Here is a 57,671-nt window from a genome sequence, read left to right as displayed (position 1 = left end):
TATGTGAAGCTCTAACGCAGTACGGTAAGCGGCGAGGTGATTCACTTTGCCATGGGCTTCGATTTCCTAAAAAAGCTCGACGCACCAGAAAGGCAGGCGAAGCTCGGACAACCATTGACAGCATCAGAGCGTTTCAAGCTAATCAACCGAACGATCCGAACACATGACCTGAAAGGCCTCACAAGATATCTCTGCAAACTTGCTGGAGTGATTGCGAGTAGACGTTCTGCTAAAGCGACTAAATAGCACTATATATCCGAAAGCTATTCTCCACTCTGATCAAGGAATGCACTATACAGATTCAATATTTTATTATCGGGTCGCAAAAGTAGGGTTCTGTCAATCAAAGTCCGAAGAGGCAGCTGTTACAATATTGCCGCAATGGAATCGTTTCTCAGTAAGATACCTATGGACATTAAATAAGATGGCTCCTGATGAATTCAGGAGCCATCTCTTCACTGCGTAGGGTATTTAATTCGGTCGTCCACGTTTAGGGTCGAAGTGGGCAGGAGCAAGTCACTTTTTATTTAACAAAAATACTGTTATTTATCCTCAGTTTCCTCAGCAGCATCTTCATCCTCGGCAGTATCCTCAGCATCCTCAGCAGCATCTTCATCCTCAGCAGTATCCTCAGCATCCTCAGCAGCATCTTCATCCTCAGCAGCAGCATCGCGATTTTGCTTCTTAGCCAAAGCCTCTTCGTCACGATTTTGCTTCTTAGCTAAAGCCTCTTCGTCACGTTTTTGTTTCTCAGCCAAAGCCTCTTCGTCACGTTTTTGCTTCTCATCCAAAGTCTCGTCGTTGTTAGGTTCATAATTCATAAGAATATCACTCCTTTTCATTCAATCTGAAATCATTATATGTAAGGACAAATAAAATAAGACTAGGAATGAGTAAAATTCAGTTCAAACTCTTTCCATTTCATCAATAGACGGCCGGGTCCCCGAATTTTGGGCACTTGCCGACCAACCGTTAAGCAGACATACTAAATGGCGAGTATACACGCCAAGCCAAAGTTTGATGTTTAACGGATTTATGCCGTTTCCACCATGTAGCGTAAATATGGGCTCCTTAGTCTTGTCACCGACAATAAGCAAATGTGTTTTTCCATAAAGGGTATTCACGGAGAGTTCTTCATACCTCCCATAGCATTCAAAGCGCTCCAGCCGGCAGAACGAGCAGCCCCTGGCAGCCGCCCCTCCAGCACGTTTTGTTTCTCAGGCCCGGTTAACCGACTCCACACCGTACGATTCAATTCGACCATCTATTTGTCTCAGGACAATCCAGATTATATACGCCGTCCAAATTTTTTCAAGTATTCTTCCACGTCATTATAAATACCGGATTGATTGGAGTATTTCACATAATTCTTAGCTGTCCGCAGCCATTCCAGAGTTGAAGGACGGACTTCTTGCAGCACAGCCTCCACATCTGACATCCTGATAGGACGCTCGACTTGAGTCTCCAGTATCTCTTCAAGAACACGTTCCGCAGCTCTCTCGCACAGGTTCTCAATATCGGCTCCGGAGAAAAATTCGGTTCTTGCGGCCAATGAAGGAATATCCATATCCTGCACATAACGGTCAGCGAGTTTAAGTCGGAACATTTGCTCACGGGCTTCTTCGTCCGGCGGGGCAACGAACACCAAACGATCGAACCGTCCGGGCCGTTTCAGTGCGCTGTCCACATCCCATGGCATATTGGTTGCACCAATTACCAGAATCTGATCTGTATCGGTATCGATTCCTTCCATTTCGGTCAGAAAAGTATCAATCACTCCCCGCATATTCGAGGAAGATTTAGATCGGTTATATCCCAGAGTATCAATCTCATCGAAGAACATAATACTGGGCTTCCGGGAACGTGCTTTATCAAAGAGATTCTTCAGGTTCTGCTCACTGACACCAATATAGGGGTCGAGAATATCCGTAATGCTGACCGGAATAAAGTTAGCCTGACACTCACCGGCTGTAGCTCTTGTAATAAAGGTTTTGCCACAACCAGGGGGCCATACAACAAAACGCCTCCACCTGCTTTTTTGCGGAACTTGGAGAAAAGACTTTGATTTTGAAAGGGACTGATAATTCGAAGTTGAATGGTTTTCTTAAGCTTGTGAAGTCCGGCAACATCACTAAATTTAATCGGAACAGGTCCCCTCTGTGCTACTACCGGGTTGTCCTTCCCGCCTGAGAATACCGTCAGCCCGGCGCGTCCGGCAGGTTGCTTCTGCTCCTTACTCTCAGGGGTCGGGTATTCATTCCCGAACGCATTAATTTCCGACTCGGCAGGAAACCCGGAAGCTGCGATTGTATCCTCTATACTTGACTTCTCCTGATAGGGAACTTCCACTTGAGGGGCATATTCCACCCCTTCAGAGAGCACAACAGGTTGCTTAGCGCCGAAAGAGCCTGACTGAAGACTTGAGGTGACTAAAGATATCGCTTGAATCAATGCAAGCCGCTGGAGTTCCTGCTGACTGACCGTCAATGCAGAACTATATATTTGCAACGCCTCCAGTGCTTGCCCACGCTGCTCCAATTCCTGACCCAACCAATAATGGGCTTCTGCATCTTCAGGATGGAGAAGCACTATAGCTTGCAACCATTTTAATTTATCCATATTCGACCTCTTCTTCTGAGTGATTTATAATAATGCTGCTTCCGCAGTCTGCCATGAAGAAGCCCCGTAGCTCCATAATTTGATTAAGTCCCGATCCATCTGTCTGCTGTCTATCGCCCATTGAAGCTCTTCAGTAGTGTGCAAGCCCTTCAGCATCCCATCCTCCACAACAATCCATCGCTTGGAATCGGCATGTGCACCTCTAACCGGCAAACTCCATGTCTCCGTATAGGATGGATCATAGGGGTACTCTACACCTTCTGGAACTGTACACAGACAAGTAATATACAGGCGGATATCCTCGAGCAGCCTGGCGAATTTCTGCGGATGGACGAAAGAGTATTTGTATTCGCCTATCAGCAGAAACCGTGAGTGGGTGTTGTCCACCGGAGCCTGTACTAAATTATCATAACTGATGAAGGCGTCCGGAAAAGAATGCTCGAAAGGCTCACGAATATAGATGCCTACATCCGTTATAACCACACCATACTCTGCTTTTTTGCCCAATGCAGTTCTATAATGTGCGACTACTCTTTCATTCGTGCTCAGGCAGAAGGCCTCACGATTCAGAAAGTCCGCATCCAGAGGGTGTTTCGGATAGTAGTCAGAAATGAAAAACTTATGTTTTTTACAGATATATTCGAGAAAAAAGGCATCTGCTATGAGCACGTCATTCTCTGGAAGCTCTGCCCGGTCTACTAAATCCATAACCCATTTCTGGGGGACGCTAGATGCTCCCTGTTCTTCTACTTTCCGTGCAGCTATACGGGACAAGCTTTTCAATACTATTACAAGTTCTTCTCCAGAGAGCTCACAATCGAATAAATCATAAGATGTTCTACCGATGATCATCGCAATTTTGTCAGTTACTCTGTACATGTGGCTTTCCGCTACCAACTCCCACGGAATACTTTCGACTGGACACCAGCATGGTTTCCAGTATATGCATGCTTCAGTAATCAGAATTCCGTCTTTCACTTTACCCGGTTTGGAGAAGCTGAGGAAGATTACCGCTGTATGATGTTCGTAACCGGGGAATCTGTCCACAAGATCACTTTCACTTAAGCGATTCGCATCAAGCGGTGCCAGATAGCTCCTATTCCCAACATATTCTGAGCATACGGCTCTCATCTGATCCACAATAGACTGAGTCGAAAGATCCTCTTGCACCTCTATACTACTAACCATAGAACGAATGGAATCCAATAACTGTGCTACCTGGTCGTTGGTTATATCTGAGTGCGAGAAATATAGAATTAAACTTCCTAAGGTAATGCTGTGATTATTACGCCGCTTCACACACCCTATATTGATCATTCTTCTCCAGGAAATACGTTTTTCACTTCGTCCATACTTATAATATAGAGCTTCCGGTGTCAACAAAATTCCGTTCTTGTTCGAGAATACTCCACCATCCATATAGATTAGCAATCGCTCATTATCTTGAATGTTGAACACTTCTATCAGTTGGCTTGACAGGTCCTGAAGTAAGGTTCCTTTGTATATTTTGCGTCCGGTAAAAGGAACAAGCAGCTCAACCAATTTCTCTTCAAAATTATGTATTTTCATATCCTTACACCAGTCTGTTCAGCTGAGCGTCTTGCTGCCGCCTTATTTTAGGGACAGAGTAGATGCTGAAAGCGAACAAAATAGTTTTTAACAGCGCAACAAGGACAAGCTTCACAGGTAGTATGATACATCGCTTAAGAATTGGAACCATATTTCTCTCTACCACACTCATTTGCGAGAGCTCGTTAAGCCAGCCTTCGATGTATGGATTTCCGGGCCATTTGCGGTTCAGACGCTTGAAGTAATAGTAGGCAGTAGTGTAATGTTTTGCGTCATATTGAGCTTTGCCGTACATTAAATGAACCTCCATATCTTCAGGCATCAGTCGCAAATACGCCTTGAGCTGTCTAAGCGGCTGCACTTTCCCCTCCTCCAACAATATTTTAGAGTATTGCAGTTGGTGTTCCGCATTAGGAACCACTTTTGTTTTGAGATGATAGCCTCGCCTGAGACTTTTATAAAAGTGATCCTTTTGCGCCTCATAGATGTGGAGTTGTTCTTTTGCCATCAGGGCAATCTCTTGATTAGGGTCAAACATCAGAGCTAATTCGCAATGTTCTCTAGCTTGCTTGATCCGACATTCCTGGAGCAGAAATACGGCATATATCCCATTCGTTTCGGCATTTTGCGGCTCCAGTTGAAGTGCATGCTGAAACTGCTGTTCCGCATCCCCAGTTCTGAAAAACATAAAATATAGAGCTCCGAGCTTCATATGATACTCGGCAGCATCCGGATCAAGCTGGATGGCTTGCTGAATTTCCAGCACCGCTGCTTCAGCTAATTTGACCAAATGGGGATTAATGACAGGCCTGCTGAAAAAGTTGGGACGGATAAATTGGCTCATCTTAAATTGAACAGTGAACTGGAGGGAGAATTTATTGATGATATTCTCGGCCTTGGCGAAATGGAAATCGGCTATTTCCGGATCCAGGCGAAGGCATTGCTCCAGATATGCGGCCTGCTCATCCCATTGAAATAATTCCTTATGAATCTTACTAATCAGGAATACTATCCATTCATTCTCCGGTTCTTGTGACAGTGCTTGCAAGCCAATGTCAAGAGCCTCCTCGTTCCGATCCAGCATATACAATATCCGTGAGAGGTAGAATAACCCTTCTGAATCTGTTGGGTGTGTCTCCAGAATTTGATAGGCAAGCTGTTCAGCGGCTGTATATTTTCCGCTATCATGCAGAACAACCAACTGGTTCATTAACATTTGATAATCCTTCTCCACAATCTAATCCTCCTATATCTTGGATTCTATATATTATTTCGACAATTCATTTAATTTTCATAAATAATTACTTATATTCCTTAAGTCTTCGAATAGGCATAGGTAAAAAAAGCCTGCGAGGACGCAGACTGTACAGTTGTCTTTTCAATTTTGGCTGAAGCTCAATGAACGCCATTCATTACACCATCCCTCGGCGTTGGTGCCGCTATCTACAAAGAAACGGCGCTGTCCCAAGGAGCCCTTTATGGCTTTTGGGACAGCGCCGTTTATAACGGTTATCTTCCGATGTGGAGTTCGTATCACGAACATTACTTATAATAAGTAGCCACTACTTATTTTTCAAGAAAACCAGTAGAAGGATTTGTGATAAAGAAGCCTTCCTCAGGCACATAAAAATATTGAATCCATACACCATCCAAAAGAGGTTCACGTGTATCTAGCAATACTTCAATACCCTTATCTGTTGTCACAATTTCATCATGCTCGGTAGGTGCATCAAGAGCCACATCATAATGGCCGTGATTCCCATGATTCAGAGTAATGATTACACGGATCATCTTCCCTTCCGCTTCTTGGCTGCTCAACATATCTTTTAAAACTTTAGCTGCATTTCGATTAATTTTACATTTCATCCTTCTGCGACCTCTATTCTTCTGAATTTACAATAAGAAATTTATTATAACATAACCTGCGGAGCAACATACAATGCAGCTATATAAGTTCTATAACCTAAATTATTCGGCTCTGCTAATGTTCAATGCTATCTTTTAAACGTCTAGCCACTAGGAACAAAGGTCTACTCAAAATAATAACCAGAGTTACCTGCAGCGCCGGAAGCAGAAATTGCGACATCCATCTTGCAGCCGACGGCAACACCCATTCCCAAATCACACCAATAATTACTGTTGTGAATACACAGACTATTGTCGTCCAAATAACGGCTTTGCGCAGCTTTGATTTTACTGCAGGGTCGAGAATATCTATGTCTTCTTTTTGGAGGTGTCCGATGCCAATCCCCAGCCCTTTGACATTCGTCAGACGCGTAGACAAAGCCAAAGTGAAACACACTCCAAGTATAAAAATAATCTTCGGAAGTATAAAAAACATTTCAGACATAAGAGTCACCAGCTTTCGAGTTATTTAAAAGTAAATTCATTTTTTTATGATCAGTATACACCCGTTTGTTTCACTTGTGAATATTGCCTATCAACGCAGCAACCCTAAACTGGAGGTGAAGAAGCCGGGGATCGCTCCTGATTAAAAAACCTTCCTTCTCCTCCAACCCTTTTGCGATTACTCATCAAGTACATAAACTTCAACTTTTATTGAAGTGCTTGATCACAACATTTTTAAAGATTGCAGTGCCGCCTTCAGTAAAAAGCGAAATGCCTTTATCGTTTAACTCCGGGAAAATTAAACTGGAATAAGCAATTTCCCCATCATCCAAAAAGACTTCTATGCTTGTTTTATCGACGAGGATCTTTAAGTGAACGTTCTTCTTACTGACATCAAATGGCGCCCTGCTTTCAAGGTATTCCCCATCCTTATCGGGCTGCCCTGTAAAAGCTCTATTGACATAAGAATATTGACCTTCTATAAGAATTCCGATATCTACATGACGGTTTTTGTCTGTTGACTCCCGAAGCCTTAATCCTACATTCTTGATCTCTGACCAAGATATGTCTGTGTCCAGTTGATACGCATCACCTGTTACATTAAGCGTTTCAGAGCCATTAACTTCTATTTGTTCAAAGTGATCCATTGAGCTTGTCAATTGATTCAACGCTTCCATAGGTTGTGAAATCAAACGATACGTATGATCGCTTTCTTGTTTTAGTTCAATTTGACGAACAATCGAATCCATTCCGTTAAACCCTTCGTCCAGTGTTGGCGTATTATCAGGATAATCCCAATTATTCATCCAAGCCAAAGCATAACGATGACTGTATTTATCGCTGTCTTTCCCCTCTTCAAACGTTACAGCACCATACCAATCAAATCCGTAATCTAACCACTGAGGTTCATTATGATCCGGGATAAATTCCTTTCCATTAAAGTTCCCGGTCCAGTAGGCGTAGGTGTTTGGTTTACCTATCGCTTTACCATTTGCGCTGGCGCCAAGAACCCATTTATAGGTCCCGCCATTCGCCTGCATCAAATAAAGATCAGGACACTCCACAATTCCGATATTTTCCGTAAAGAAACCACTTGTATAATGCCAATCTTTTAAATTATCGGACTCATAAAAACCTATTTTCGTTCCTTCCGCCATGGTCATCACCCATTTATGAGCTTGGTCATCCCAAATAATTTTCGGGTCTCTAAAATCTGCTATGCCTGGATTCGGCATAATAGGATCATCACTATAAGAGGTAAACGTGTTTCCTTTATCCGTGCTGTACCATAAATATTGTTCCTGCTTCCCACCCTCTGCAGAGGGCTGTGTCATAATCGCCACAAGCGCCCCGTTTCCAAAACCTGCCGTATTGTTATCGTCCACAACGACTGATCCTGTCCAAGGATCACCGTTTTTGTTTGTATATTTAGGAATAGCCACCCCATCATCTTTCCAATGAACCAAATCCGTTGATGTAGCGTGTCGCCATTCTGTACCATTTCCATTGGGATAATCGCGATTATATAGATAGTAATAATGATACTCCCCATCCAAATAAATTGGCCTCTGAGGGTCGTTTTTCCATTTGTCGGGAGTAGTGAAATGATAGATAGCTCGATAGGTTGGCTTCTTTATTTCAGAATGTTGAACCTTTAATCCTAACGACATCACAATAATCAAAAAAAGGGTAATTCCTCCTAATTGCATATACTTCTTTTTATATTTAACAGTTTTGTTCAAGTTGACACCTCGCTGCTTACTCCATAAAAAAAATGCCGATTTGCATCGACATTCCCTTTTTTATATCGGACGTTTTTATTATTTTTTGTTATTCTTCTTCTCTTGAGTCTCAATCGTTACTTGCCCTTGTTCAAGGATACTGTCTTTTACAACAGAAGTTTTAGATCCTTTGATGTTCAGTAAGAAACTCGGTGCAAAAGTAGATTGATGATCTGCCAAGTAACCTCTATTTGTCATGTAACTTGTGATGACCACGTTATTTCCTTTAACTTGTGGGATCGCAAAGTGAGCGTAATTCCAGGTAATATCATAAGGATCAAGATCTTGATGCAGGACAAGTCCTGTACCGTTTAATGGTTTGTACGGTCCATTCAATGAATTCGATACATAACCAAGCATGTAGATATCTTCTTTATCAATTCCATCAATGTACATCTTAGATCCTCTTGAGCTTGTGAACAAATACCATTTGCCATTCAATTCAAATACGTTAGCCCGTTCAATTTCATCCGTTACGGTATTGGATGCAAGTAGCGGTTTCATTTCTCTTTTGAAAGTATAATCGTCGTTTAATTCAATGATACCCAGCGCACCATTTGCTTTTTCCGCATCACTTTTTTTAGGGCTTTGCAATAGCTTATTTTTCTCAGCTTGGAAGAAGACATTGCTTCCGCCATAGTAAGCTTTATTAAAGAACGATTCCTCACCTTGGTAACCCGTTTCCGTCCCCGTATTTGCTTCGAAAACAAGGTATTTACGGCCATTCTCCTCCACATAATGAGGATCTCTTAAGGTATGATTATCGTTATAGTCTCCCTTACTGAAACCGGTGGTATCAACGCTTTGATAAATCTTGCCGTCGTTGCCATCATAGATCGATTTGAAATCTTCTACGCCATCCACTTTAAGCGTATCAGACCCTGGTTGAGATACATTGATTTGAGCCGTTGTTAAGGTTTGTTTACCATAAAACCCGGCATCTGGAGACCAGCTGTGGCGATTTGTATAAAATAAGCGAACTTCTCCATCAGATGTCATGGTTGCGGAACCTGACCATTCCTCTGATTGATTGTTAAGAATTGAATCTTCCGGAACATTTTTATCACTATCCTTAAATACTCTGCCGGCATTTTTCCAGCTGTCAATAGATGTGTCTCCTATTTTTTGATAGAACAAGTAGATAAACGTGTCCGATCCTCTATCAGGGTCTCCTGCTAAACCAAAAACGATATGGTAGCCATTATAATTCGCAACGGTTCCATCCGCATTTTGCAGCGGCCAGGTATCCCATACATCCATTTCAATTGGGTTGCCCGATTCATCAACCTTTATTGCGGAAGGAATATTCTTTATCGTCGATGCATCGAATGAAGGCACTTTGAATTGTTCACTCTTCTGTTGTTCAGGTAATTTCATCATGTCAGAGCGAGTAATGTGGGAAAAGTCGTAGCTTTCTTTGTAATCCACCTTGTCTTTTCCTTGCGCAAAAGCTTGAGCTCCACCGCCTGCCAGTAAAGCCATTGTAAAGGTTGCTGCTGTTACTTGTTTGACAAACTTTTTGATAATCATACTCCATCTCCATTTCTAAATCTCTTTTTATTTTGTTCCCTCTTAAACAGACAAAGATCTAAAAATTCTAAAGCAAATATACATGATAGCTCACCGCTGACCCCCAAACTTCTTTCTAGGCTTTGTCTGTTTAACAGTGATAAATACCAACAATAATATTCGTTGGTATGGCTATTCTAAAACTTATGTCAAACGATTGATATAGACTAATATTCCTCTTTATGATGGCTAAAAAAAGGAGTGAAGTTGGCTTCATTTAATTATTTAACATAATATTCTATTTTTGCCCCTCTGTTAATGGATAGGGAAAAATTACCTATCTATGCCTTAGTCCAGTCTGCGACAAGGAATCGTTCAGCAAGAAAGTTTCTTGAAATCGTATTCTTAATAAAATGACCTTTAGACCTATATCTTTCAAAAAAGTAAAATAAACCTGAGTCTAAATACCCATAAAAAAAGTCACAAAATACTTTCATTTCCCTATCTTTGCCGCAATTATATCTCCTCATTATTCACTTACATAAAATTAATCTAATATTTTATTTAATTTTTACCACTGAATAGCTTTCCGTTCCATAATCGCTTCAGAGCCGATTGATGCCAAGACGGGCCATATTCCGGAGGGGTGAATAAGTTGCGCACTTCTTAGACTAATGCCCTTCATACGATATGGGGTCCTGATTGTTGGATTATAGTGAAATGATTTGCTCAAAAGGAGTTGGGATTTTTATTAGCTGCAGATCCGGTTACTACTTAGGACCCTGCGACACTCCATACACTTGAACTATAGGCAACCCATTTTCTAGCGGACCGTATAGCTCCTATTTCCTCATTTTTGCGATCTTTTGAAGTCTTACGGACCGTATAGCCCCTAAGTCGTCAAAACAGGCTCTAAACCGAGGGTTTTCTGTGATATAGAGGCTCCTGGGTCCGTTCATCCTGCAAACCTGCCTATTTACAGCAAATAGGGGCTCCTGAGTCCGCAACCGTCTGAAATCGAAGCGAGGGTTACGGGCGACGCCCTTCCTAGATTATTCTTTAGCCTCCTTGGTGCGGGGTGTTGGATCAGTGGCGGGCGAGTAACACATAGGGAATGGGGGACCTAAGCAGTAACCAGATCCGATACTTACCCAAAAGTACAGTAACCAGTACTCTAGCGGTTTCGCAAGGAATCCGTTCCTAGATTACGAAGAGTAAAAGCTAAAAATGACCCTGGAAATGTGTTTAACAATCCCCAAAGTATTCCTCCTACGATGAACTTGAGAGTGAAGTGCTGAAACGACATATTCCGGTCCAGTCTAAAGATACGCCCAAGTGACTGCCACGGATTTTGCGAGTGTTCGACACGTTAATTTACAGATTAGAGCCCCAATCGTGTTGTTGACTCAAAGCCATCGATCGATAATCATTGCGCAGACAGCGCTGGCTCAATAACGATGCTTTCAAGTTTTAGATTAACCGGTTTGGCAATTGTATCTCCAACGGGGCATTTGCTTTCTAGAAATTGTACAAACTCCTCCACCTTTTCTTTTGGCGAATCGGTTTGGATATGAAATGTGTACCGGATGTCAGAGTAGCCCGGACGAACATCGGATTTATCAAAAAATCCATCAAGATCAATATCCCCTTCGACCTCTACGCGAAAATCATTGAGCTTCACGCCAAATTTAGGCGCATAGATCCGGGCAACGATAGATTGGCAGGCCCCTAACGAAGCAAGGAGCGCTTCAACAGGATTCATCCCCGTATCCGTTCCGCCCAGACTCTTGGGCTCGTCGATGATCAACTCGAACTGTCTGGAAGTTGCTTTTACTTGCACACCATTTTGCAAATGTGCAGTTGCTTTGAAGGTCTGGACAGCAGCCATATTGTTCTCTCCCTTAAGTGGTTAATGGATTTTCTGAATTACTCATTTTTTAATTCTTTGCTTATTGGTCTCTGCTTAATTGCAGCAGTTCTTCAACAACCAGTTCAGGCTGGTAGCTGTGGATGTAATGGGAGCTGTCCTTTACGATGATTTGCTTGCCGGCCACGGACCATGAGGGAAGCGCAGCTTGACTGTTCATCCATGATTGATCATCACCCAGCTTGCCGAAATAATCGGCAGTCAGCAGGCAGAGTGCAGTTTTTACGCCTCTTCTCTTTAACATACACTCACTCCAATTCCTTATTCTTAGCATTCGATAGTCCAAAGAATTCCGCAGGCTCCATCACCCTCATATCGAAGGTGCAAAATTCAAAATCAAGCAGCACGGCATGCTCTAATTCGATTTTATTCCAGCCGCCGCTCCGCTTGCTCAGCGGTCCTTCCCACTTCGGTCATACCTGGCTTACAATAGTCTCCGTAGGCTTATCCCCTCTCTCATTGGTTTTGTAACGAATCTCCCCTAAGCGGGTCTTATATATGTAAGGTGGTGAACATGTGGCCGATGTAGAACAAATCTACGAGCAATATTTTCAGGATGTATACTTATTTGCGTTGTCCTTAAGCAGGAATAAGCAGATTGCCGAGGAGATTACGCAAGAAACGTTTGTAAAAGCAGTGAAAAATATTAACCAGTTCAAAGGCAATTGTAAAATCAGTGTCTGGCTGTGTCAAATCGCCAAAAATACCTACTTTACTTATATGGACAAACAAAAACGCTACGAACCGGGCGATCCGCAGGAAAAGATACAGGGGAACAGCCTCACGATTGAACAAAAGCTGATCGACAAAACAGAAGCCCTGCGAATTCATAAGCTGTTGCACAGTCTGAAAGAGCCTTATAAGGAAGTCTTTACGCTGAGAGTGTTCGGAGAATTATCCTTTGACCATATCAGTGAGGTCTTTGGCAGAACGGAAAGCTGGGCCAGGGTTACATTTCACCGCGCGAGAAACATCATACAAGACTTATTAATGGAGGAAGACTGATGAACAAACTGTCCTGCGAAATTGTTGAGGATTTGCTGCCGCTATATTATGATGAAGTGTGCAGCGAAACCACCAAGGAATCCATTGAGGTTCATTTATCCACCTGCGAGCACTGTACCGCCGCCCTGAATAAGCTACGGCAGAGCAGCAGCCTGCCTTTTGAGGTCATGAAGAAGAACAAACAGGAAAGCACCGGTCTGGCAAGCTTCAAAGGATATTGGCACCGCTCCAAAGTAGCGGCATTTGTCAAAGGTCTGCTCCTTGCTACAGCCGTGTGCGCTGTAATCATTCTCGGGTATGCCGGCTTATTCCGCTGGAATATTATCAAAGTCCCCTCCAGTGCGATCGAGATCACCGATATAAGCCAGCTCAAAAACGGAAAAATCGCTTATCATGTAAGAATGACCGATGGATACCGGGTGAATCAAATCAATGGTAAATCGGAAGGTGACGGCATCTTCTATTTAACCCCTGTGCGGCCTGTCATCAAATCCAGAAAATTTGCGGAGTTTGGGCTTGGCAACAGGTATGACGTTATAAACCTCGAACAATTAAATGCGAACCGGACGGACCCTTCAATACAAATAAAGGCCATTTATTATGGCCCTAAGAATGACAATCCGATTCTGATCTGGAAGCAAGGCATGGAGCTGCCGCCAGCAACCGATGCCATCGAAGCTCAATTCCTGGAATAGGAGCAACACCAGCTTCCTGATTTGTTGTACCTTGGGTAACTCTGCAATTAAATTGATTCTGAATGACTATGCCAGCCGACAACAAAAAAACGGCATCTCTGCCGCTTTATGATATATATAAGGTTATTCCTTCAACCCTTCATACACAGCTTCACACAGGTCAACTGTAAACGGGCCCGACATTCCTTCCAGTGCAGTATTGGTAAAGGCTACAACGCTTAATTTTTGCTGTGGATCAACGAACCACGAATGTCCATAAGTCCCGCCCATCCGCCAGGTCCCCGGGGACTCGCTGGTTCCGGCGGCTGCCGGATCTTTAAGCACGGTGAAGCCGAGGCCAAACCCCCGTCCCGGCCAATAAGCCATCGGAAGACTGCCAATCTGATTGGCAGCCATTTCCTGTACCATACTCTCCGGCAAAAGTGGTGTTCCACCCTTCCGCAAGGTTTCGAGCAGCCGCAGAAAGTCTCCCGCACTGCCTACCATGCCTGCACCTCCAGAGGTATACTCCTTACCGTCAAGGGCCCGGACGGGAGCCAGCCTGAAGCCTGCGGTACCTTCCAAAAAAGGAATATGATCGATATCCAGTAGCCGGCGGGGCTCAGGCTCATCATTTGCATAGGCAACCGCAAGACGCGAGGCGTCCACCGCCGTAAACCCGGTATCGTACATGCCGAGCGGTTCAGTGACCAATGTACGCACCGCTTCGTTCAGCGGAACAGCGGCAGCCTTCTCAATGACTGCACCAAGCACATCCGTAGCAATGGAATATTTCCACTCTGTTCCTGGTGTGTATAGTAGCGGTACAGAGGCCAGCCGGCGCAGATTCTCTTCCAAGCTAATGCCACTCACATCCATTCCGTCTGAAACTCCGGCCAGCTCATAGGAGTCATGCTCCTTCTGAAAAAAGCGATAGGTCAGTCCTGCCGTATGCGTCAACAATTGGCGGACAGTTATTTCCGCTGGAGCACCATTGGACAGACGGGGCTTGAACTCAGGCAGCCATCTGTCCACCCGGTCATCCAGCCCAAGGCGGCCTTGGGCTACCAACACCAGTGCGGCTGTAGACACGATTGGTTTGGACACGGAGGCAAGCCGGAATAGAGCATTCTCCTGCATAATCTCTTGCTGTTCGCGGTCGGCATAACCGGCGGCACGGCTGTACACCAGCTCTCCATCAATGGATACTTGGACCACCGTTCCAACGATCCTTTTCTCAGAAAGTGTACGTTCTATGACTTGATCTATATAGGTTTTTAGCATAATTAACACCCTCTCCAGCTATATTAGTATTGATGTAACAAATATGAAACTATACGATACTGAAAGTTATGAGAAGTGGAATAAGCTGCCGGGCAGCTCATTGCTTACGGGAAACAAATCCATGCTCCCGGGACCGCCACACTACGAACAGCGCAAGGATTAGCAGCAGGAACGCCGTCCAGGGAAATGAACGAACACCCAGCGTTTCGAGTAAAATAGCGCCTAGGAAGCCGCCTCCACCGATCGCTAGATTCCATGCTGTCACCAGCATCGATTGGGCCACATCCGCACTTTCACCGGCGGCTTGGGCCACTGCTGTCTGCAGCAAGGTGGCGGCTCCCCCGAACGTCAACCCCCATACCATAACCGCCAGATAGATGATCACCGGTTGACTTCCGGCTATTCCCAGGAAGACGGAGGCCAAGGCGAACCCAAAGAGGCTGATTAACACCAGGGGACGCTGCATGCGGTCAATCCATACCCCGATGATCCAAATTCCCACAACCGATGAGAGCCCAAAAATAAGCAGTACCAGATCGATCCGTTGGGCAAGCCCGGCTGTGACAAGGAACGGGGCAAGATAAGTATAGAGAATGTTATGGGCCAGCACCCAAGCCAGGACGACCAATAATACAGGCCGTACCCCCGGGACGCCCATCACTTGCTTGAGGGAGAGGCGCTTGCCCGCTGGCTGACCGGGATAGTCCGGCATTTTCCAGAGGACAAAGAGCAACAGCAGCACTGCAAGCAGCGACATGATCCCAAAAACAGCACGCCAGCCCACGAGAACACCCAGAAATGTTCCGGCAGGGACGCCGAATGCAAGCGCAAGCGGAGTGCCAACCATCGCGATCGCCATCGCCTGCCCTTTGCGTTCATCTGGCACCATGCGCCGGGCATACCCCGCAGTCATTCCCCACAGCACACCGGCAGAAACGCCTGCCAAGAATCGGACAATCAGCGTTAGCGTGTAGCTGGAAGACAGCGCAGTCGCGCTGTTGAACACAAGAAATCCACTTATGCACAACACCAGCAGCGGTCGTCTCCGCCACCCTCTGGTCGCTGTGGTCAAAGGAATCGCAGCTAGCAAGGAGCCCAGTGCATAGAGCGTGACGAGCTGCCCGGCAAAAGCCTCCGAGATTCCAAGCTCTCTGCTGATCTGGGGTAGTAAGCCCGCGGGAATCGTCTCGGTAAGAATACAGATAAAACCCGCTATTGCTAGGGCTAAGAGACCTGCCCATGGAAGTCGGTTAGTAGCTGGAATGTGGTCAGCCACACGAGGCGTGGCAGAAATCAGATGCTTATCCAAAGTAGAGCAGCTCCCTTTCATTTTCTTATATCCCCTAAAATGATCTCCCTAACGGGCGCCCGCTTGGTGAATATAAGTGTACAAAATGGAGCTCTCTTTTTACATAGAACGATTAAGGTAAATCCCATCGTTTTCACACTGTATTACTTTTAAAAACCACCATTCACCTTTAATTTAAAAGTCTAGTCAGTTCTACGCTATCTCGGCTACGAATCGAGTGGATAGATTCGTTATTAAAAACAATAAGGAGCCCTAAACTGCACCCGCAAAACTCCAGCTTCGGTTAAAGGATCGGAGCTAGCTTCAGGATGAATTGAACCAGTTCCAGGTCGAGTAGCACTCAAGTCATCCTTATGTTACGAAGTATAAGCAAAGCAGAACAAGCCCGTATAGTAAGACGCGGGCTTGTTGCTTTGTACTCCCTAATATTAACTATCCGGGGCATTGACATTATCATATAATTATCTTTTAATAGTTTGAGCCTTTACCTACTCTTATGACAACCTGGAGGATTACGTTATGGCAAGATCTTTATTTCCCCGGCTGCAGGGAAACAGCCGGGGCTGCCTGGCCTTTGAGCCCTTTTTCCTGATTCCTTTCAGCATGTTCTCCACCTATGCCACTCTTTATATGTACGAGCTGGGGATGACGGAGTTGAACATCGGCTGGATTACCACCATTGGACTGATTGTGCAGGTATTCTCTTCTTTGCTCAGCGGATATTTAACGGATCGTCTGGGACGCAAACGGGCCATTTTATATTTTGATCTGCTTAGCTGGAGCCTGGCAACTTTACTGTGGGCTTTTTCGCAGAATCTGTGGTTTTTTGCAGCGGCTGCGGTTATCAATGGCTTCCAGCGTGTGCCGCATGTCGCCTTCTACTGCCTGATTGTAGAGGACACACGACCTTCCGACCGGACCTATGTGTTCACGCTGCTGCAGATCATCAGTGTCATCGGCGGATTGTTTGCACCGCTGGGCGGCTTGCTTGTGAACCAATACGGAATGGTCCAAGGGATGAGGATCATGTATGTGCTTGCGTTCTTTTTCATGACCTTTCAATTCGTCGGCCGCCATATAACCACCCGAGAAACCGAAGCCGGGATCAAAAAACGTCAGGAAACGCGTGAAATGGGACTCAAGCAGAGTATGGTCGAATATGGCGGCGCTTTCCGTGAGCTGTGGGTTGACAGCAATCTGTTGCTGATCTTTGGCGTGTACATCCTGTTTAACTTTCAGGCGACGCTCAAGACCACTTATCTGTCGCTGTATCTGGCAGATTATTTGCGGATGGATAGCGGTATGATTTCCCTGTTCCCGGCAGTTTCCTCCGTGATCATGCTGTTGACACTTTGGCTTTTGATGCCCAAAATCCCGGACCAAAGTGCCAATCGCTCCATGATGGCAGGGTTCGGACTCTCTGCTCTATCGAATGTAATGCTGGTGGTCTACCCTTCGTCCAGCCTTTGGTGGATTGGGTTCAGCACGGTACTGGCAGCAGTAGGACTCATGATCAGCTCGCCTTATTTGGAAGCTGCCGTGCAGAATGCCATCGACGATGATAAATGGGCCAAAGTCTTCTCCATGCTCTCCGTTCTGATCCTGCTCTTTACTGCACCTGCGGGCATCATCGGCGGCTGGGCATACAAGCTGGACCCGCGCATCCCCTTGTGGCTGGTTACAGCAGCATTTGCTGTCTCCTATCTGCTGCTGCATCTTTACCGTAGACGAACTAACCGGAATGCCAATCATCCGCAGCAGCCCCAAACTGGTGGTTAAAAAGAAACGAGTACGCACGAAGTTTACGGCACAAGAAGCCGGGAGAATTTCCTCTGGGCGCACCAAAAAAGCGGAACGGCCTCTTTCAAGACCATTCCGCTACAGGATAAAGTTTTTTTAGTCGCGATATCTGACTTTCAAAATGGGGTCGGAACCCGCTGTCACATTTCCATGGGCAAGCACGTTAACGTCCATTACCTGCTCAATCCCCGTTGGAACGATAACGGGTGTAATGATGGGAAGCCCGGCATCTTGTATGATTTGCATATCGAATTCTATCAGCAACTGCCCGGCCTTCACCTGTTGACCGTTCTCAACGTTCAGCTTAAAGCCCTGACCCTTCAAAGATACAGTCTCAATCCCTACATGAATCAGCATTTGCACACCGCTGTTATGCTCCAAAATAATGGCGTGTTTACTCTTTTTCATTACATGAGCCACCGTCGCATCGAACGGAGCGTATACCTTGCCTTCCGTAGGCATAATGGCAATACCCTCTCCCATCTGTTTGCCGGCAAAAGCCGGGTCCGGTACCTGCTCAAGTTCAATCAGATTTCCGCTGATCGGGGACAGCACAGTAAGAACTCCTGACTCATCCTTGACATCGGCTAGGCCAGCAGCGAATTCTGAAGTCACCTTGTCTACCAGGTCCACACGCCCTTCCACTGCCCCCGTCAAAGCATGAGCTGCCGTAGCGGTTCTGTTCTGCTCCTCAGAAACAGCCTCACGATAGCCGAACAGCCAGGTCAGCACGAACGCAGTTGCCATGGCAGCCAGATTGCACAAAATATAAAGTGGGAGCTGACCGTTCAGGTACAAGAGGCTGCCTGGAATTACAGTAACGGCCATGCCCGTACCGGCCAATTGAAACAGCGAAGCCATGAAGCCGCCTACGGCTCCGCCTATCAGGCCCATTACGAAGGGCTTAAATAAACGCAGATTGACTCCGAAGATCGCTGGTTCGGTAATGCCCAGAAAGGCCGAAAAGGATGAGGGCAGCGCAAGGGCTTTGAGCTTGGCATCCTTGGTCTTTAACCCTACAGCGAGGCAGGCTGCACCCTGAGCAGCCATCGCACTGGTAATAATGGCGTTGAACGGATTTGCGCCAGTGCGCTCCAGAAGCTGGATTTCAAGAAAGTTAAAGATATGATGCACACCGGTGACCACAACAATCTGATGAAAGAAACCGATAAACAATCCGGCAGCACCCCAAGGAAGGTCAAGGATATAGGTTGTTCCATTCAGCACTGCTTGTTCCAGACTATGAAATACCGGGCCAATGGCGAACAGACCCAAAGTAATCATGAACAGCAAGGTCAGGAAGGGGGTCAAAATCAAATCCAGCGCTTCGGGAATCCGCTTGCGCAATTGCTTCTCCAGCTTGGCGCCCAGCAGGCCCATAATAAAGGCCGGTAAAACAGAACCTTGATAGCCCACGACCGGAATGAATCCGAACATGGTTAGCGCCTCGGCAGAACCGTTGGCAACTTTATAGGCGTCGGGCAAGGCGGGACTGACCAGCATCAGGCCAAGCACAATGCCAAGCACCGGGCTGCCTCCGAATACACGGAACGCCGACCAGGCCACAAGAGCGGGCAGGAAGGCAAATGCTGTATCGGTCAGCACTTGCGTGAAGAGCAGGAAATTCGGAGAAATCTGCTCCGGTGTTGTTCCGAACCAGGACAGAATCTCCGGCTGGGTCAGCAGGCCTCTCAAGCCCATGAACAAGCCGGTGGCGACAAGGACAGGAATAATTGGAACAAACACATCTCCAAATGTACGAATGGATCTTTGGAACATATTCCCCTGCTTTTTCCCAGCTTGCTTGATCTCGTCTTTGGACACGCTGAGAACACCGATTTTCTCTACTTCCTCAAATATCCGGTTGACTGTCCCCGTACCGAAGATAATCTGATATTGGCCAGAGTTGAAAAAGGCACCCTTCACCTTGTCAATCTCCTCTATGCCTTTTTGATCAATTAGATCTTTGTCATGGACCATGATGCGCAGGCGGGTGGCACAATGCGCGAAAGAAGCGATGTTCCCCTTTCCCCCGATTGCTTCAATTACCTGCTGTGCAATTTGATTATTGTTCATCTTGGATATCCTCCCCAATTATGAATGTCCCATTTGCTTGCATCAAAAGCAGCGCTGCCGCCTTCAGCGAAAAAATGGATGCCTGTACTCGCCGGATCCGGAAAAATTCGCGCCGTAAATACCTCCTGCCCGTCGTTCACAAAAACCTCTACTGAAGAAACATCCACAAATAATCGCAAGGTCAGAATCCCATTTTGCAAAGGTACGAGGCAGCTCCGCTTGGTTCCGAATTCCTGGGCAACGCTCTGTCCTGACAACGACCGATCCAGTGTTGCCTTACCGCTTGCCCTGTCATAGGCAATGACCGTCTTCTCCCCGTCGCCGACCCGGAATTCAATGCCGAAGGAACTTGCTCCTTCCTCGCGGATGTGGACCAGAAGCTCATAAGAAGTTCCTGTGAATCCGTCTACAGAAACGGTGTTATGGCTCACAACCAGCTGCTTCCTGGACTCGAATCCCCGCAGGTTGACCAGTTCTCGGGCCGGACGTTGAATCAATCTGCCTTCAGCCAGATGCAGCTCCCGGGGAAGACAGAGACAGTGGGCCCAGCCTTGGCTATCCGTTGGATAGTCGATATCGGGAAGTCCCATCCAGGCCGTCAGGATTCTTCTTCCGTCTGGACTCAACGTCGTCTGCGGTGCGTAGAAATCAAAACCCCGGTCCAGTTCATGAAATTCGCCATGGTGAAATCCCTTACTGTCGTCAAACCCGATGGGCAGCCCTATCAGATAACCGGATTGATATATATTCTGGAAACGGTCATCCTCCGGCTCCAGCCCCTGCGGCGAGATCAACAGTAAGGCTGATCCGTCCATTTCAAAATAATCGGGGCACTCCCACATGTAGCCAAAATCCTTCAGCCGGGTTCCCATCTCCCCCTCAAAATGCCACTCAAGCAAATCAGGAGAACGATACAATAAGGCACATCCTGTCTTGTCGGAACGCTGCGCACCAATCACACAGTAGTAACTGTCCCCAGTCTTCCACACTTTGGGGTCCCTGAAATGATCGGTATATCCCGGGGGGACCTCGGAGATTACCGGTGTGCTGTGTTTGCTGATCGTTCCGTCCGGTTCCATATAAGCCAGACATTGATAGGGCTGGCGAATCCATTCTGCACTCCGTGTGTTTCCAGTAAACATGAGATATAGCCGGCCGTCTTTCTCAATAGCACTCCCGGAAAATACACCATGTGAATCATAAGGACTGTCCGGTGCGATGGCGATCCCCCTATTCTCCCATCGGACGAGGTCGGAAGATACGGTGTGGTACCAATATTTCATGCCATGCTGCGTCCCTAAAGGAAACCATTGATAAAACAAATGATATCTTCCTTCAAAATACGAAAAACCATTTGGATCATTTAACAAGCCAGCCACAGGTTGAATATGATATCTTTGTCTCCATGGACTTTGCTCAACCAATTGCTTTAGCGCTTCCCATTCTCCCGGGTCGGCCTCCTCAAGACGTCGGTACAGCCGTTCTCTGCTCATTTTCATACTTTAGATCTCCATTTAAATATAGTGTGACTTCATTGACCCATTCACCGGAACCGGTTCCAATCGCTTTAAAAATAAACTCCCTTCAGTTGAATATCCGAAGAGAGGAACCGGTTCCACAGTTATTATATGATTGATCACTGCAAATTGTCAACGCTTTCTCTCTCTATTAACCGACAGCCTGAAGTCGTGATCATGTCCACCGTTTCACCATTCACCAGCGATATGATACTCTCAGCCGCCAGGCTGCCAGCCTGCCTGTAATGAAACTGCACAGTCGTAAGAGCGGGATGGGTAATCTCCGTAATATCATAACCACCAAATCCGGTTACCGACAGACCGGAAGGAATCGAAATCCGGCGGACCAAGGCCGCTTTCATCACACCAAGCGCGATATTATCAGTGGCGCACATGATGAGGGTTGGCTTCCATTCTTCCAGTAGCGCTTCGGCGGCCATGACGGCTTCATTCATCCCGAATCCGGATTCATAATACCTAACCTGACAGTCCGGGTATTCTTTCAGTGCCTCATTGAAGCCTTCCTTCCGCCGCACGCCAACTGCGATGTCACGCTCCGTTACGCCCAGATAGGCAATCCGGCGATGACCCTTCTCAAGGACATGTCTCCCCATCAAATGGCCTGCGCGAAAATCATCGTGAATCAGGCTGTGAATGGCAGTATGCCGCTGGCCGACAAGAAGCACCGGAATTCCACAATCCTTGACCGCTTTCAAGTGCCTGTCCGTCACCTGTGCCGCCAGAAGCAGCAGTCCGGATATTTTTTGCCGCGCCAGTTCGTAAATCGCCTCAATTTCCCGGTCCAGATTCTGGGAGGCATTGGAAATCAGTAATTGGTGTTGCCTTATTCTCAGCTCATCGTCGATCCCCATCAGAGTCTGGGAGGTGGCAAAGGAATCCAGTCGGGGAACAATAGCCCCGATAATGCTCGTCTTCTTGGCTTTTAGGCTTTGGGCGAAGGTATTTGGAACATAATGATACTTCTTTATGACAAGTTCGATCTTTTCCTTGGTCTCATCACTGACCGGCCCGCCGTTCAGATAGCGGGAAACTGTACTTTTAGCCACTCCCGCCGCTTTGGCAATGTCGATTATGGTTTTCATCTTTTAGCTCCTTGCTCACGCTTTGGCTGCATCTTCGACAACCTTTGTTCAACCATTATAACTCACAGTCTTTTAACGATCCCTGTTTACTACATAATTCATTAAGTGCTTCAGAAAAGCGATATTGCGGGGTACCTCTTTCAGTGCTTCCATGGCAAGGCAGTAGTGCTCCCACATCTCTTTGCTGGCACCTTCTTGACCCAGGATAGATACGAAATTCGAATGGTTGTTATCCGAGTCCTTGCCAACAGGTTTGCCGAGTACGTGCATATCCCCTTCCACATCAAGCAAATCATCCTTAATCTGAAAGGCAATCCCCATATGATAGGCGAACTTCTTGAGCGCACTAATCTCCGACTCACTGACCTGTGCGAGCATGGCCGGCATTACGAGACAAGCTTCGAACGCCACTCCTGTTTTGTAAAAGCAAACCATATTCAGCTGTTCCAATGTTAATGTCTTTCCTTTGGAGTCCAAATCCATGGCCTGTCCCATACACATATCTTCTGCCTTCTGGGCCGAATAACGGATCAAAGCAAGAACTGTCTCAGCCTTGAACTGGTCAAGAGAGGCTTGTTCCCCAATTGCCTTCTGGATTAGATACAGACCGGTTAATTCCGCGGTAGCGCTATTGTGAACCTGATGCAAGGTCTGGCGCCCTCTACGCGTCGACGCATTATCCTGAGAAGGCAGGTCATCAAAAATCAGGGATGCGGTATGCATATACTCCAGTGATCTCAGTAGCGGTGCAATTGCCGATGCATCTAATCCATATTCGTTCACACCCATGACCCAAGTCAAAATAGGGCGTATCCGCTTCCCGTCCCCTTCCAGGCTGTAATTTGCAGCATCTATAAGCTGTTCTTTCATTGCCGGAATCCCATGAGACTTGGTAAAGGTCAATTGGTTATTAATCTGACTACGGACATTTTTAACCGTATTGAAAAAGTCTTCCTTTTCCTCTGAATCGCTCTTCAAATAGGTGATCATCCGGTCCCGAAGCAGCTTATCGAAGAAATCCACGTCATCCGCTGTTCGCACCATCTTCTGAATAAGACGATAAAATTTCGAATTTCCGGGTGCAAATATCTCCATTATTTCATCATACTTAATCATACCTACACGTTCTTTATATCGTTTAAGTCCATTTATTGCACGAGCCAATATCACCTCACGAGCCATGGTATCGGAGTGATACACAGTATGGATCAAATTGGAAATGACTACCCAGTATAACTCAAAGGGGTTGATCAGATCTGATCTTTGATGATGATATTTTAAATAGTAGGTATAAGGGGTTACCGCACCGTCCTTCATATCGTCAAACATATCCGCAAAATCATCGGCAAGCTGGTTATATATGCCATAAAAGAAGGTTCGTTGCTCAAATCCCTCATCCTCAGGAGCACTACTCACAGAACGGGCAATTAACCGGGACGAAGCAGACTTTAGAATGACGGGGATATACAGCTCTTCATTGGTGTAATCCCCTCGGGATAGAACCTTGACCCGGTCGATATCTTGAGCATGAAAAAAGACATAGGACTGTTCAAAAAATATTTGCTGTGTATCTGGTCTCTGATGTTGCTTGATATACTCAAAGGCATCCGTGAGCTCCGAATGTATGTATTGAATCAATTCCAACTGATCTCCGGACCATTCGCCAAGCTCAGGTACAGACCCAGTGAGAAGTGCGGTACGGATCATATCGGAGTATTGTTCCTTCTCTTGAACGGTCAGAACCTGAGAATCAAGCAGATCATCAATGAAAGGATAGGTTAGGCCATAAGAGTAACCAAGTCTGATCGCTTCATCCAGTCTGCGGGAACGTTCCACAGGTAATACTGCGTCATCCATTTCTTCCATCACATGCAGAATAACTCCAACAATGATCTTGATCAGCTTACGCTGGGCATGCTCCGCATTCATTCCCTCGGGAATATGAGCAGACACAGACCTTAGTTTGTTGAATACCCAGATTGTGGCAGCTTCTATACCTTCCTTTTGGGCCCACCGATACACCCCTGCCCAATTCATAAACTCCGGTTCGCCTCCACTGTTTGCGCTGGTGGACTGGAGTAAGTACTTCTTTAAGTCAGCAATGGCACGCTTCATCCGGGTCTGTGTGACAGGAGAATCCAAGGCCTTGCCTAAATCCCTCATATAAATATAGGAGACACTTCGACTCAGGTAATCATCCAATTTCCCCGTATAACTCAGCCATTGGATGTATGTAGAATAATCCCGAGTATCCGGTTTCTTCTTCCCCTGCGAAACGAAGGATAGCCATGGCAAATGATGAATATGATTATTTCTCCATATCCTAATATCTTCTGTCAACGCAGTCACATAAGACTTGTCCATGACCTGATCATAAAGTGATCTAAAATACTGTGCCGCCTTCTGCTCAGCCAGTCGATATTCCGTATTAGTATGATTTCTGACTTTTTCATTCATATGATGCACTACCTTAACTTCGTATTTTGTTTTTTATCTTTATACGACAATTAAGCTGTAAGGTTACGAAATCATCTGCTGAGGTTACGAATCAAGAAATAGTATAGTATATTTGTAGATCCTAGCTCATCTGGAGATGAGCCTGGAGACGGAATACGGCCAGACACGAGCAGCGGACGAGACGCTTCTTGACCATGTGAAACTTTTCATATGAGTCGCACCACATTCTACCGCCATTCAAGGCTGGCGTTTATCCATCTGGGATACGTGCTCACACCGCGCTGAGGGAAGATTCGAAGTGAATATGCAATAACTAAGGAGACAACTATGAATACATTTTATAAGACCCTAACCTATGTAAAAGAAGTATTGTATGAACCTACTCACTTAACAATTGAATCGATCCGCGAGGAACCTCAGAACTCCGAATATGGAGCTGGTCTATTCCAGCTAAATTCCAAGTCCGTTCGGTTTAGAGTTGCCAAAATAACACCGACCAAAACAGGACAGTTCGTCGTTTTCTGGGAAAAAGATGCAGATCATAAAAACCAGGCCTTTTCTTATGAAAACGCCCCTGACTTATTGGTTATTAATGTTTTTAACCCCACTACCAATGATCTTGGACAATTTGTTTTTCCAAAAGATGTTCTTGTGAAACATAAGATCCTTACAACAGCTGCTGCCAAAGGAAAAATGGCTATTCGAGTCTATCCTAGTTGGGATACTCCTACCAGTAAACAAGCATTAGCTACGCAGAAGTGGCAATTGCCCTATTTTATTATTGTGGATAATAAAAATGAGATACAAATACAAGAATTAAACCGATTATACTTCAATTGAATGATTTGTTGAGGGAAAATTCTATCAGCACCGTGGAAACGTAAAAGTAAAAAGCCCGCACATGGCGCGGGCTTTTCGTACTAAGCTTAAGATGGTGGAAGTTTATTTCTTTACTTTATAATAAGAATCCAAACCTTTTTTAATCCCTAGAACAATCTTATCCTGATATGCCGCTTGGCTTAACTTCAGGTCTTCTTCCCGGTTTGTCATGAAGCCCATTTCGATAAGCAGAACAGGCACTTTTGACCAGTTGAATCCGGTCAGATCGCTACGTGGAATTAATCCACGCGAGGTTGCCTGTGTTTCCTTAAGCACAGCTTTAGACAAGACCTTAGTGATCTCGAGACTTTGCGGTGCAATTTTCTTTGTGGATGGGCTATCGGCAGAAGGGTATAGAAATGACATCCCTTGTATACTGCGATTGTCATTTCCATCCGCATGTAGTCTAAGGGCGAGATCGGCACCTGCCTGATTACAACGTGTGGCCCGTTCGCTATTAGATATATCTACATTATTACTACGGCGAAGCATTACCACCTTGTAATCATTCTGAAGCACTTTCTCCAGCTTCAATGCCACTTCCAAGGTGAGTTTATATTCGGGTTTGCCGGTGGCCACGCCTTGTGTACCGCTGGACACCTTTGGTTTAACCGTGCGGCTTCCTGGCGATATTGGCTCTTTAGCGTTATTACCTTTGCTTTGGTGCCCGGCATCTATACAGATAACTTTCTGTCCCGTTGCTCTGGCCAGTGATTTAGAACCTGCAGCACTCGCATCAGCTCTTATCGGAACATGGCTTGAGATCAATAAGATCATGATAACTAAGATGATAACACTCGATTTCACACGCATTATATACTCCTATCAGTTTGGCCAAGGATCGCCACTAAATAATTTTTTCACTCCGTTATCAGTACATAAGGAGCCTGGGTCAGAGGGGTCACGATAGATAGAGCACTCTTCTCTCCCAAAGTTACTTACTTGCCAATTACCTGATGTTTGACTTCGAACAAGTGTATAAGTATTCAAATCTGCCTCATAGACCTGTTCGTTATCGAGTAGAACCGGAAATAGCTTGAAAAATTTGATTTTGTATGCTCCATCCTGAACCTGGCTTATGGAATCAATCCGGTAGTTCTCCAGCGGATCAATAATCTTTGGTGTGCCTTTGGCGTTTGCATTCCCATAGTCTATCTCAATACGTTTTTTGAGATTGTTATAGAACTCCGAACCTTCCTGTACATTATCTTGAACCAGAGAGAAATCCAACAGGTTGACTGATTGCGCATAATTGACCTGATATTCGAACAAGGCATTCTGCACAGCAATGGAATTGTTGTCGAGCTTCCGTTCATATGTCAGTGAGGTAGTCTCTGCTTGTTGCTGTGGAGCGTTCATGTTCATTATGAACGAAAATTCTTGACCCGGAGCCACTTTTTTTGCCGGAAGATAAGTCAGCTTGTACTGCTTCACATATCTTTGGAAAACCGTATCATAGATGCGTTTCAGCTCTGTCTGCAGGTCATCATCCACACTCAGGAAAAAATGTTGTCCGCCCGTTTCATCCGAAATATATGATAATTTGTCATCTTCTCCTCCAAAACCCACCATGTAGATTGGAATCCCCAATTGTCTTGACAGATCAATAACAGATTCAACTGAAGAACCATAGTTAGAGTCTATGCCATCTGTGAACGCAATTACATACTTTGGCCCCTGCTGCTCATTCGTATCATATAAAGCTTTGGTTAAGGAGTCATACAGAGCGGTCTCTCCACCATCGGATTCCAAAGAGGAGAGTTGACTGCTAACCATGCTCCGGTTAGAAGTAAATGGAACATCAGCAACAGCCGGAACATAGCTTGAGAAAGACAAGACCTCGAATTGCCCTTTGGCTGCAGCAGGAATATTGTCAATGAATTGCACCGCCGCTTCTCTGACCAGATCCATCTTGGAAGTATGTACATCAGCATTGGGCTGGTCTTGCATACTGCCGCTTTTGTCAATAACCAGATTAACACTGACCGTGTCACTATCTTCTACCAAGGAAAGGCCATAAACCGGCTGTCCGTTTACAGTGAACATGTCTTTACTAAGCGACATTGTTTCAATTTCCTGCTGAAGGTCCTGATCTTCGAATAAAGAGAAATATACATCCACCCCCGCTTTCTCGTACTGGGAGGAATCCACCTGATTAACTTTGATAAAAGCTGGTTCCACCGGGGAAACCGTTTGTGAAGGAGTTGCTTCTACCGCTTCGGTTGGTACGGGTGGTGCGGGTGAAACCACGGGCTCACCTAATGAATCTGACGTCTCAGCTTGAACAGTCTCCACCTTAGCTTGACTATTATCACTCAGAGTCCCCCGCCAGGCATAAATACCTCCTGCCAACAGCAATACTGCGATAATCGCAAGTGTTGGAATCTTCCACGAAGTAGATTTCTTCTTCCTTACAAGGTGAATCTCAGTCGAAGGTACTGCTTCAAGCTGTGGCTGTGGCTCACCAAGATCTGTTTCTCCCATTAACGCACCGCCGCATTTTTTGCAAAAACGATCATTCGACGATGCCTCTGTACCGCATTTACCGCAAAACATATTCATTCCCGCCCTACTCTATGTGTATTTAAATTAATGGAGCTTTTGCGATACAAAAGAACCAACCAGCAGCATCAGTAATGAAATAATAAAACTGGTAAGGAATACGTAGCCCATACTAAAATTCAAATAAAAAGTACTCATGAACCAGCCATCCTCTGATTGCCCACCACCTGCCATCGTGAAGCCAATCAAAGATATTTTAGCCAAAAAAGCCATCATGGCACCATAGGTGACGCTGAAAATACCAATGGAAGACAGAAGGTTAGGACTTTGTCTTAGGGTTCTAACATATCCATATCCTACCCATATCAAAATTATGAGAGTAATAAATAGGCCACAGTACACATAACCATCTAGAAAATGCGGTGCCAGAAAAAAACCGTTGTAACCATTCAAATCCTCCACGCTGTCTGAACGCAGGCCGGCTAGTAATGAGTAATGTAGCTTCTCCCCCTCTCCGCCAAAATGAATCGTTCCCAAATGGGATAAATTCAATAAATAGAGCCCTAACTGGGGGGCCAACAGGAGGTTGGCAGAAGTAGAAATCTGTTGCCCAAACTTCATCGCCATAATAACAAATGTCAGTAAAGACAGTGTGGCCAGACCTATAACAACTGCGCGAATCGCTTGTGCAACTGCACTCTCCTTTAAGAGCCACTTCTTATCGCTATGTATACGGGTATACAATCTGTATCCAATCCAGCTAAACAAGGTACCCAGTAGCCAGCCAAAGAATAATGCTTCTACCCAAGAAAACGAGTAAACCAACTTTGAAGACTGGTCGTAGGTATACATTTCCATCCCGATCTGTTTGGAGAATCCCGCCAGCCTGGATACGATTAGCAGACTTCCACCATAATATAAACCGATTACCATGGAGACCAAGAAACCTTCCCGCTTCTCGGAGAGACGATAGATACGGGCTGACAAGTACCCCCCGAAGACCAGCGCTACAAACGGCACCACCAGCAGAGCTATCAGCCCCATATGGATGTTAAGCCCCTGACTTCCGAACAAATCAACATCTCCATTTATGTGCATACTGGAAGAGATAAGATTAACAGCCATGGCTGTCTCGGAAACTCCAAATATCGTAAAATTACTGTCTATTTCATATTGATTCAATAGCTCTATGTAAGGATTTTCTTCACTCATCAGCTCAGGTATTTGCTTATTCAGGGTAATACTGATGACCATGCTAAGGATTAACAGGACAGCAACAGCCGCAACACCGCCAAGCATCCCTCTTGTTAAAAACGATTTGATATCTACTCCACATCTGAAAGTGGTTATCCTACGATTGTCCGCATTCCCTGGCTTAAGGATTGATGAAACCGACGTTTGAATAGCTACATGACTGCCAGCCTCCTCACCACATGCGCTGCAGTATGCTGCGTGTCTCGCCATGGATACTCCGCAAGCTGAACAATATCCCGCTTCTATAGGCTGTAAGTGAATCTCACTGCTGCTGAGCTGCAGGTCATATCCGTCATTCCCGCAATACAAAGCATAATCCGCATTTTTCATGCCACATTTGGCGCAGTACAAGGTTAACTCCCCTCCTGCATAACATCCATAGTGGCAATACCGCAACAAGGACAGAAGACTGACGATTGCGCAATCTCTGCTTCACAACCGCTGCAGATCTTCAATGACTGAGTAGTGTCCAATTCATACTGTAAATTTTTCGAACCACATGCCGTGCAATAAGGCTGGTCTTCCGGCAAAAAAGTCCCGCATTCACATTTCACATGGTTAGGGAGAAGTATATTTATTTGTTCTATCTGTTTCAATGTCTCATAAATGAGTCTATCCTGCGCAGTAATGGGCCGCACCATCTGAAGTAGCTCTTCGTTCTGAATACGACCATCTCGTATCATCTTATGTACCATCTTTCCTAACTCAAGATAGATCTTAGTCTTCTGCTGTGACGCCTCTTTCACCTTATGCTGCAGCGAAGTGATCTCTTGATGATTCTGTATTTTTCTCTTTCTCTGTTCCAAGCCCTCCTTCACATGATTCAGGCTAATGCCCAGTTTGTTTTGCTCTACAGACACTTTTTATCCCCCTTGCTTATTCTTTTCATCTTGTTGTGATGCCATGGTACTTTCGTCTCAGACATTGCTTGTACATAATTCGACACCATACAAAATATCCCTCCTTTCTCAGCACTAAAGAGTGACATTTGTTCCAGCCCCCGATTAACAATAATAGCGCCCTGCTGGGAAACTAAAAACAGAAAGAGCCCGGTCTGAAGCAGGCTCTTTAAGCTGTTATTATCGCAGTTCAGACATTTGTAAATCTATCGTTTAACCGCCAAGCAATAATTCACATTATCGAATGCTGTGATGGGCTGGCCAGGCTGGCTGTCATTGTAGGCTTGAAACAGCTGACCGGTAATTTGGGCTGGTGTCAAATGCTGATAGATCAATAAGTTGACGTCTTCCAGCATGTGTTCCAGCTCCGCATAGGAATAGCTTGCCTGCATCGGCTCACCTGCGCGCGCGGTCATCATCACCTGCTTCTGCGTGCGTTCCCCCGCTTGTGGAGTGAATGTATGCTCATCAGGATAATCGAAGACAATACTGCTGCCGCTTGGGAGCAACTTCGCAATGGCTGACAAGAACGACTTAAACACATCTTTGGGCAAATAGTAGCTGATACCCAGCAGGCTGCAGAAGCTGATTACACTCAAGTCAAAAGCATGGCTGTCCAGCATCCGGCTCTGCCAGTCCGGTTCGCTAAAGTCCGCTGAAATGTAATGCAGATTCGACGGCTGATCCAAGTTCAGAGCCGCTACGCGTCTGCGTTTGTCATCTGCTGTGGCAGGATGATCAATTTCAAAAATTTGCAGCTTCGATGCCCACTCCGGCTGCCGGTAAGCGAAGGTATCGTACCCTGCGGCAAATATAAGATATTGCCTTGCACCGTGCACAGTGGCGACCTCAAGGGCCTGTTCGGCGAATGCAGCCCTGCCAAGCGGTGATGGGGACAGCTGGTGGTCAACGACTCTGCGCAGCGCCTGCTCCTGTGTGCCTACAAATCCCGGCTGGAAAAAAGCAATCCCTTGTGACATGTTGCCGGCAATACCCTCGTATTCCTCATCGGTTAACAGTTGTCTGGCAAGTGAATCATCAAAAATCTTGAGCTGATTAAGCTCCGCGTGATACGCTCTGGAGAACGCGCTGACGAGTGCAGTTAAACTCTTATTTTTCATTATCCTTCACCTCATTTCTGTTGTACCATTTAGCCTGCATAGTAAACAACGCTTGATTTTTACGCTGTTTTATGGTATAATTTAGGGAGTATTTTTTGAATATTCACATTTCCGCCATATTTAAGGCGTTTTTTTATATCTTATAGAATGTCAACAATAAAGAAGCGTAAGCTGCCCTAGAGCAGCTTACGCTTCTTTATTGGCCGATGCGGAGGCTTTAGGGCAAAGCCGGATAGATATTTATCTGCACGTTGATGCATAGCGGAAGGTGGTGCGAAGAATGTACGGTAAGGATGGCGTCCCGCCTGCGGGAACATACGAACAGCTTGATCAGATGTGGTTCAGGCTTAGAAGCATCGAACAGAACAACAGCCCCAAGGGAGAGTGGTCACTGCGGCTGCAATTCCTTGAATCGCATATGCTCCTTATTCCGGTATTCGGCCGGGGTTGGATAACGGTAGATGGCAAGTATTTTGAACTCAGAGCGGGATTTGTGTTTGTTTGCCTGCCCGGGCAATTGGTTGAAGCCCATTTGGAGGGTTCAGGAGACCAGAGATTATACATTCTGCGGTTTGATGTATTTGAGCAGCATGGCATGCCTGAACGTCAGGAACGGATAAGCTCATCGGATCTTCATATGCATTTCCCTCTGAAAGGAGAAGCAGCCATAGCTTCAACTATCACATTTAGCAAACACTGTGAGGCCATCGCCAGTTCCATGGGAAGCACGAACCCCTTGCAGCGGCTGCGTGCCCATAGCGGATTCTATGAGCTGCTGTATAGTCTGCTGAGCGATGCCAGCCAGCTGCAGCTGAGCGATGCCGAGGCTGTTTTGGAACGGGTCAAGACTTATATAGAGCAACATTATCGCGAAGATCTCTCCATCCAACTGCTGGCCAGCGAAGCAGGAATTAGTGCAAGGCATTTCATCAGACTGTTCAAGCAAAAATATGGTCTCAGTGCTATTGAATACCTGACCGAATACCGGATCAGACAAGCAAGGAGCCTTATGCTGCCTCAAACAAATTATGAGCTGAAAGATATTGCTGCTTATGTCGGTTACAAGGACATACCCTATTTCCGGCGCAAATTCAAGCAAATTACCGGTGTAGCTCCGGCAACATTCATGAGAAATGCCAAGCTGAAAATTGCCGCTTACCACGGCAGCCTGATTGGGGCACTGCTTACCCTGAATATTATTCCCTGCGCAGCTCCAGCTGACCATCCTTGGACTGAATATTACCGCCGTAAATATGAGTCTGGTGCGGTACTGCCGCTTGCCCCAGATCATGATATCAGAATACAGCAGATTGTCTCCCTCCATCCTGATTTCATTCTGGGGCTGGAGCAATCGCTAAGCCCGGACATACAGCAGCAGCTTCAAGAGATTGCACCCACTCATCTCGTGCCCTGGTTACGAATGGATTGGCGGATGCAATTAAGATTCATCGGAGAATGCCTCAACAAGTCGAAGGAAACGGCGGCATGGTTGGACAAATATGAGCGCAAAGCCCAGGCCGTCCGGGCGGGCTTAGATCACGAACTCGCCAAGGACAAGCTTCTCATTGCCCGAATATCCGGACAGAAGATTACGGTGTTGTCTAATCGAAGCTTGGGCGAAGTTCTCTACGATGATCTGCATCTACTCCCGGCGTCCGTTGTTAATCGTAATCTTAGCCATCAGACGTTGACGCTGGAAGAGTTGGGGTCTACGGATGCGGACAGGCTTCTGTTCATTGTGGATGAGGATGCCCACTCTCAGGCCGTCTGGTCTGAGCTCAGAGACAAGGAGTCGTGGAAGAATCCTGATCCCGCCGGAAATTCGCGCGTTGACCACCTCCCTCCCTTCCCTTGGACAGAGTATACATCGTTCACACAGGAGCTGATTCTGGACCTGACATTGCGTCTTTGGCGTAAAAGCACATAAAATATTGGCGGGATCGTCAATAGGCGAATCCAAAAGTTTGTTTTATACTCCTAACAGTGATATTGATTCTCACTCGCAAGTGAGTCTTAAGGTATCGAAAATCGGGAGGTTATAGCATCAATGAGACAGATAAGACTAGGAATGGCGTTGCGTATGGCTGTCGTGCTGGTGCTGGTATTGGTGATGGCCGGTTGCTCGGAGAACAGTGGACAAGCAAAGGTACCCCCCACAGCTGAAGTTGACGTTCGTGTAGTGAACAGTGAAAAAGGCGAGATTAAGATCCCCGCCAATCCAACCAAAATCGTCGGACTCTCCGTAGTCTATCCGGAGTTTCTGCAAGCATTAGGCGTTACACCCATAGCTGTGCAGAACTATCATGCGGATTTCCCTACCTATCTGCAAGAGCCGTTCAAGAACACAATCAAAATGAGTATTGCTGAAACCCCTAATTTTGAAATGATACTGGCCGCTGACCCTGATCTTATCCTCGCTCCAGTATGGTGGTCAGACAAGGACTACGATCAGTTATCCAAGATCGCACCGACGGTTCTGCTGCCGCAGCGCGATGACTGGCGCGATGAACTGAAGGATATAGGCGAGGTCCTGGGCAAGCAGGATATTGCAGAGAAGGTCATTCAAGATCTGGTTGCCCAGGAAGCTGAAGCCAAGCAGAAGCTTGATGACCTGGTTGGCAACGAAACCGTGATGTATATGATGGTTATGCCTAACAGCTTCATCCTCTACGGTGATCAGATCGATCGCGGAAAGTTTATTCATACCACGCTTGGGCTGGAGATGATTCCGAACTTCCCTGATAAAGATCCATCATTATCCATATCACTTGAGAAATTGCCGGAGTATAATCCCGACCACCTCATTATTCAGCTGAATGATGAGAACAACGCTGAAGTTAAGCAAACCTATGAAGATATGCTGGATAGCCCTCTTTGGAAGAACATGAATGCGGTCAAGAAGAATCAGGTGTACACGATGGCCGGCAAGGATTGGTTTAACCTTGGCATGTCACCGCTGGCGAACAGCTATGCGATTAATTCGGTTCTTAAAGCCTTTGAAGGCAACTCGAAATAAAGGGGATTTAAGGATGTGCGAAACCGACGAGATGCAATGGGCAGAACGTTTTTTCATCCATTCGGAAGCTGTGGAGAATGCAGTGGTTACTTTATCGCTAACCGAATTAAGCCTGCCTGCAAATGCTGAGCATCTGCTAATAACCTATGCTGCCATGCTCGGAACAGATGACAAGCGTTTGGCAGCTGCCTTCTTTTGCAGCTGGTACGCCGGAATTTGCGGAGCCAAACATGCACTGCTCACGGCTGCACACCCGATGGCTCATGCCTTGTGCCTGAGCAACATGTCTGTACAGCTCATCCGCACTGAGGGGTTCCCCATGTTCTCCTTCCATGTCCATGAAAATCGGGACGATCTCTGCCACAAGCATGGTTCTGTGGAAGAATTGCTGGATGAGCTTGGTTTGTTCTATAAGAATGATGTGAGACCGATTATTCTTGCTCTTGCCGAAGCCGCACAGGTCAAGGCGGTTATGCTATGGAAACAAATTTACAATCAGCTATATGCCTATATGGAAGAGGATTTGGAGAACGCAGCAGGGCACAACAGCGGCCTTATCATAGAGCGGTTCAAATCTATGACCTGGGAACTTGAATCGGAGGTATTCGGACTTCGCAGCAATCCGTTCCGCATCATTCCTAAATTCAGAACGGACCCAAACCCTCCGCACCGCAGCATATCTATTAAGGCGACCTGCTGTCTGGCCTATCAGCTCAGAGCGGATCATGGATACTGCAGTAGCTGTCCTATACTCTGCCGGCTGGAGTGATTGGAGAACAACACAGATAAAGAGCCTGCGTTAAGCTGCGGGCTCTTTATGCTGTAGTTATGACGATGAAAGCTTGTAGACAGTACCCAGGAGGAGGAACATCTCAAAAGCACTCACTCAAAGGTCTGTTCCAGTGCTTGCGGGTAGAAAGGACTTATTATTTTATATGCGTTTAAGTGCGGATTGTTTAAATCATTGTCATAAATGATCATATGATGTTTGCCCTTCAAAATAATATCAAATCGTTGCTTGCGGTCAGCCTGAACTATAGTAATATAGTAGCTGAATTTTTTGTCAGAGCTTACATTTCGGGCCGATTTCATTAATTGAACATGAGAGAAATCACCAAAAATTCTTCCAATGACAGCAGGATCAGTAATAACAACGTCTTTTTTCTCACCGGGAACAGACGACAATCGTGTTATTTCTAGAGAGGCGATTTCTTCCAAACGGATGGTGTTGGCTACGATTCGTTTAAACGAAGTATAACGGCTTGCTGTATAGGTTATCAAAGAAACACCTACCCCTGTCAGAAGCGCGCCGACAAGCATGTATTTTCCATTTTTATCCACAGTTCCTGTTCCTCCCTGTAATACGATTCTGTAAGCTACAATTATAAATCTATAAAGACATCGGTGCAAATCTGCTTACTTTAGTTACTAAACTTTTTAATTAATTACTTATGGTTCCAAGGACAGCCTGCTAGGCGTTATGATTATTGTGAAAATATGCACAAGGGGGCACGGGTTACACATGAACAAGAAACTAGCCACTGCGCTTATTCTCGTTCTCTCTGTCATGCTTGTTATCGCAGGTTGCGGAAACAATAACAGCAACGGCAACGTGAGCAGCAACGAGAGCAAGAGTAAGAACAAAGAGACAACAGCAGCTACTACGAGCGAGGCCAAAGAAACTGAAGCCGTTTCGGGAGCATCCGAAGCCAGCTACACGCCGTACGATCAATTGAAAGATAAATATGATATCATCATTGTTGGTGCGGGCGGCGCCGGAATGACTGCTGCACTCGAAGCCAAAGCAAACGGTATGAACCCCGTTATTCTGGAGAAGATGCCGGTTGCCGGCGGAAATACAACGAAATCCTCCTCGGGAATGAACGCTTCCGAGACCAAATTCCAGAAAGAGCAAGGTATTGAAGACAGCAATAATTTATTCTATGAAGAGTCATTAAAAGGCGGTCATGATACCAACGACAAAGAGATGCTTCGTTTCTTCGTTGACCATTCGGCAAGTGCTATTGATTGGCTGGATACGATCGGGATTCGCTTGAACAATATCACGATTACAGGCGGGATGAACGAGAAGCGCACCCACCGTCCTGAAGACGGCTCGGCCGTCGGACAATACCTTGTCACAGGGTTGGTCAAGAATGTTCATGAGCAAGACATCCCACTGTTTGTGAATGCAGATGTCAAAGAAATCACGGAACAGGACGGCAAGGTCAACGGCGTCAAAGTCCTCTTTAACCAGGCTGACGAGAAAGTAATTACAGCAAGTGCTGTCGTTGTGACCACCGGCGGTTTCGGCTCTAACATGGATATGATCACCGAAGTTCGACCTGATCTGGAAGGTTACGTGACCACGAACCAGATCGGCAGCACCGGAGACGGCATCAAAATGATTGAGAAGCTTGGCGGCATAACCGTTGATATGGATCAGATCCAGGTTCACCCGACGGTGCAGCAAGAGAAATCTTATCTTATTGGGGAAGCGGTTCGCGGAGAAGGGTCTCTACTGATCTCAAGCGAAGGCAAACGTTTCACTAATGAGCTGACTACCCGCGATAAAGTCACCGCTGCCATCAATGAGCTTCCTGAGAAATCAGCTTATCTGGTCTTTGATTCCGGGGTAAAGAGCCGGGTTAAAGCAATTGAGCAATATGACAAAATGGGATTCGTCATCCAAGGAGATACTATTGAAGCTCTGGCTAAAGAAATGGGTGTTCCGGAAGCTCAGCTGAAAACAACACTGGATACCTGGAACAGCGCAGTGAAGAACAAACAGGATGCCGAATTCGGCAGAACAACAGGCATGGACAACGACTTGTCCCAAGCTCCCTATTATGCCATCAAGATCGGCCCTGGGATTCACTACACAATGGGCGGCGTTAAGATTAATACCAACACCGAAGTATTAACCAAAGACGGCGCAGCTATTCCGGGCTTGTTCGCGGCAGGTGAAGTTACCGGCGGCTTGCACGGTCAGAACCGGATCGGCGGCAACTCGGTAGCAGAAATTATTATTTTCGGCCGTCAAGCCGGCGTGAAGGCTGCTGAATTCGTAAAAGCACAATAAGATCAGCTACTCCCTTTACTCTGATCGACAACAAAACGCTTGGACTCATTAGAGTCCAAGCGTTTTTATATGTACTGACGTCGTTGCCCTTTCATTTGTCTTTCCTTAGGGCCGATATGTGCTGACCAGACCGTTTATTCAATTGAAGACAGGCAGCCTTACTACCTCTCTGTTTGTTACCAAACAGAAGAAAGTCGTTGAAATCTTAGCAACCCTATCAGAGCAGCACCACGGAATTCACCGCTCCCCGCGCGCATTGCAGCAAGGTCTCATACAACCGGGCAGACAACCTGTCATAATCTTGCTCCCGGCCCTGCAGATGGGCGGCATAGGGAGGACTGTCATTCCAGGAGCCCATGCCTCCGAACACCCAGGCTTTGTAGACTGCATTCAGCAGGGCGCGCGCTCTGTCCGTATATACAGCGGGTAATTCAAACGACAGCTGCGCAGCAGGGCCTGTTCCCTTAAGGATGCCTATGGCAGGTTCAAAGAAGCTGCTCGACCAGAACGCCTCCCCAATCTCCACAGCCAATTCAGCGATCTGACTCAGCACCTCTTCCAGCTTCCCGGCTAATTCAACCAGCGGAATAAACTCGCGGGCTTCCTTGTGACCGGCTGTGATCTTCTGCTCGGTATAAGTAATCTTCCATCTGGTCTGGGAGCGGTATTGATCCATCCGCCACTCCACACGCCACAACGATTCACCGGACGTTCCGAGGGTGGTTACCCCGCTTGGTGCCCCGCTGCCAACAAACACGCTGTTATTCCAGGCTGATGCAGAGACCAGGCCGTTTAACATCAGACGCTGACAGCCCTTCTCCTTCAGCTCTGCCAGCCATTTCGGCCATGTCCAGCTCTGTCCGCCCCCTTCTGCTACGAATCGTACAGCAAGATTATCCGTTCGCTGCAACTCTTTATGGAAAGCATCGGCACCATTAATCAGATGCCCATTCCCCAGAGCAGTAATCAACAACAGCTGATGCAGTTCACCGTTCATATGTATCCTCTCATTTCATAGAAGAATCGATCCCTCCCAAACCCTCCCTTTCAAGGGAGGGCCCCAGAGGGCTCTGCCCTCTGGACACCCGCAAGCTTGGCGAATGAGTCTGGCGGTACTGTGACTAGGAGGCTGAGGTGTAAGGAGCGCTTATCCCTGCGGGACCGATTGGACGCCCTCTGAGGCTGGCCGCTATCCCTGACGGGATGCGCGGCCAGGGGTTAAGGTCAAGGACGGGCTGTTCCTGCGGAATGCGCAAGACCTTATCTTTTAAAAAGTAAATCAAAATTTCCTATACATCAAGAAACCCGCACAGGCGCGGGTTTCTGCACTCCAGCTTGTTAACTTAGCTGCATCGTTGTAACACAAGTATCGTCGCTCTCAAACGTCGAAAGTTCGGCTTCCGATTGTCTTCCCTCATGTTCTACAGTTACGCGATAGGTCTGATCACGCGGCAGCCACAGGTCAATAAATCCATTAGACTGTGATTTCATCAGGGTTGTATCCATAACGGTGTTGCCTTCCGAGTCGTCAATTGTCACACTAAATTCTTCATCTGCCAACTCGCCTTGGCAGCCGGTCAAGCTATGGGTAGCGCAAGGATGCGTATGCTCTATATAAGGCGCGATTGACAGAAAAAAATCATCCTTAGGCAAATCGTAAGTTGTGGTTTTCTGATCCTCGCCAGTCACAATAAGTTCCCTGGATTTGACACTCCCACAGCTAAAGCAGTGGGATTCTTGGGTGATTAAGTCGAAGTGCATTTCTGCGATCGAAGTATGACCCCAAGATTGGGCTGTGCCATCAGCCCTTCCTAAGACAGTGCGTTTTAGCATCTTAGGCTGATTGACTATTACCACCAATCACAGGTGCGTGAATAATATTCATTGCACCGACTTTATCACGATGAGTATGAAACCCACATGGACACGAATATTTTCTATCTATCGCTTTATTTAGCGTAGAGCAAGATGGACATTTTTGCGATGTATACGCAGGATTCACATATTCCACTTTGATCCCTGCCATATTTGCTTTGTATTCAATGAATTGTGCCAAGCGATTGAATGACCATGTGTGCAAATTCTTTTCGTTTTTACGACTTGTTCTTGTCGTTTTTCTGATGTTTGTCAGCTTCTCTAAGCGAATGACAGACACTTGATTCTCCATGGCAAAATTGACAACTTGTCTACTTACTTTGTGGTCCTTATCTTTCATCCATCTTTGTTCTTTATGATCCAGTTTACGAATAGCACGTAGCTTTTTCTTCTTTCCTAATCCTTTTCGTTCACTACGGAACTTGCGTTTCATATATTTGTTTTCTCTACCATTTCCAAAAAATCTCGTCTTTCCTTCGCTAGTCACAGCAACAGCAGGGACTTTTAATCCTAAATCAATGCCTATTGCCTGCTCGCCTGTTGTTGTCTCTGTAGGAATTTCAAGTGAAACTTGAGCAAACCATTTTCCTGATTTCTCAACGATTCTCATAAGACCACATTTTGCATTTTGAAGAAATTGTTTATCTCTTTCTGTTAAAACAGCAGGAAAAATCGTCTTTTTCACTTTGTTGTCCACGATGATAGGAAAAGCAATAGAGGAATGGCCAATGGAATAGTTTTGGTTGTTGATATAGTAGGTTGGTTTCTTTAATATTGGACGCTTCATTTCCTTCTTCGTTTTCTTAAATACGCTTTTAGCATCACGAATCGCTTGATTAAGTACAGCAGAAGGGAGTTTAGCTTCTACATCTTTCGTTGTGAGTTTGGGGAATGAACCTTCTTTTTCTGCTTGTTCTGTTAATGAATTAATAGCTCGAATATATTCTCTACTTAATAACTTTAATTCGATTGAGTTACTTGGAAAGAATCTTATCTTTATAGTGACGGACTGCATAAGTTTTCACCTCTCTCCTTAATTTGTTGGCTCTTTTGATTGATTTATACTCGTCAAATGTTGATTCTCTAATTAAAGACCAGCCACCTAGCCAAAATATTTGTCGTATATATCCCTTTGGCATTTTAATTTGAGACTTATCGCAATCGTTTCTATCACCCCCTTGTTTTTTGTTGTTCAACATATCTTTTAATCGTTTCACTAGACACATTTCCTGCGGTACTTACAAAGTATGAACGTGTCCAAAGTGAAGGCAAATGAGCTAAATGTTTAAACTCCTCTCTCAGTCGTTTAGATGTGACTCCTTTAATTTTTGCCATAATATCAGCAGGACTAAATGTCGGCAAAGCATTCAAAAATAGATGTGCGTGATCTTGATCTGTTTCGATTGCGATAATCTCTATTTTCAAATCATCACAAACATCTTTAATCAACTCCTTAAATCTACTTTCAACATCAAATTTAAGAAAGATTTTCTTTCGATATCGTGGACAAAAAACAAAGTGATAATTGATTAGCGATACGGTTGTGTTGGTTCTTCTATAATTATCCATACATTAATTGTATCAGTTTATGTTTAAAACTGAAACATGATAACCAAAAAATGTTGGAACATTAACGTGTCTTAGGACACGCCTGTTCCAATCTCGCTATCATCCCACACCTAAAGGAGTGGGCTTTCTCGCTCAAAAAATTCTGTAATTGAAGCCGACTGGGCTGTTGCCTTACGTGTACTTAAATCTTGTACCAGTTGCTTCATTTCCGGCATCTGCTGCTTGCTGGTTTCTTCTGTTGCTGTATTTCCCGTTAATAGATATGCTCCTATCATGACAGCAACCAATCCGCCAACTGCCATGGTTCCCTTTTTCATCTTGGATTCAACCCCTTGCTCTTTTTTATCATTATAATATAGGTTGGGCTATTGCAGGCAGGGTGAAGTATTTTGTACACGGTTTTATCATATTTGTCCTTATTTGAAGTCCAGAAATGCAAAGAACCCGCGCTTGGCGCAGGTTCTTTATACTGAATTGCTCAATTAATAGGAAGACGAAGACTGCTCGCCTTGCATAATCTTCACACCGGAGCTGGCGCCAATCCGCGATGCCCCTGCAGTGATCATCTGCTCCATATCTTCGCGGCTGCGGATGCCCCCGGAAGCCTTCACACCAAGCTTATCGCCTACAGTCTTGCGCATTAGCGCTACATCATCTGCTGTTGCTCCGCCTGTGGAGAACCCAGTAGAGGTCTTCACGAAGTCCGCACCGGCCTTGGCAGCCAAGGCACTGACGGTCTGTTTCTGCTCATCGGTCAGCAGGCAGGTTTCAATAATCACCTTGACCGTTGCCTGGCCGGCCGCCGCTTCCACGACTGCACGGATATCTTGTTCCACTGTATCAAGCTCCCCATCCTTCAGAGCGCCAATGTTGATCACCATATCTACTTCTCCAGCTCCGCCTGCAATGGCATCCTTGGTTTCAAATGCTTTGGTCGCACTTGTGCTTGCTCCCAGCGGGAAACCAATCACTGTACATACCTTCACCTCACTGTCGGCCAGCTGTTTGGCCGCGTAGGATACCCATGTCGGATTGACACAGACGGAAGCAAATTTATATTGCTTCGCTTCCTCAATCAATTGGCTGATTTCTGCTCGGGTTGCATCTGCACGCAGCAGTGTATGGTCAATCATTCCAGCTAAATTCGACATCTTCAACACACCATCCTCTGTTCTCATCTTGTATCTATGTATTTACGATACCACGCACCTGAACATTTGTAAACTATTATTAGAAATTATGTTCACAGGCGCATCTGATGCTCTACCTCAGTAATGCCTGAGCCGTATATTGATCCGTGATCAGAATATTGGCGTATCGCCCGGCAAGCGCAGCCTGAATTGCCTCGATCTTGCGTTGTCCTCCAGCTACGAGAATAGATTTCTCCTTCTTACGCAGCTCTCCTAGATCTATGCCAACTGTCCGACCGTTAATTTCTTGACTGCAGATCTTCCCTGCCGCATCGAAGAAGCGGGAACAGATATCCCCGGCCCCGCTGCGGGAGAGCAGCTGCTGTTCCTCCTGCGTGAAATAACCCAGCCGGAACAGCAGCGCGTCCTCTTTTACCGTTCCTACGGTGAAGACCGCAATATTAGCTTGTCTGCCCAGCTCAATTATCCGCGCAATGTGACGATCCTGTTCAACCATTTGCTTCACCTGCACATTATCGAAAACAACGGGCAGCGGCAAATAACGCGCCTGAGTATGAAAAGCCCCTGCGACCAGATTCACGATCTCAGCCGCATAGGTATTTACCTGCGAATGACTCACGCCGCCCTTGAGCTGCACAACTTCCACGCCCCGCAGCGGCTTGGACTCAAGCTGAAGCGCTACGGCATGCATGGTGGTTCCCCAGGTCACCCCAATAATATCCCCGTCCTGAGCAATATCATGAATATATTCGGCCGCTTGCTTACTGATATGCTTCTTGATCTCTTCATAGTCATTCTGCGGGGAGTAGCATAGCTGGACCGTGTCGAGCCGATATCTCTGCTTTAGTTCTCTGGCGAGAATATCCAGATCTTCGGAAGGATCAACAATACTGATCTTCACATAACCCTGGTCCTTGGCATGCTGCAGGAGCCGCGAAACGGTAGGCCGTGATACGCCCAGCTTAAGCGCAATCTCCTGCTGGCCGAGATCCGACTGATAATATAACCTTGCTGCTTCAATACTGAGGCGCTGTTTCTCGATATCCATATGCCCTCACTCCCTTCGTTCGATTACTACGAATATAGAGTTCATTATACTGTTTGGTCTAGGAAGCGTACAACTGAGAGCTTTTCAGTTGCGTTATGCATATCCAGCCTTAACAAGTTCTGATCCTCAACAACAACAAAACAGCCACCCCCACAAACCGGGAGTTGGCTGCAAGTGCAGCTTGCTATGAAGTCTCTACAGCTTAGCGTAATCAGCCTTTGGCAGGGAGAATATCCTTGCTGAACTCTACTTCAAACAGATATTCATCCAGATCAACCTTCATGGCTTCGTTAAAGATGTTGGAAGCGATCATTTTGCAGCCGACGGTGGTGATCAGCACAATCTCTTCATTCGAGAAATGCTTCTTCAGCCCTTTGTAGATTGACAGATCAATATTATTGGCATTACTCACCAGGCCGCGGCCGTAGGCAATCAGCACATTCTCAATGTCGGTGAATTCGAATTCATCAAAGGCCAAATCGAGATCACGGAGCAGTTTGGCATGATAAGTCGAGCAGACCAGGCAGTCATTCTCTGTCGAAATGGCATAGCAATAGAAGTAAACCGCACGGCTGCCGATGATCTTCTGCAGCTCGTTGCGCACCGGGTAGAACTCCATGGCCCGGAAAGAAGGCATGGAATAGAGCAAGGTCCGAACCATGTTGGTGATGCGGGCGTTGCTTTTTGTTTTCTCCTCGACCAAAGCCCGAGCTTCCGTTGACATTTCTTCAACCTGTAATGCTGGCACAATACTCATGATGTAATTCCTCCTAAAAGTTTTGTGAGCGTTACTGCTCCGATTCAGCTTCGTACAAAACTCGCTTCGGAAGCATTCGTTTAGCTCTATTCGAAATAAGGAATATCGATTCTCGGAATCGCCTGAATCAGCGATTGGGTATACGCATGCTGCGGATCAGCAAATATCGCCTGGGTAAGGCCAGTCTCCACCACTTCGCCTTGCCTCATGACCATCACCCGCTGGGAGATGCTATAAATCACCTCAAGCCCGTGGGCAATGAACAAATAGGATATTCCACGGCGCTGCTGCAGCTCTTTCAGCAAATCGAGGATTTGCGACTGTATGGTCATGTCCAGTGCCGAGGTAGGTTCATCACAGACGATAATGGACGGCTCAGCCGCCAAAGCCCGGGCAATCCCCACCCGCTGGCATTGCCCTCCCGACAGCTCGCGCGGATAGCTCAGCTTATAATGGTTCGGCAAGCCAACATCCCTAAGCAGCTGATCGACGCGTGAGTCTACTTCTTGCTGCGGCAGCTTGAAATATAGCTTCAACGGCTCGGCCAATATATCCCAGACCTTAAGCCGAGGATTCAGCGACGAGACCGGGTCCTGAAAAATATACTGAATGTGCCGCTTCGCCGCAAGCGGCCGTTTCGCGCCGGCACTCAGCAGCTTGCCATCCATGGCAATGTCGCCGGAAGTCACCGGGATCATGCCGGCAATCATCTTGGCTACTGTGGTTTTGCCGCTGCCGGATTCCCCAACAATGCCTAGCGTCTCCCCTTTCATTAAGGAGAAGGAGACGTTTTTGACGGCAGCGAAGGGAGTACCGTTTTTCATGCGATAGGTCTTGTTCAGCTGCTTGGCTTCCAATACCGGCGGGTTCATTTGGTAGCCTCCCCTTTGAAATAGATTCGAGGCATACTGTTAAGAAGCTTCCGGGTGTAAGAATGTTGTGGATTCGTAAAAATCTGTTCCTTCGTCCCCTGCTCCACCAGCTCGCCCTTGTTCATGACCAATACCCGGTCCGCCATTTCATAAACAACACCCAGATCGTGGGTGATGAACAGCAGCGTCATGCCATATTGCTGTTTGAGCCTGCGGATCAGCTTCAGAATATGGGCCTGGACGGTAACGTCCAGCGCAGTGGTCGGCTCGTCGGCGAGCAGCAGCTTCGGCTTGGACGACAGCGCCATGGCGATCATAACACGCTGTCTCATCCCGCCCGACAGCTGGAACGGATACTGCTTCATCACTTCGTCCACGTTGCGGATCTCCACCTGCTGCAGCAGCTGCTTGGCTTCAGCCAATGCCCCCTTGCGGCTCAGCTTCGGCGAAGCATGCAGCCGGATCACATCCACCATCTGGGTACCGATGGTGTAGACCGGATTAAGTGCGCTGAGCGCATCCTGGAAGATCATCGCCATCTGCTGTCCACGGATGGCATCCATCTCTTTCTCGCTGAGGGCAAGCAGATCCTTGCCCTCGAATAAGATCTGTCCCTTGCGGTAAGAAGCCGTAGCTTCCGGCAGCAGCTGCATGATGGATTTGGCGGCCACGCTCTTCCCGCTGCCGGACTCCCCGACAAGACAGACCGTCTCACCGGCGTGAATCTCAAAGGACAAGCCGGAGAACACCGTTGTATCGCCTTTTTTGGTGTTGAAGCCAACACTCAGATTGCTCACTTCTATTAATGGATGATTACTCATGGGCAAGTCTCCTTGAACATAGGAAATACCGGCAGCTCTGTCTGCCCATCCGCCAGCAGATGATTCAGGGCAGCATTGGCCAGCGCCAGATCAAAGATGGACAAGCCAAATGCATTGAACATCAGCTTCTTCCCTTCCTGCTGCCTGATTATCGATCGCTCAAGAATAAGCTCCTCCAGCAGCACGACCTTCTCCCCGATGGTTGGCTGTTGTCTTGCCAGCCGGAACAACGATTGGCTGCTGGTAAGGATTCCGCCCTGATAATCGTCGCAGACAATGGTATCGAAGCCATTCACTGCAGCGGCGGCTATATCTCCTCTTCCGATATGCAGGTACAACTGTCCCTTCACGAAATGGGAGGGACTGAGGTAAGGCTCGGCCGCCGAGGTCGCCGCGATCACGATGCGGGCAAAATCCAGCGATTCCGGCAGCTCGCGGTGAACCCGCCAGACTAGCAGCCGGCCTTCGAACCGGCTGCTCATCTCTTCGATGAATAACTCAGCATGGCTGAAGGTACGGCTCCAGACATGCACTTCCTTCAGATGGTGCAGATACGGCAGCACACCGAGCAGCTGCTGGCGGGCCTGGAAGCCCGTTCCGCAGATCAGCAGCGAGTCTGCAGCGGGATCAGCCAGATATTTGACCGCTGTGGCTGATACCGCCGCCGTCCGCAGGCCGCTGATCAGCTGGCCTTCAATCAACGCTTTGGGAACACCGGTCTCCAGCTCGTTCAGCAGAATGACAGGATGCGTATAGACTTGACCGGCAGCCGCCGGAGGCACATGTGAGGACCACTTGATGCCGGCCACATGTTCCTCTCTAAGATACGCGGGCAAGGAATAGTACGCACCCGCTTCCGGCTGATCGGGAATCATGGCAATTTCCTGGGCGCCTGCTGTGGTTCCGGCGGCTTTTTGCCTGAAGATGTGTTCAATAATCGGCTGAGCGACGCTCATATCGGCAATCCCGCTGCTAATGATCTGTTCACGCGATAAGATGTACATACGGGCAACCTCCTTTCCCTGGCCGGGAAAGCTACTGCGCTTTCTCTCTTAACCAGTCACTGAGCAGATTAATGGACAGGATGACGAAGGCAATCACTAATCCCGGCAACGTGGACAGCCACCAGGCTGAGCTGATGTAGCTCCTGCCGTCGTTAATCATGCCGCCCCATGACGGGGTCGATACATCAATACCCAGACCCAGAAAACTGAGCGACGCTGCAAGCAGAATCATTCGTGACATCTGCAGCGCAGCCTGGGTCACAATCGTATAGAAGGTATTCGGGAAGATATGCCGCCTCATCACTGCAACATTCGGTACCCCCATCGCCTGTGCCGCCTGCACATATTCCAGCTCCCGCAGTGACAGCACCTGGCTGCGCACTACACGGGCAAAGGTTACCCAGCCTGTAATGGATAATACGATGACAATGTTCGTCAGACCGGAGCCCAGCACCGCCACCATTACGATAGCCAGCAGCATGCTGGGAATGGACATCTGAATGTCAGCGAGCCGCATTAGCAACGCATCGATTTTGCCGCCGTAATAGCCTGCGATAATGCCAATGATGCTGCCGAAGACACCGGAGATGACAACCGCGAGAATACTCATCCACAGGGATAATCTCCCCCCGTACAGCAGTCGGCTGAGCACGTCTCTGCCTAATTGATCCGTCCCGAGCAGGCTGATTCCCTCATGGGAGTTAAAGGCGTTGAAGGGCGCAATGAAGATGTCCTGCAGCGACTGCTTATATGGATCAAAGGGAGCAAACAAGGGGGCAAACATCGTCACCACAAAAATCACACTCAGCGACACGATGCTGACGACGCCCTTGGTGTTGCCACGAAGTAGAGATTTATTGTTCATGGTGATTCCTCTCTTCATTATTGCACTTTAATTCTGGGGTCGATCAATAGATAAATTAAGTCCGTTATAAAGTTAATGAAAATATAAATGATGCTGATGATCAGTATGCTGGCCTGCACTAGCGGGAAATCACGGTTACTGACTCCTTGGATAATCAGCTGTCCCACCCCCGGCCAGGAGAAGATTGTCTCGGTAACCACCGCTCCGGCAATCATGACCCCAAACTCCAGACTGATAACTGTAATTACCGGGAGAAAAGCATTCTTCAGCCCCCGCTGCAATACACGCCGCCGCTTCGAGAACCCCTGCGCTTTGCTTGTTGTCATATAACTCTGGTCAATGACCTCAATCAGCGAAGCCCGCATTGTGCGGGCAATCGGCGCAATCGGATATGCAGCCAGCGTAAGTGCGGGCAGCATCAGAGATGTCAATCCCCGGTTGCCGGAGGTCGGCAGCAGATGCAGGTTGACGGCAAAGATCAGGATCAGTACAATGCCGACCCAGAAGACCGGCAGGGACTGGATGAGGAATACGCCTCCGCTCAGTGCATGGTCGACGAAGCTGTTCTTCTTATAAGCGGACAGAATCCCCGCCCCAAGGCCCAGCACTACGGCGATGAGAATGGCCGATACGGCCAGATCAATGGTAGCAGGCATCCGGCCAAGCACCAGCGACAGCGCCGAATCCTTGTAATACAAGGAATTGCCCAAGTCGCCGGTGACCAGATTCTTGAGATAATCGATATATTGGATCCACACTGGCTGGTTGAAGCCCAGACTCTCCCTGAGCGCCGCCACCTGATCTTCACTGGCTTCAGGCGGCAGCATCAGACGGGCCGGGTCGCCGGACAGGCGGATGATAAAGAATACGATGGTCGCCGCTCCCAGCACAGCCAGCAGCGACTGCAAAAAGCGCTTGAGCACATAGCGTTTCAATCTAAACCCACTCCCCATTTCCGGCCTTGAATATCAACTCCGCGCTCAGGCATCCTTATTGGTTCGCGGCGGTGATGGTGCTTACCGGAATCGATCCATCCACACGTCCATTCCAGTTCAAATCGCTTGCTATGCCATAATACTGGTTCTCCTGGTACAGGAAAATACGCGGCGCCTCCTGCAGCACCTTTTCCTGAATTTCTTTGTACAGGGCGGTACGGCGCGCTTCATCTGTCGTGGATCTGGCTTCATCCAGCTTGGCATCCACATCCGGGTTGGCATACGTAGAGTAAGATTCTCCAGAACGCAATATCGCATAAATAGCCGCATCCGCATCCAGTGTGTTGGTACTGCTCCAGCCTAGCACATACATGCCGGATTGCTTGCCGGATGGCACCAAGGTACGGTAGACAGAGCTTTCGACATTATTGACGGTAATGTTGATCCCTACCGCCTTCAACTGCTCGGCAATGACCTGGGCGACATCAGTGTTCTTAATGTACCAGCCTACGGTATCAAGCTTGGAAGAGAAGCCGTTCGGGTAACCCGCTTCGGTCAGCAGCGCTTTCGCTTTTTCCGGGTCATATTCATAGGCATCAAATTCTCCGGCATACCCGAAGTCCTTCGGTCCAATCAGACTGTTCGTTTCCACGGCCGCACCCTGCAGCACATTCTCCACAATCGACTTCACATCAATGGCATAATTCAGTGCCTGTCTGACTTTCGGATTGTTGAACGGCTCTTCTTCTGTCTTGAGGCCTACATAAACGGTGTTCCCCGCTCTTTCGACGGTGGACAGCTTCGCTGTCGTTGAGGAAGTCACTTTCTCACGGTCTTCGGGAGAAACTGCGGTAATGATGTCCACTTCATTATTGAGCAGTGCGCTTACGCGGGTTGAGGCCTCGGGAATGGAGCGGAAGGTCACCTTTTTGACTTCCGGCTCTCCGCCCCAATAATTCGGATTGGCTTCCAGCTCAACGCTGCTGCCCTTCTCCCAGCTTACGAATTGGTAAGGACCGGTTCCAACCGGCTTCTGGGCGAATTGTTCCTGGCCTGCTTCTTCGGTATACTTCGGTGGCAAGATTTCAGTAGGATAGCGATTGAAGCGGGTCGGCACCAACGGATCAGGCTTCTTGGTGATCACATGTACGGTATATTCATCAATCACTTTGACTTCCTGAAGAGTAGAAATATAGCTGGCCGTCGGCGCATTGTTATCGGGGTTCAGCACCCGGTCAATAGAGTATTTCACCGCTTCGGCGTTGAAGGTCTCATCATTGGTGAACTTCACGCCTTGGCGCAGCTTGAATTCCCAGGTCGTATCATCCACTTTGCTCCAGCTCTCAGCCAGCCCCGGGACCAGCTTCTCGTTCTCGTCGCGTTTGACCAGGGTGTCGAAGATATTGTCAACCACTTGCGCATTCTCGGTCAGAAACCCCGGGTCCAGTCCAGTAATGTCAAAAGCGCGGGCAATGGTAATCTCCAGCGGTCCTTCAGCAGCGCTATTGCTTGAGCCTCCGCTCGTTGTGGAGCAGCCGGCAATCAGAATTGTCAGCGCCATCAGAATGGTAAGTAATTTCGTCTTGTTCATGTGTGTTTCCCCCTGTTGTAGATAGTTTGTCTATTCTATAATTCCAAGCATGGCCGCATAGCCATTCTCAATCACCTGCGCTGCGGAATGTATGGATAGAATGATGGCCTTGTCGACCGGACAGATGAGCTTCCGGGTCTCGTAATCTGGGTAGGATGCCACTTCAATGATCGTCTCTCCCCGGTGTACTATGCTGCCTGCCTGTGCCTGGCTGCGCTGCAGCCCGGATCTGTCGAACCGTAGTTCTTGGATCTTGGAGATGACAAGGGGTGCAGGCTTGCCCTTCTGCTCCGGGCGGGGATCTTCCAGTAGATGCAAGCGGACAAGAATCGCATAAACTGATTTCTCGTGCCGCTGCACATCCGCTTCGCGCCAAGACATCCCTCCGCCGCTTTCCAGTAGTACAGCCGGAACTCCACTGCGGCACACCTCATTAATCAGCATGCCCTTGGACTGGAAATCACATATGTACACCGCCGTAAGATCGGTATCGGCCAAAGCGTCAAGCGCCGTGTTGTAAGCCTCCCGATTATCGCCGGCAACCATAGCAAACGGACAGACCGCCAGCGACTTCCCACCACCGTGCAAATCTACCAGGAAGTCGGCGGAGGCAATGATCCGCTGTGCCAGCCAAGCCCCAAACCGGTAGGAATATGTATTTGATCTGTCCTGCCCGAACACCCGATTAAGGTTCACACTGTCGATGGGACTCTCATTCGTCCCCGCCTGATAAGCACTGACATTGACAATCGGACAAATAACAACATCTCCACGTAGTCGGTCAAGCGGAAGCTGCTCCATGAGGCGCAGGCAAGTCAGAATGCCATCATATTCGTCACCATGCAGCCCGGCCTGAACCCATAGAGTCGGCCCTTCCACCATACCCTTAAGCAGAAAAAAAACGACGGAGTGCTCCTCCGCATACTCCTCCACTCTGGATACTGAATGCCGGGGCTGTAGTGAGAATGCTTCGTTCAGCGTAGAATAGTGTAAATGAGCTGACTGCTGTGTCATGTATCTATCCTTTCAGCTTACAATTTCTAGAATGAAAACGCTACATTTCCGACCGTTTTAGTGGGTATTTAGTTTTTATGATTTTATCAGTTTTTGTAGAATGATGTCAAGAGAAATGCAATGATTACTATTTCATGCATACCATGTTATGAAACCAATAAGCAAAGTAATTCTTAAATAAAACTAGGCCCAGCATGCGTTCCGATGATAAGCTAGAAAGACAAACGGATGATGGCAAAGGAGTTGTGCTCATGCTGCTAAAGCAATCCAAAATGAATAATTGGAATGATGCCGATGATTCGGGATCCTTAGTGGAGCATCTTGGGGCAATAATTAAGGGTGGCAGTAGAATCACTCTCATTTCAGGAGAATGATATGGAACAATTCTACCTGGTTCTAGAGTTCGCCGGTTTAAACCTTGTGTTCTGGACAGTGATTAATGGCGGGTTCGGACTAGTTATGCGCTTGCTGCCCAGAAGCTTGTTCGATTACAGAAGAAGACTGTATAAAGAACATCCCTTTGAGAAGTCCTTGTACAAAAAAATCAAAGTGGCAGGGTGGAAAGACCGGATGCCGGAATGGGGGCATCGGATAGGATTCTCCAAGCAAACGCTCGCATCAACATCTGACATTCATTACATAAACCGCTTCATTTACGAAACCTGTATCGCCGAGCTGGGACATTTGATTATGGGGGTTCTGGGTTATACGTACCTGCTGTTAGCTTATCTTCTGCCAGCTCCCCTGTTACCGGTGTATATGTATGTCCTAATATCAACGCTGCATTTGGTCTTTCAAATGATGCTGGTGATTATCCAGAGATATAACCGTCCACGGCTGCTCAAGCTGCGAAACAGAGTTCTTGCAGTAGCTCCCGGGCTTCGTTATCAAGCACTTCCAGACGATCCATGATCAGCTGAAGATGGTTCAGGTCAAATAGCCCGCACCAAGGCGCGGGCCGTAACCATACCTGCAGTGAATGCCAGATGTCGGCTTCACTGCAGCCATACATTCTACTGCTCAGAGCGGATGACGATTTTGCCTACCGCGTGATGAGTTTCACTTTTTTCGTGAGCCTGTCTTACACCTTCCTCATTTAACCAGAACATGCTGTCAATCACCGGCCGCAGAATGCCTTGATCGGCAAGCTCTGCAAGCTGCTCCAGCTGGCTGCCCTTAGGCTCCATCATGAACTGGACTCCGGTGACTTGATATTTCTCCTGCAGCTTGTCATCCGGTTTCTCCACAAGGGAGACCAGCCTGCCGCCGGGCTTCAGAATCTCGAAGCTCTTGGCTTGAATATCCCCGCCCATCGTATCCAGCACCAGATCGTAGTCAGAGAGCACCTGTGAGAAATCCGCTTTTTTATAGTCTATAAAATGGTCAACACCGAGCGACTCCAGCAGCTCTTGGTTTCTAGAGCTGGCTGTCGAGGCGACTTCAGCTCCGAAATGTTTGGCCAATTGGATGGCAAAGCTGCCTACTCCACCCGCACCGGCGTGAATCAGTACTTTATCGCCTGCTTTAATCTTACCGTGGTCCACCAGTGCCTGCCATGCGGTCATTGCCGCCAGCGGCACAGCTGCCGCTTCCTCAAAGTTAAGCGCCTTGGGCATTCTGCTGACCACATCCGCATCCACCGCTATATACTCGGCATAGGTGCCGAAGCTGCGCGGACGCGCAAACACCCGCTCATCCACCTTGAACCGGCTCACACTATCACCGACCTCCGCCACCACGCCTGCGACATCGCCGCCGAGCACCAAGGGGAACTCTCCTGCACTCTGGCCCATAGCCCCTTGACGAATTTTGAAATCCACCGGATTGACAGATGTAGCCCGCAGGCGGATCAATACCTGATTCGGTCCTATAACCGGCTTGGGAATTTCTTTATCCACCAATACCTCGGGTCCGCCAAATTGTTCAATAACAACTGCTTTCATGCTTAGAATCACGCCTTTCACTGAGAATATCATCCTGAACTTAATCCAGGTTCCTTATAGATTACCCGAATGGCTTGTTTATGCCCCACATTTCTGTTAACCATTGGCAGGGGTTTATTCAGCTCAACCTCCTATAAACAGCAAAAGCCCGCGCTGGGCGCGGGCTGTACGTTCAAATATTTTTTTGCCAGATACGGAAACCTCCGCTTCCAGATGACGGCGAAGCCGTTTCTTCTTGCTGCTCTGCTCTATGAAGTTGTGTCCGCGTCTATCCGCTGCTTCTCCAGCGCCTCTTTCAGATCATCCTGAACTCTTCGGTTCCACAGTGGAACCCCGGAGCGGTAGGCCGCTCTTCCGTTCAGATGGGCGGCAACCGGTGAAGTGAGGAACACAAACACAATTCCAAGCAGCAGCTTGGCACTGATATAATCCAGGAAAAAGGCGAAGTAGAGAAACACGCCGCTGAGGACACACAACACACCCAAGGTAGCACTTTTGGCTGCAGCGTGTGAACGCAGATAAACATCGGGCAGCCGGATCAGGCCGAAGGCGCTGACGGCACTAAGCAAGGCACCGGTCAGAATCAACAACGCAAACAGTAGCTCACCTGCTGTCTTGATCATTTCCATGTTCCAGCACCACTCCCCTTTCAATATATCTGGCGAAAGCCGTTGTACCAATAAAGGACAGGATTCCGATTAACAGGATAATTTCGATAAATGCCTGTGTCTTGTTCAGGACCGACAGGACCGCCACCATCGCCAGCAGATTGATGCCAATCGTATCCAGGGCAGCTACCCGGTCGGGCAAGGATGGACCTTTCACCACTCTCCAGGCGCATACGGCAATCGCCAGAGCCATAATCGTAATCGACAGCATGAGGATAAAGTTAATCATGAGCGGGTCACCTCCACTATCGCGCGCTCAAACGTATTGCGGATATTGTCTCTGAACTGTGCTACATCATCAATATCCATTGTATGAATGTAAAGGGTCCGGTTGTCGTTCGACACCTCCAGCACCACCGATCCGGGAGTCAGGCAGAGTAGCGTAATCAGAACAGCCACTTCCCAGTCCGATTTCAGCTCCGTAGTGTACATCAGGATCGCTGGATGTATGTCCAACTGGGGTTTCAGCACTGCTTTTACCACGACATAGCTGGAGACAACAAGCTCCCGCAGCAGCAGAGCAACGAGCTTACAGATCGCCCACACTTTACTGAGATACAGACGCCCATTCCAGAAGCGCCGCAGTCCAAACAGCACACCAACACCTATCAGAAATCCGACGACAAAGCGCGATGAGGTCCAGTCATTGTGCAGAAACATCCACATGAACGCTATCATGAAATTCAACAATAATTGAAAAGCCATATTCATCTACTCCTTCAAGACAGCGTTGATGTATAGTGCAGGATCGGCCAGTACAGCGCCGGCTTGCCCGACATAACCATTGACCGTCTCTGCGCCGAGACCCAGCATAATGACGATCACGAACAACACGGCTGCAGGGGCCATCATAGCTTTGTAATGGAGCGGCCGGACAGGCTCATCCCCCTTCTCTCCCCCCCAGAACGCCTGCTGGAACACTTTGATCAGCGAATAGAGCACGATGAAGCTGGAGCCGAGCGCGATGAGAGCCAGAACTACATCCTGCTGACCGAAGCCGCTGCGGACCATCATGACTTTACCAGCGAAACCGCTAAGCGGAGGTACCCCGACGAGCGCCAACGCCAGGATAAAGAACATCCAGCCCGTCCAGGGATAACGGCGGATCAATCCGCCCATATCTCTTAGCCGTTCCGTTCCCGAAGCTGCAATAATCAGGCCCCCGAGGAAGAATAGCAGAGCTTTGCCCACCATGTCATGCATTAAATAGAACACCACACCATTCAAGGCATCCTCCGTAGCAACAGATATTCCGAAGGCGATGAATCCAACGCTGATGACAATATTATAATTAAAGATCCGGCTGAGGTCGTTGTAAGCCATTGCACCGATTGCACCCAGGATCATCGTGGCTCCAGCCATCCAGCCAATCAGATTATGTGTCAGTCCTAAATCGTGGACAAAAATCAATGTAAACGTACGGGTGATCGCATACAATCCCACCTTGGTCAGCAAGGCGCCGAACAGCGCTCTGACCGCTGAGGGAGGCGCGCTGTAGGAATCCGGCAGCCAGAAGAACAGCAGCAGACCCGCTTTCAGCGAGAACACAAGCAGCAGCAGCACAGCGATCACGTTAAGCACACCGCCCTGCCCTGCCTCCGTTACCCGAACGGCCAAATGCGCCATATTCAGTGTTCCCGTTGCCGCGTATAAATAAGCGATTGTGGCCACGAACAAGGTGGAGGAAATCACGTTGATCAGAATGTACTTTAAGGTTTCCCGCAGCTGAATCTTGGTTCCCCCGAGCACAATCAGCGCATAGGAGGCTACCAGCAGCACCTCGAAGCATACGAACAGATTGAACAGATCCCCGGTCAGGAAAGAACCGTATACACCGGTCAGCAGGAAATGAAAAAAGGTGTAATAGTAGTAACGTTCCCGCTTCTCGCCAATGCTGGCGAAGGAGAAGAACAGGCAGGCTGCGCCAACGACGGCGGCCGTCAGCACCAGCAGCGCTGCAAACATGTCGGCGACAAACACAATTCCGTACGGCGGCAGCCAGCCGCCCATATACAGGGTCTGGATACCATCCGTACTTACCTGAACCACAATCAGCGCGGCGACAGCGATGTTCAGGAATACACTCACTGCACTGATTGTGCGCTGAAGGTTGACGTTGTTGCGAAGAAAAATCAATATAACTGCCGTAAAGGCCGGAATCAGCAGAGGCAGCACCAGCAGGTTGTTCATTGTCTCTCCTCCTTGATTCCTTCCACATCATCCGTACCCGCCGAGCGGTAAGCCCGGTAAGCCAGAACAATGTAGAACGCGGTAACCCCGAAGCTGATGACAATGGAGGTCAGGATAAGCGCCTGAGGCAGCGGATCTACATAAGCTTCCGCTTTCTCGCCAAGCAGCGGGGCAGCTCCGGTCTTCAGTCCCGCCATGGTCAGCAGCAGCAGATGAACACCATGGGTCATCAGGGTGGTCCCGAGAAGGATGCGCAGCAGGCTTTTGGACAATATCAGATACACACCGACAGTAAACAATACACCGATCGCCAGGGCAATAAGGAGTTCCATCAGTTATCCCTCCCGATCGTAAATATAATATTCATCGTGACGCCAATTACGGCCAGATACACACCAAGATCGAACAGCATGGCGGTGGTCAGCTCCGTTGTGCCCATGAGCGGCAGCTGGAAATAACCGAAGGCCTGGCTGAGAAACGGAACACCAAACAAGAAGGAGCCTACCCCCGTCAGGAAAGCTAGCAAGATCCCGACAGCGATCAGCTTGCGGTAATTGATCGGCAGCACCTTCTCCACCATCTCTGTCCCGAACGCAATGGAGAGCAACACCAGCGCTGCTGAAGCCATCAGTGCCCCGATAAAACCGCCTCCCGGATGGTTATGACCGGCGAAGAACAGGTAAAGTGAGAAGGTAATGATAATTACAAACGCTACCTGGGCCACGGATTGCAGCAGCACATCGTTGCTTCGGGCAAATCGTGGCTTATTGTCTCTCAGCGCACTCTTCACCACGCCGGTTGAGTTGCCCGCCTCAAGCTGGAGCTTGATCATGGAATAAATCGCCAGTGAAGCAACGCCAAGCACGGTGATTTCAAACATCGTATCGAAACCGCGGAAATCCACAAGCAGCACATTCACAATGTTTTTGCCGCCGCCCAAAGTGTAGCTGTTCTCCACGTAGTAGCTTGAAATGGACTCGAACGGACTGCTTCCCAGCGCTGCAAGGGCTACCAGTGTCATCGTTATGCCGATCCCGATCGAGATCAGCAGCTTAGGCAAGCGGGAGCGCAGTTTAACAGGCTCTCTCTTCAGCTTCGGCAAATGGCGGAAACAGAGCAGGAACAGTGCTACCGAAACTACTTCCACAATCATCTGCGTCAACGCCAGGTCAGGTGCCCGGAACAGAACGAAGAGCAGTGTGACCATATACCCAACCATACCCGTAAACAGAATGGCTGCGATTCTCGACCGTGTAAAAGGAATGGCTAAGGCACCCGTCAGCATCACTGCGACGACAATCACTTCAAAGAACGAAATCGGGGCATAGTCGCTGGTTCCCAGAGTGATGCCGTCTGTGTATAGCATAGTGCCACCAATGGCAACGATCAGGAAGGAGAAGATATACATTAAATAATGACGCATGGAGCCTGTCATATAAGCACCGGTCAACCGTCTGGACAATTGCTCCACCAGCCGAATTCCTCCGTCGTAGACATCGTTCAACGTTAGGTTTCTGCCCCATTCCTTATCGACGATACTCCAGCGGCCATACAGCCGGTACACGACGATACCCAGAACCACAACACCTAGTGTCATCCAGACCTCCGGGGTCCAGCCATGCCAGAAATGAATATT

General features: G+C 47.6%; 54 protein-coding genes and 2 pseudogenes (2 of these 56 cut by a window edge). 11 read left to right on the top strand and 45 right to left on the bottom strand.

Annotation, left to right across the window (positions count from 1 at the left end; translation table 11 throughout):
* A pseudogene (locus B9T62_RS41745) lies at positions 1-12 on the top strand (hypothetical protein) (its annotated part extends 238 nt beyond the left edge of the window); the annotation flags it as partial.
* 530 nt (positions 13-542) lie between these two features.
* Here B9T62_RS41745 and B9T62_RS10750 read toward each other — a convergent pair.
* The 9 genes from B9T62_RS10750 to B9T62_RS10715 form a co-directional block, all read right to left on the bottom strand.
* A complete protein-coding gene (locus B9T62_RS10750; RefSeq protein WP_087915255.1) occupies positions 543-821 on the bottom strand; it encodes a hypothetical protein in 279 nt (92 codons plus the stop codon).
* A gap of 467 nt (positions 822-1,288) precedes the next feature.
* On the bottom strand, positions 1,289-1,984 hold the full coding sequence (locus B9T62_RS41465) for an ATP-binding protein (protein ID WP_342746190.1): 696 nt from the start codon (positions 1,982-1,984) through the stop codon (positions 1,289-1,291).
* Entirely contained in the window at positions 1,885-2,619 is a 735-nt protein-coding gene (locus B9T62_RS41460) for a hypothetical protein (protein ID WP_342746163.1), read from the bottom strand. The genes B9T62_RS41465 and B9T62_RS41460 overlap by 100 nt, the downstream gene beginning before the upstream one ends.
* Positions 2,620-2,643: 24 nt before the next feature.
* The gene (locus B9T62_RS10740; RefSeq protein WP_087915254.1) at positions 2,644-4,188 is read right to left on the bottom strand and encodes a hypothetical protein; all 1,545 of its coding nucleotides are present in this window, start codon (positions 4,186-4,188) and stop codon (positions 2,644-2,646) included.
* 4 nt (positions 4,189-4,192) lie between these two features.
* Positions 4,193-5,422 (bottom strand): tetratricopeptide repeat protein, encoded by a 1,230-nt coding sequence (locus B9T62_RS10735; protein WP_087915253.1) that lies wholly within the window; start codon positions 5,420-5,422, stop codon positions 4,193-4,195.
* A gap of 332 nt (positions 5,423-5,754) precedes the next feature.
* Entirely contained in the window at positions 5,755-6,054 is a 300-nt protein-coding gene (locus B9T62_RS10730; RefSeq protein ID WP_087915252.1) for an iron-sulfur cluster assembly accessory protein, read from the bottom strand.
* Positions 6,055-6,169: 115 nt separating this feature from the next.
* Positions 6,170-6,538, bottom strand: coding sequence for a hypothetical protein (locus B9T62_RS10725; RefSeq protein ID WP_087915251.1), 369 nt, complete (start codon positions 6,536-6,538; stop codon positions 6,170-6,172).
* A 199-nt stretch (positions 6,539-6,737) separates the two neighbouring features.
* Positions 6,738-8,207 (bottom strand): glycoside hydrolase family 32 protein, encoded by a 1,470-nt coding sequence (locus B9T62_RS10720; RefSeq protein ID WP_281257766.1) that lies wholly within the window; start codon positions 8,205-8,207, stop codon positions 6,738-6,740.
* Positions 8,208-8,357: 150 nt separating this feature from the next.
* Positions 8,358-9,848 carry a glycoside hydrolase family 68 protein gene (locus B9T62_RS10715; protein ID WP_087915250.1) on the bottom strand — a complete coding sequence of 497 codons (1,491 nt, stop codon included), beginning with the start codon at positions 9,846-9,848 and terminating at the stop codon, positions 8,358-8,360.
* A 1,181-nt stretch (positions 9,849-11,029) separates the two neighbouring features.
* Here B9T62_RS10715 and B9T62_RS10710 point away from each other — a divergent pair.
* Positions 11,030-11,125, top strand: a pseudogene (locus B9T62_RS10710) (BBE domain-containing protein); the annotation flags it as partial.
* 128 nt (positions 11,126-11,253) lie between these two features.
* Here B9T62_RS10710 and B9T62_RS10705 read toward each other — a convergent pair.
* Together B9T62_RS10705 and B9T62_RS10700 are read right to left on the bottom strand one after the other, a co-directional pair.
* Positions 11,254-11,715 (bottom strand): OsmC family protein, encoded by a 462-nt coding sequence (locus B9T62_RS10705; RefSeq protein WP_087915249.1) that lies wholly within the window; start codon positions 11,713-11,715, stop codon positions 11,254-11,256.
* A gap of 61 nt (positions 11,716-11,776) precedes the next feature.
* Complete coding sequence (locus tag B9T62_RS10700) at positions 11,777-11,998, bottom strand: hypothetical protein (RefSeq protein ID WP_087915248.1); 222 nt, start codon at positions 11,996-11,998, stop codon at positions 11,777-11,779.
* A gap of 272 nt (positions 11,999-12,270) precedes the next feature.
* On the opposite strand from B9T62_RS10700, the gene B9T62_RS10695 reads away from it, so the two are divergent.
* Positions 12,271-12,759 carry an RNA polymerase sigma factor gene (locus B9T62_RS10695; protein ID WP_087915247.1) on the top strand — a complete coding sequence of 163 codons (489 nt, stop codon included), beginning with the start codon at positions 12,271-12,273 and terminating at the stop codon, positions 12,757-12,759.
* A complete protein-coding gene (locus tag B9T62_RS10690; RefSeq protein WP_087915246.1) occupies positions 12,759-13,454 on the top strand; it encodes a zf-HC2 domain-containing protein in 696 nt (231 codons plus the stop codon). The genes B9T62_RS10695 and B9T62_RS10690 overlap by 1 nt, the downstream gene beginning before the upstream one ends.
* Before the next feature lie 123 nt (positions 13,455-13,577).
* On the opposite strand, the gene B9T62_RS10685 is transcribed toward B9T62_RS10690, so the two are convergent.
* Positions 13,578-14,717 carry a serine hydrolase domain-containing protein gene (locus tag B9T62_RS10685; protein WP_087915245.1) on the bottom strand — a complete coding sequence of 380 codons (1,140 nt, stop codon included), beginning with the start codon at positions 14,715-14,717 and terminating at the stop codon, positions 13,578-13,580.
* 97 nt (positions 14,718-14,814) lie between these two features.
* The gene (locus tag B9T62_RS10680; protein WP_245864417.1) at positions 14,815-16,026 is read right to left on the bottom strand and encodes an MFS transporter; all 1,212 of its coding nucleotides are present in this window, start codon (positions 16,024-16,026) and stop codon (positions 14,815-14,817) included.
* 519 nt (positions 16,027-16,545) lie between these two features.
* Between B9T62_RS10680 and B9T62_RS10675 the strand changes: the two genes are divergently transcribed.
* Positions 16,546-17,805, top strand: coding sequence for an MFS transporter (locus B9T62_RS10675; RefSeq protein ID WP_087915243.1), 1,260 nt, complete (start codon positions 16,546-16,548; stop codon positions 17,803-17,805).
* A gap of 117 nt (positions 17,806-17,922) precedes the next feature.
* Here the strand turns inward: B9T62_RS10675 and B9T62_RS10670 are convergent, their stop codons facing one another.
* From B9T62_RS10670 to B9T62_RS10655, 4 genes are all read right to left on the bottom strand, one after another.
* The gene (locus B9T62_RS10670) at positions 17,923-19,902 is read right to left on the bottom strand and encodes a sucrose-specific PTS transporter subunit IIBC (protein WP_087915242.1); all 1,980 of its coding nucleotides are present in this window, start codon (positions 19,900-19,902) and stop codon (positions 17,923-17,925) included.
* Positions 19,899-21,401 (bottom strand): glycoside hydrolase family 32 protein, encoded by a 1,503-nt coding sequence (locus B9T62_RS10665; RefSeq protein ID WP_087915241.1) that lies wholly within the window; start codon positions 21,399-21,401, stop codon positions 19,899-19,901. Before B9T62_RS10665 ends, B9T62_RS10670 begins: the two co-directional genes overlap by 4 nt.
* Positions 21,402-21,538: 137 nt before the next feature.
* Positions 21,539-22,522: a LacI family DNA-binding transcriptional regulator gene (locus tag B9T62_RS10660; RefSeq protein WP_087915240.1), complete on the bottom strand. Its 984-nt coding sequence runs from the start codon at positions 22,520-22,522 to the stop codon at positions 21,539-21,541.
* Positions 22,523-22,594: 72 nt separating this feature from the next.
* A complete protein-coding gene (locus B9T62_RS10655; RefSeq protein ID WP_087915239.1) occupies positions 22,595-24,988 on the bottom strand; it encodes a polyprenyl synthetase family protein in 2,394 nt (797 codons plus the stop codon).
* A gap of 318 nt (positions 24,989-25,306) precedes the next feature.
* Between B9T62_RS10655 and B9T62_RS10650 the strand changes: the two genes are divergently transcribed.
* A complete protein-coding gene (locus B9T62_RS10650; protein ID WP_087915238.1) occupies positions 25,307-25,819 on the top strand; it encodes a MepB family protein in 513 nt (170 codons plus the stop codon).
* Between the two features lie 102 nt (positions 25,820-25,921).
* Here the strand turns inward: B9T62_RS10650 and B9T62_RS10645 are convergent, their stop codons facing one another.
* From B9T62_RS10645 to B9T62_RS10625, 5 genes are all read right to left on the bottom strand, one after another.
* Entirely contained in the window at positions 25,922-26,671 is a 750-nt protein-coding gene (locus B9T62_RS10645; RefSeq protein ID WP_087915237.1) for an N-acetylmuramoyl-L-alanine amidase, read from the bottom strand.
* 12 nt (positions 26,672-26,683) lie between these two features.
* Entirely contained in the window at positions 26,684-28,342 is a 1,659-nt protein-coding gene (locus B9T62_RS10640) for a vWA domain-containing protein (protein ID WP_169834364.1), read from the bottom strand.
* 105 nt (positions 28,343-28,447) lie between these two features.
* Positions 28,448-29,965 (bottom strand): zinc ribbon domain-containing protein, encoded by a 1,518-nt coding sequence (locus tag B9T62_RS10635; protein WP_087915235.1) that lies wholly within the window; start codon positions 29,963-29,965, stop codon positions 28,448-28,450.
* A gap of 2 nt (positions 29,966-29,967) precedes the next feature.
* Entirely contained in the window at positions 29,968-30,474 is a 507-nt protein-coding gene (locus B9T62_RS10630) for a zinc ribbon domain-containing protein (protein WP_087915234.1), read from the bottom strand.
* 245 nt (positions 30,475-30,719) lie between these two features.
* A complete protein-coding gene (locus B9T62_RS10625) occupies positions 30,720-31,634 on the bottom strand; it encodes a class I SAM-dependent methyltransferase (RefSeq protein ID WP_087915233.1) in 915 nt (304 codons plus the stop codon).
* 280 nt (positions 31,635-31,914) lie between these two features.
* On the opposite strand from B9T62_RS10625, the gene B9T62_RS10620 reads away from it, so the two are divergent.
* The 3 genes from B9T62_RS10620 to B9T62_RS10610 all read left to right on the top strand — a co-directional run bounded on the left by B9T62_RS10620 (position 31,915) and on the right by B9T62_RS10610 (position 35,419).
* Positions 31,915-33,561, top strand: a complete 1,647-nt coding sequence (locus B9T62_RS10620) for a helix-turn-helix domain-containing protein (RefSeq protein ID WP_087915232.1) — start codon at positions 31,915-31,917, stop codon at positions 33,559-33,561.
* A 120-nt stretch (positions 33,562-33,681) separates the two neighbouring features.
* Positions 33,682-34,650: an ABC transporter substrate-binding protein gene (locus B9T62_RS10615; protein ID WP_087915231.1), complete on the top strand. Its 969-nt coding sequence runs from the start codon at positions 33,682-33,684 to the stop codon at positions 34,648-34,650.
* A gap of 13 nt (positions 34,651-34,663) precedes the next feature.
* Positions 34,664-35,419 (top strand): (2Fe-2S)-binding protein, encoded by a 756-nt coding sequence (locus B9T62_RS10610; protein WP_157685557.1) that lies wholly within the window; start codon positions 34,664-34,666, stop codon positions 35,417-35,419.
* A gap of 113 nt (positions 35,420-35,532) precedes the next feature.
* On the opposite strand, the gene B9T62_RS10605 is transcribed toward B9T62_RS10610, so the two are convergent.
* Complete coding sequence (locus B9T62_RS10605; RefSeq protein ID WP_087915229.1) at positions 35,533-35,991, bottom strand: hypothetical protein; 459 nt, start codon at positions 35,989-35,991, stop codon at positions 35,533-35,535.
* A gap of 181 nt (positions 35,992-36,172) precedes the next feature.
* On the opposite strand from B9T62_RS10605, the gene B9T62_RS10600 reads away from it, so the two are divergent.
* Complete coding sequence (locus B9T62_RS10600; protein ID WP_087915228.1) at positions 36,173-37,732, top strand: flavocytochrome c; 1,560 nt, start codon at positions 36,173-36,175, stop codon at positions 37,730-37,732.
* Between the two features lie 217 nt (positions 37,733-37,949).
* Here the strand turns inward: B9T62_RS10600 and B9T62_RS40205 are convergent, their stop codons facing one another.
* The 15 genes from B9T62_RS40205 to B9T62_RS10525 all read right to left on the bottom strand — a co-directional run bounded on the left by B9T62_RS40205 (position 37,950) and on the right by B9T62_RS10525 (position 51,234).
* On the bottom strand, positions 37,950-38,729 hold the full coding sequence (locus B9T62_RS40205; protein ID WP_211296440.1) for a hypothetical protein: 780 nt from the start codon (positions 38,727-38,729) through the stop codon (positions 37,950-37,952).
* A gap of 341 nt (positions 38,730-39,070) precedes the next feature.
* The gene (locus B9T62_RS10590) at positions 39,071-39,565 is read right to left on the bottom strand and encodes a CueP family metal-binding protein (RefSeq protein ID WP_211296439.1); all 495 of its coding nucleotides are present in this window, start codon (positions 39,563-39,565) and stop codon (positions 39,071-39,073) included.
* 1 nt (position 39,566) lies between these two features.
* Positions 39,567-40,622 carry an RNA-guided endonuclease InsQ/TnpB family protein gene (locus B9T62_RS10585; protein ID WP_087915227.1) on the bottom strand — a complete coding sequence of 352 codons (1,056 nt, stop codon included), beginning with the start codon at positions 40,620-40,622 and terminating at the stop codon, positions 39,567-39,569.
* Between the two features lie 155 nt (positions 40,623-40,777).
* On the bottom strand, positions 40,778-41,176 hold the full coding sequence (tnpA, locus tag B9T62_RS10580) for an IS200/IS605 family transposase (RefSeq protein WP_087915226.1): 399 nt from the start codon (positions 41,174-41,176) through the stop codon (positions 40,778-40,780).
* A 110-nt stretch (positions 41,177-41,286) separates the two neighbouring features.
* Positions 41,287-41,493: a hypothetical protein gene (locus tag B9T62_RS10575; RefSeq protein ID WP_087915225.1), complete on the bottom strand. Its 207-nt coding sequence runs from the start codon at positions 41,491-41,493 to the stop codon at positions 41,287-41,289.
* A 165-nt stretch (positions 41,494-41,658) separates the two neighbouring features.
* Positions 41,659-42,327, bottom strand: a complete 669-nt coding sequence (gene deoC, locus B9T62_RS10570; RefSeq protein ID WP_087915224.1) for a deoxyribose-phosphate aldolase — start codon at positions 42,325-42,327, stop codon at positions 41,659-41,661.
* 112 nt (positions 42,328-42,439) lie between these two features.
* The gene (locus B9T62_RS10565; protein WP_087915223.1) at positions 42,440-43,375 is read right to left on the bottom strand and encodes a DNA-binding transcriptional repressor DeoR; all 936 of its coding nucleotides are present in this window, start codon (positions 43,373-43,375) and stop codon (positions 42,440-42,442) included.
* 211 nt (positions 43,376-43,586) lie between these two features.
* Complete coding sequence (locus B9T62_RS10560) at positions 43,587-44,132, bottom strand: carboxymuconolactone decarboxylase family protein (RefSeq protein WP_087915222.1); 546 nt, start codon at positions 44,130-44,132, stop codon at positions 43,587-43,589.
* Positions 44,133-44,218: 86 nt separating this feature from the next.
* Positions 44,219-45,004, bottom strand: a complete 786-nt coding sequence (locus B9T62_RS10555) for an ABC transporter ATP-binding protein (RefSeq protein WP_087915221.1) — start codon at positions 45,002-45,004, stop codon at positions 44,219-44,221.
* The gene (locus B9T62_RS10550; protein WP_087915220.1) at positions 45,001-45,825 is read right to left on the bottom strand and encodes an ATP-binding cassette domain-containing protein; all 825 of its coding nucleotides are present in this window, start codon (positions 45,823-45,825) and stop codon (positions 45,001-45,003) included. The genes B9T62_RS10555 and B9T62_RS10550 overlap by 4 nt, the downstream gene beginning before the upstream one ends.
* Positions 45,822-46,829 (bottom strand): hypothetical protein, encoded by a 1,008-nt coding sequence (locus B9T62_RS10545; RefSeq protein WP_087915219.1) that lies wholly within the window; start codon positions 46,827-46,829, stop codon positions 45,822-45,824. The genes B9T62_RS10550 and B9T62_RS10545 overlap by 4 nt, the downstream gene beginning before the upstream one ends.
* Positions 46,830-46,860: 31 nt before the next feature.
* The gene (locus B9T62_RS10540) at positions 46,861-47,694 is read right to left on the bottom strand and encodes an ABC transporter permease (protein WP_087915218.1); all 834 of its coding nucleotides are present in this window, start codon (positions 47,692-47,694) and stop codon (positions 46,861-46,863) included.
* Positions 47,695-47,711: 17 nt separating this feature from the next.
* Positions 47,712-48,629 carry an ABC transporter permease gene (locus B9T62_RS10535; RefSeq protein ID WP_087915217.1) on the bottom strand — a complete coding sequence of 306 codons (918 nt, stop codon included), beginning with the start codon at positions 48,627-48,629 and terminating at the stop codon, positions 47,712-47,714.
* Positions 48,630-48,684: 55 nt separating this feature from the next.
* Positions 48,685-50,220 carry an ABC transporter substrate-binding protein gene (locus B9T62_RS10530; protein ID WP_087915216.1) on the bottom strand — a complete coding sequence of 512 codons (1,536 nt, stop codon included), beginning with the start codon at positions 50,218-50,220 and terminating at the stop codon, positions 48,685-48,687.
* Between the two features lie 30 nt (positions 50,221-50,250).
* Entirely contained in the window at positions 50,251-51,234 is a 984-nt protein-coding gene (locus B9T62_RS10525; protein ID WP_087915215.1) for a M14 family metallopeptidase, read from the bottom strand.
* 375 nt (positions 51,235-51,609) lie between these two features.
* On the opposite strand from B9T62_RS10525, the gene B9T62_RS10520 reads away from it, so the two are divergent.
* Positions 51,610-52,146, top strand: coding sequence for a glycosyl-4,4'-diaponeurosporenoate acyltransferase CrtO family protein (locus tag B9T62_RS10520; RefSeq protein WP_087915214.1), 537 nt, complete (start codon positions 51,610-51,612; stop codon positions 52,144-52,146).
* A gap of 101 nt (positions 52,147-52,247) precedes the next feature.
* Here the strand turns inward: B9T62_RS10520 and B9T62_RS10515 are convergent, their stop codons facing one another.
* The 7 genes from B9T62_RS10515 to B9T62_RS10485 form a co-directional block, all read right to left on the bottom strand.
* Positions 52,248-53,177, bottom strand: coding sequence for an NADP-dependent oxidoreductase (locus B9T62_RS10515; RefSeq protein ID WP_087920220.1), 930 nt, complete (start codon positions 53,175-53,177; stop codon positions 52,248-52,250).
* A gap of 248 nt (positions 53,178-53,425) precedes the next feature.
* The gene (mnhG, locus tag B9T62_RS10510; protein WP_087920219.1) at positions 53,426-53,800 is read right to left on the bottom strand and encodes a monovalent cation/H(+) antiporter subunit G; all 375 of its coding nucleotides are present in this window, start codon (positions 53,798-53,800) and stop codon (positions 53,426-53,428) included.
* Positions 53,781-54,074, bottom strand: a complete 294-nt coding sequence (locus tag B9T62_RS10505; RefSeq protein ID WP_087915213.1) for a Na(+)/H(+) antiporter subunit F1 — start codon at positions 54,072-54,074, stop codon at positions 53,781-53,783. The genes mnhG and B9T62_RS10505 overlap by 20 nt, the downstream gene beginning before the upstream one ends.
* Positions 54,071-54,550 (bottom strand): Na+/H+ antiporter subunit E, encoded by a 480-nt coding sequence (locus tag B9T62_RS10500; RefSeq protein WP_087915212.1) that lies wholly within the window; start codon positions 54,548-54,550, stop codon positions 54,071-54,073. The genes B9T62_RS10505 and B9T62_RS10500 overlap by 4 nt, the downstream gene beginning before the upstream one ends.
* A gap of 6 nt (positions 54,551-54,556) precedes the next feature.
* The gene (locus B9T62_RS10495; protein WP_087915211.1) at positions 54,557-56,035 is read right to left on the bottom strand and encodes a Na+/H+ antiporter subunit D; all 1,479 of its coding nucleotides are present in this window, start codon (positions 56,033-56,035) and stop codon (positions 54,557-54,559) included.
* Positions 56,032-56,367 carry a Na(+)/H(+) antiporter subunit C gene (locus B9T62_RS10490; RefSeq protein WP_087915210.1) on the bottom strand — a complete coding sequence of 112 codons (336 nt, stop codon included), beginning with the start codon at positions 56,365-56,367 and terminating at the stop codon, positions 56,032-56,034. The genes B9T62_RS10495 and B9T62_RS10490 overlap by 4 nt, the downstream gene beginning before the upstream one ends.
* On the bottom strand, positions 56,367-57,671 hold the 3' portion of the coding sequence (locus tag B9T62_RS10485) for a Na+/H+ antiporter subunit A (RefSeq protein WP_087915209.1). The gene runs 1,560 nt beyond the window's last position; the window shows 1,305 of its 2,865 coding nt (coding positions 1,561-2,865); its start codon lies beyond the right edge, outside the window; the stop codon is at positions 56,367-56,369. The genes B9T62_RS10490 and B9T62_RS10485 overlap by 1 nt, the downstream gene beginning before the upstream one ends.

The organism is Paenibacillus donghaensis, assembly GCF_002192415.1.
Lineage (GTDB): Bacteria > Bacillota > Bacilli > Paenibacillales > Paenibacillaceae > Paenibacillus_AQ > Paenibacillus_AQ donghaensis.
Note: the sequence above shows the minus strand (reverse complement) of the source record. Positions and strands in the feature narration are given on the sequence as shown.

Coding starts and splice junctions, on each gene's coding strand:
- B9T62_RS10530 (WP_087915216.1), bottom strand. CDS start 50,220: ATGAACAAGACGAAATTACTTACCATTCTGATGGCGCTGACAATTCTG.
- B9T62_RS10670 (WP_087915242.1), bottom strand. CDS start 19,902: ATGAACAATAATCAAATTGCACAGCAGGTAATTGAAGCAATCGGGGGA.
- B9T62_RS10600 (WP_087915228.1), top strand. CDS start 36,173: ATGAACAAGAAACTAGCCACTGCGCTTATTCTCGTTCTCTCTGTCATG.
- B9T62_RS10730 (WP_087915252.1), bottom strand. CDS start 6,054: ATGAAATGTAAAATTAATCGAAATGCAGCTAAAGTTTTAAAAGATATG.
- B9T62_RS10550 (WP_087915220.1), bottom strand. CDS start 45,825: ATGAGTAATCATCCATTAATAGAAGTGAGCAATCTGAGTGTTGGCTTC.
- tnpA (WP_087915226.1), bottom strand. CDS start 41,176: ATGGATAATTATAGAAGAACCAACACAACCGTATCGCTAATCAATTAT.
- B9T62_RS10725 (WP_087915251.1), bottom strand. CDS start 6,538: ATGTCTGAAATGTTTTTTATACTTCCGAAGATTATTTTTATACTTGGA.
- B9T62_RS10750 (WP_087915255.1), bottom strand. CDS start 821: ATGAATTATGAACCTAACAACGACGAGACTTTGGATGAGAAGCAAAAA.
- B9T62_RS10640 (WP_169834364.1), bottom strand. CDS start 28,342: ATGGGAGAAACAGATCTTGGTGAGCCACAGCCACAGCTTGAAGCAGTA.
- B9T62_RS10650 (WP_087915238.1), top strand. CDS start 25,307: ATGAATACATTTTATAAGACCCTAACCTATGTAAAAGAAGTATTGTAT.
- B9T62_RS41460 (WP_342746163.1), bottom strand. CDS start 2,619: ATGGATAAATTAAAATGGTTGCAAGCTATAGTGCTTCTCCATCCTGAA.
- B9T62_RS10660 (WP_087915240.1), bottom strand. CDS start 22,522: ATGAAAACCATAATCGACATTGCCAAAGCGGCGGGAGTGGCTAAAAGT.
- B9T62_RS10495 (WP_087915211.1), bottom strand. CDS start 56,035: ATGAACAACCTGCTGGTGCTGCCTCTGCTGATTCCGGCCTTTACGGCA.
- B9T62_RS10575 (WP_087915225.1), bottom strand. CDS start 41,493: ATGAAAAAGGGAACCATGGCAGTTGGCGGATTGGTTGCTGTCATGATA.
- B9T62_RS10560 (WP_087915222.1), bottom strand. CDS start 44,132: ATGAGTATTGTGCCAGCATTACAGGTTGAAGAAATGTCAACGGAAGCT.
- B9T62_RS10625 (WP_087915233.1), bottom strand. CDS start 31,634: ATGAAAAATAAGAGTTTAACTGCACTCGTCAGCGCGTTCTCCAGAGCG.
- B9T62_RS10585 (WP_087915227.1), bottom strand. CDS start 40,622: ATGCAGTCCGTCACTATAAAGATAAGATTCTTTCCAAGTAACTCAATC.
- B9T62_RS10645 (WP_087915237.1), bottom strand. CDS start 26,671: ATGCGTGTGAAATCGAGTGTTATCATCTTAGTTATCATGATCTTATTG.
- B9T62_RS10675 (WP_087915243.1), top strand. CDS start 16,546: ATGGCAAGATCTTTATTTCCCCGGCTGCAGGGAAACAGCCGGGGCTGC.
- mnhG (WP_087920219.1), bottom strand. CDS start 53,800: ATGATCAAGACAGCAGGTGAGCTACTGTTTGCGTTGTTGATTCTGACC.
- B9T62_RS10690 (WP_087915246.1), top strand. CDS start 12,759: ATGAACAAACTGTCCTGCGAAATTGTTGAGGATTTGCTGCCGCTATAT.
- B9T62_RS10610 (WP_157685557.1), top strand. CDS start 34,664: ATGTGCGAAACCGACGAGATGCAATGGGCAGAACGTTTTTTCATCCAT.
- B9T62_RS40205 (WP_211296440.1), bottom strand. CDS start 38,729: ATGAACGGTGAACTGCATCAGCTGTTGTTGATTACTGCTCTGGGGAAT.
- B9T62_RS10615 (WP_087915231.1), top strand. CDS start 33,682: ATGAGACAGATAAGACTAGGAATGGCGTTGCGTATGGCTGTCGTGCTG.
- B9T62_RS10700 (WP_087915248.1), bottom strand. CDS start 11,998: ATGTTAAAGAGAAGAGGCGTAAAAACTGCACTCTGCCTGCTGACTGCC.
- B9T62_RS10620 (WP_087915232.1), top strand. CDS start 31,915: ATGTACGGTAAGGATGGCGTCCCGCCTGCGGGAACATACGAACAGCTT.
- B9T62_RS10520 (WP_087915214.1), top strand. CDS start 51,610: ATGGAACAATTCTACCTGGTTCTAGAGTTCGCCGGTTTAAACCTTGTG.
- B9T62_RS10525 (WP_087915215.1), bottom strand. CDS start 51,234: ATGACACAGCAGTCAGCTCATTTACACTATTCTACGCTGAACGAAGCA.
- deoC (WP_087915224.1), bottom strand. CDS start 42,327: ATGTCGAATTTAGCTGGAATGATTGACCATACACTGCTGCGTGCAGAT.
- B9T62_RS10565 (WP_087915223.1), bottom strand. CDS start 43,375: ATGGATATCGAGAAACAGCGCCTCAGTATTGAAGCAGCAAGGTTATAT.
- B9T62_RS10500 (WP_087915212.1), bottom strand. CDS start 54,550: ATGGCTTTTCAATTATTGTTGAATTTCATGATAGCGTTCATGTGGATG.
- B9T62_RS10490 (WP_087915210.1), bottom strand. CDS start 56,367: ATGGAACTCCTTATTGCCCTGGCGATCGGTGTATTGTTTACTGTCGGT.
- B9T62_RS10590 (WP_211296439.1), bottom strand. CDS start 39,565: ATGCTAAAACGCACTGTCTTAGGAAGGGCTGATGGCACAGCCCAATCT.
- B9T62_RS10505 (WP_087915213.1), bottom strand. CDS start 54,074: ATGATTAACTTTATCCTCATGCTGTCGATTACGATTATGGCTCTGGCG.
- B9T62_RS10540 (WP_087915218.1), bottom strand. CDS start 47,694: ATGAACAATAAATCTCTACTTCGTGGCAACACCAAGGGCGTCGTCAGC.
- B9T62_RS10685 (WP_087915245.1), bottom strand. CDS start 14,717: ATGCTAAAAACCTATATAGATCAAGTCATAGAACGTACACTTTCTGAG.
- B9T62_RS10720 (WP_281257766.1), bottom strand. CDS start 8,207: ATGTCGTTAGGATTAAAGGTTCAACATTCTGAAATAAAGAAGCCAACC.
- B9T62_RS10705 (WP_087915249.1), bottom strand. CDS start 11,715: ATGGCTGCTGTCCAGACCTTCAAAGCAACTGCACATTTGCAAAATGGT.
- B9T62_RS10665 (WP_087915241.1), bottom strand. CDS start 21,401: ATGAAAATGAGCAGAGAACGGCTGTACCGACGTCTTGAGGAGGCCGAC.
- B9T62_RS10545 (WP_087915219.1), bottom strand. CDS start 46,829: ATGTACATCTTATCGCGTGAACAGATCATTAGCAGCGGGATTGCCGAT.
- B9T62_RS10515 (WP_087920220.1), bottom strand. CDS start 53,177: ATGAAAGCAGTTGTTATTGAACAATTTGGCGGACCCGAGGTATTGGTG.
- B9T62_RS10715 (WP_087915250.1), bottom strand. CDS start 9,848: ATGATTATCAAAAAGTTTGTCAAACAAGTAACAGCAGCAACCTTTACA.
- B9T62_RS10740 (WP_087915254.1), bottom strand. CDS start 4,188: ATGAAAATACATAATTTTGAAGAGAAATTGGTTGAGCTGCTTGTTCCT.
- B9T62_RS10555 (WP_087915221.1), bottom strand. CDS start 45,004: ATGAACCCGCCGGTATTGGAAGCCAAGCAGCTGAACAAGACCTATCGC.